Raw genomic sequence first — 57,671 nt, 5'->3', positions numbered from 1 at the left:
GGACAGCTCGTAACGGATCCGAACCAGCTCCTCCTGCACGGTATGCAGCAGCAGGGTATTCTGTCCGCCGTAGTAAACGGCACGTATCTCCGAAGAGTTGAACTGCGGGACATTGAGTGCCGAAAGCCGGCCCAGCGCCTTGTCGTAGCAGGCGATGCCCCACCCCGTGGCGGCACAGAAGATGGTGCCGTCGGCCGCGGCCGCGACCGAGAACACCTGCTCGGCCGTGGGGCCGTTGTCCTCGTAGCCGGGGTAGAAGCGTTCGATGCGGTCGTTTTCCACGTCGATGCGGTTGATCCCGTAGTCGGTGGCGACCCAGAGGATGCCCTTCGCCTCCTCGACGATGTTGCGGATGACGTTGTTCGAAATCGTATTCGCATTGTCCGGCGCGAACTTGTAAGTCCTGAAGCCGTAACCGTTGTAGGCATTCAGGCCGTCCCATGTCCCGAACCACATCATCAGAGTCGAATCCTGATAGATGCAGTTGACTGAACTGTTCGACAACCCGTCCGCGCTGGTCAGCGTATCGTACTTGAGGGAGGCCACGGCGGAAGGCATGGCAACCCAAACCGCCGCCAGCAACAGGAAAATCAACTTTTTCGACATAACGCTTCGCATGTTGTCACAAAGATATGTTTTTATACGGAACCGTAAAATCAATCGGCAGGCCGTTTCCCAAAAAAGCGGGAAGCCGGGGCGGATCATCCGCCCCGCTACCAGACGGGAAAGCCATGGCAGGGCGCGCCCTGCCATGACCCCGCGTAGGTTCCGTCCGCGCAGTTTGCCGCCCAAATGGCCGGATCCGGCCCGGAAGCGGCGACGGACGGTTCCCTAATAGCGTTTCGCGCCGTCCGTCCAGTCGTCGGTGCGGAACGGCCCGGCCGGAAGCCCGGCGCCGTTACAGAGGTTGCAGACCGGGTTGTTGGCCCAGGCATAGCGCACCCCGACGGGGAAGCGTACCCCGTCCGAAGAGACGACGACCGTACTGCCTTCGATAACGGCCCTGGCGGCATGGAACTTATGGTCGGGGCCGGCGATATAGAACCCCCTGACGGGGCCGCCGTCGGAGGTCTTGAGCCCCTTGTCCGTGTGCGAAAAGTCAATGCGGATCGTGTTGCCCTCGATACGGTAACCCTCGTATACGGGCCCCGAATAGGGAATCCGCTCGCCATAGGTCAATGCCCGCGCCACGAGCGAGAGGCGCCGGCCGACCGCCGGTTTGTTTTTCGGATGGAGGTCGTCGCCGTCACCCACGTCGATGCACACGGCCAGCCCCGTGTTCTCAAGGCGGAGCGCATGTTTCTGCGCCTCGCGCAACTCGGCCCACTCCGACTCCTCGGGGCCTTCCTGTGCCTTCATGTAGTTGGGAAGCTGCACGATGTAGAAGGGAAAGGCATATCCCCAGTGCTGCCGCCAGTCATGGATCATCAGCGGCAGCAGGTCGCGGTACTGCGCCGCGCGCGCCACGTTGGCCTCGCCCTGGTACCAGATGGCGCCGCGGATGGCATAGTCCACGAGCGGGTTGATCATCGCATTGAAGAGGAACGTCGGGTAGTTGGGTTCGGTGGCGGTGTTGACCGGCATGTCGGGGGCGTCGCCCAGCCCCATCGAGACCTTGTATTTCCATTGCCCAGCCAGCGGGAGTTTCTCCGAGTCCGATTTGGCGAGGGCGATGCTGTTCGCATCGCCGAAGATGCCGCCCTTGCCGCCCGTATCCATCACACGCACGGCAACGGTCGCCTTGCCGGCCTTGACCAGCGACGCGGGGATCTTATAGCTCCGGAAAGCCATGCAGCCCTCGGTATGCCCCACTTCGACGCCGTTGAAATAGGTGAAATCGTTGTCGTCTATGGCCGCAAGCGTGAGCGTCAGCTCCTTACCGGCCCAGCCGGCCGGGATCTCGACGTCCCTGCGCACCCACATAAAGCCGCTGAACCCGTCGAGGCCCTGATCCTGCACGAACCCCGGAACCGCGATCTCGCCCCACAACGAATCGTCGAACGAACTCTCGGCCCACACCGCTCGGCCGTCCTCGAACGCCATGTCGGCCTGCATCATCCGGAGGCGCCACTCGTCCATGTCGTCGTGGAACATCCTGTTACGCGCCTCCCGGGATTCGGGGATCTGCTTCACCTTCTCGACGCGGGGACGGAAATAGGGCATCTCGGACAGCGCTTCGGCGCTCGTCCACGACTCGGCGTACGTCCCGCCCCAGCACGACTCGATCAATCCGATGGGTATGCCCAGGTTTTTATAGAGTTCCTTGCCGAAGAAGTAACCCGTCGCCGAAAAGTCGGCGATGTGTTCGCCCGAGCACACCTGCCAGCCGCCGTGGCGAACCGAAGCCTCGCCGAGCGGCACCGGGCTGGTGGTGTTGTCGATATGCAGCAGGCGGATATTCCCGTAGGCATCGGCCTCCTTCATCTCCTGTTCGTAGTTCAGCACCCGGTCGGCAACGCGCATCTCCATGTTGGACTGCCCCGAACAGAGCCAGACCTCGCCGATCAATACGTTTTTCAGTTCGACGGGTTTGCCGTCCGAAACCGTGACCGTATAGGGGCCGCCGGCCACGGGGGTCGACACGCGCACCTCCCAGCCGCCCGATGCGGCGGCCGTCGCCGCGTAGGTCTTGCCGTCCCACGAAGTGGTGACTTTCACGGCCTTGCCGGGTTTGGCCCTGCCCCAGATTTTCACATCGCTCTGTTGCTGCAGCACCATGTTGTCGGTGAAGATCGCCGGGAGCGTGACCTTGGCGGAGAGCTGCAGGGGCAGCACGGCCGCCAGCAGGAAAAGTATTCGTTTGAGATTCATGACAGCTTCGGATTAGTAGACGAAATAGTTTTTGTCGGTACCGTTCACCTTGTTGATGGCCGACACGATGATCTTCTCCATGACCTTATAGCCCTCGCCGTTGGGATGGCATCCCTCGGGCGAATATTCCGGGAGCATGGCGTTGTCCTTGTCGGCCATCGCCGAGAAATAGTCGACATACTCCACGCCCTCGGCCGAGTCCGCATACTTCCTGAGCATCGCGTTGAGCTTAGGGATGATCTTCCCGGGCTCCACCTGCGGCCGCCAGTTGTAGCGCACGCACGGCGTGACGGAGCACAGCAGCACCTTTATCCCGTTGAAGCGTGCCAGCTCGCACATCGAAACGATGTTCTGGTAGGTATTTTCCAGGGCGATGTACCCGTTGTTCATCGCAATATCGTTCGTCCCGGCCATGATCGCCACGCACTGCGGGTGCAGTTCGATCACGTCCTGGCGGCAGCGCACCAGCATTTCCGACGAGGTCTGCCCGCCGATGCCGCGGCCCAGGAAGTTGTTTTTCTGAAAGAACTCCGGGTGCTGGTTGAACCACCCCTCGGTGATGGAGTTACCCATGAAAACCACGTCGGGGCGCACGTCGCCCAGCGTTTTGTTCACCTGGGCATAGGCCCTGAGCCCCGCCCAGTCCCGGTAGAGAAGGTCGGAATAGGCCTGGCCGAAAACAACGCCCGCCCCAAACAGGCAAAGCGCACATAACAAGATCATTTTTTTCATTTCCGCAAAATATTAGATCGGTTCCACAAAGTTAAAAATTATCCGTCCGGAACGGCACTACGGGCTGCCCGAAGGCATCCCACAGGCGGCCGACGCTGCAATTCTTGAAATTATAGCGCAGGTACACGGGGCTGCCCACGTCGTAGTTCGAGACATAGAGCACCGTGGGGTCGGGGCGCCGGCGCACGGCCTTCGCGGGGCGGAACACCCCGTCGCTGCCGGCCAGCTCGAAGCCCTCGATCTCGCCCTTGACGAGGAACCCGCAGTCGCTGCCGTCGAAATGCACCCGCACGACACCGCCTTCGAGCACCTCCATCGACCTGAACCGCGGCCCGATGGTCTTGACCGCATCGCCGTAGCCGTAGTCCCGGCTCAGCGCCCAATAGGCCAGGCGCCGCGCGATGGGCTCCTTGCGGCTGGGATGCACGTTCCACGTCTCGTAGTCGTAGACCAGGTCGTTGGTGCAAACCATGCCCACGTTGTCGGTCATGTCCATCACCCGCGCTTGCTGCTCACGCACCAGCGCCTCGTTCACGTTCTCTTCGCCGTCCTCATGGGGTGCGATCTCGACGTAGTAGAACGGCTTGCGTTCGCCGCCCCACAACGCGCGCCAGTGGTCGATCATCGCCACCATTTTCTCGGCATAGTGAGTGCTGCGCCCGACATTCGAACAACCCTGGTACCAGCAAAACCCCTTGATCGCAAAGTTATGCAACGGGTAAATCATCCCGTTGTAAAGGATTTCGACCGTATTCATGCCGCTCTTCCCCTCGCGCGTGGCGACCGACGCCGGGTCGAAATCGGCGAACCCGCGTTGCAGCGACGCCGGGAACCACGCTTCGATCCACGTGCCGCCGCAACTGCTGTTGATGATCCCCACGGGGACGTTCAGCGCCCGGCGGAGGTTGCGGCCGAACAGGTAGCCGATGGCGCTGAAGGTCTTGACGCTCCCGGGCGAGGCTTCGCACCAGGCACCCGTCACATCCTCCCGGGGACGGAGCCCGCCGTCGATTTTCACCGAGAAGAGCCGCACGTCGGGATACTGCGCACTTTCGGCGATGATCTCCTGCGCATGCTCGATCGGGCAGTCGCGGCCTCCCTGCACGGGGATCTCCATGTTGGACTGCCCCGAACAGAGCCACACCTCGCCGATGAGGATATTCTTCAGCACGACGGGTTCGCCGTCGCCGTCGCCCAGGGCGATGCTGCGCGGCTCGAACGAGGCGGCCGGGGTTGCGACCATCACGCACCAGCGTCCCTTCTTGTCGGCCTGCGTCCGTACGGCGCCGCACCACGAGGGTGCGACGCTGACTTCGGCCTCGGGCGTCGCCCAGCCCCAGAGCTTCACTTCGCAGGACTGTTGCAGCACCATGTTGTCGCCCACGATGGCGGGCAGCTTGATTTTCGCTTCGGACGGCGCCCATGCCACGCACAGCAGGAGCACCAGCGCACAAAACCTTTTCATACCCGCAATCAATCGTTATAGGGCCTTGCGACCAGTTTGTAGGTATCCTCCCCGAGCAGCGACTCGTCGATCTCGATGTCGACCTTCCGGGCCTCGCCCCGCAGCAGCGTGAAGTAGTTGTCGTCCATGATGACCGGCAATATCTGCTCCCCGGTCGAGGCATAGACCGGCATGAGGCGCACGGCGAACGCCACGCTGCGGCCCCGGTTCGTGACGGTCGCGCGGATGATGCGCTTGCCGTCCACCGTTTCGGCTTTCGTGCGTACATCCAGTTTCGCGGGTTCGAGGTCGTTCAGCGCACGGTAGTCGCCCAGGCGGTTCGAACGCCAGTAGAAATTCTCCGAGAGCAGGTTCCCGGCATCGTCGGTCAGCCGCAGGCGGATGAAATGCACGGGCGAAAGTTCTTCGGCCGGAGTTTCCGGGCCGTAAAGCTCCATTTCGAAGAGCACCAGCTGCCAGTCGTCGTGGGGCGCCGTGCCCTGCAACTTGACATAGCGCGCCGTCACGGGGTCGATCCGGATCTGGTCGATGGGCGTGCTGGGCTTGCCGCTGGTGTAGACCGTCCGCCACTCTTCGGCGTCGTCCGACGCGAGTATCTCGTATGCTTTGGCCGCTTCGCTCTCCCACGTCAGGACGATGTCCGAAAACTCGGTGGGCGCGCCCAGGTCTACCATGACCCACTGCTCGCCCGGGCCGCCCGAGCGCCACGAGGAGCCCGTATTGCCGTCGGTGACGGACTTGGGGGCATGCGAAACGTCATTCTCCGACGACGAGGCGACGGTTTTCTTACCCCGTGCGAGATTATGGTCTTCCGGGAACGGGAGCCTCATCACCCGGATCGCCGTGTTGGGCAGCGACGACAGGGCGGCCCGCTGCGCGTAGTGCTTCACCTCGCTGCCGTCCATATTGTAGACCGCCGCCGTGGCACGCAGGCCGTTGTAGGCCTCGCCGCTGGCGTTGACCACCTTGACCGTGTTGTCGGCGTAACTCCACTGGATATGCAGCGGTTCGCAGGCCTTGCGCACGCCCCAGTAGGCACCGTTCAGGTCGTAATAGTAATCGTAGGTCTGCCATACGAACGACGGGTAGGCCGACTGGCTCATCCAGGTCAGGATGCCCGAAGCGTCGTTCCACAGGTGGTGCTGCCACCCCTCGTACATCGCCTTGTTGACCTCGATGTTGAGCAGCTGCGCCTTGCGGCAGAAATCCTCCGCGCCCGCGGCCTTGCCGTAATTGTACTCCACGGCCGCGAAATAACGGGTCGGGCGCGCATTGCCCGCCGAGTTGCCGAAGAAATGCTTGTCCAGCATCCCGGGCGAAGCCGGCCACCGCTCGGGCTCGGGCATGAACTTCTTATAGCTCTCGTAGTTGGTGAAGACGGCCGAGCCGATCTCCGTGCGGAAGCCCCAGCCGTCGAGCTTGTGGTCTCCGTAGCCCAGCGGGTGGGCCGTGAAGTACCAGATCGGATGGGCGTTCACCCAGGGGCCGCTGCCCGAGAATCCGTACTCGCGCGAAATGGGCTGGTACCAGCGGTCGCCGCCGTCGAAGGCCTTGACATCCTCGCGCAGCCACTCGTTGAGCGGCGCCAGGGGCACGCCCTCGTTGTCGCCGCACCAGACGGCGATCGAAGGATGGTTGCGCAGCCGCTTGATTTTCTCCACGGCGTTGCGGTTGAAGGCGAACACGTCGTCCGGCAGGTTGGGATGCGAATTGAGCCAGAAATCATCGAAGACCATGATGCCGTAGCGGTCGCACGCCTCGTAGAACTCGTCGTCGGTCGTCGAACCGATCCAGTTGCGGATCATGTTGTAGTTCATCTCGCGGTGCAGGCGGATTTTGAGGTCGTACTCGGCGCCCCGGCAGCGGAGCATATACTCGCTCATGCCCCAGTTACCGCCCTTGCAGTAGATGCGCTCGCCGTTGACCGAGAGCTGGAACACACCCTTCACGAAGTCGTAGGAGTACTCCCGGATGCCGAACGTCACCGTCCGGCAGTCGGAAACCTCGCCGTCGACCTCGCACGTCAGCTCGCACGTATAGAGGTTTTGGTCGCCGTACCCGTTGGGCCACCACAGGGCCGGGTCGTCGACGGTCAGCTGCGGGAACTCGCGGGGGTCGACGCCCACGGTGCGCTGCTGGCCCGCCCCTATTTTAAATCGCTTCTCGAAGGTGATGTCGCCCGGGCGGATGACGCCCCTCACGACCCCGGTTTTCTCCTGCTGCGAGTGGTTCTTCAGTTCGGTGGTCAGCGAGACGACGCCCTGCTCGCGCGAAGGCACCCTGGTACGCACCCACGGGTCGACGAGCGACACGTCGCCCGACGTGGTGAAATACACGTCGTCGGTGATGCCGCCCAACAGCCCGGGGACGTAGGGCATCCAGTCCCAGCCCGCACTGGAAATATAGGTCGGGCTGGCATGATTGGCGATCGGGTTCGTCGGCACGCGCACCAGCACGGCCAGCACGTTGGGCGCGGCATCCTGCCGCAGCAGGTGCGTGACCTCGAACATGCCGCGATCCATAAACCCGTCGAGCGACCCCAGCCGCGCGCCGTTGAAATAGACCTCGGCCCCGCGGTTCACGCCCTCGAAGCAGATCCAGCGGCGCGCACCGGCGGGCAGGTCTTTGGTCGCGAACTCGGCCCTGTACCAGAAATTGCGGTCGTACTTGCACCTGTCCACCTTGTAGGCATTGTCGCCGAAGTTGGGGTCGGATTCGATCCCCGCCTCGACGAACGACGTGAAGGCCGCCCCCGGGACGACCGCGGCGACCCAACCCGAGGCATCGTAGCCCGCCCCGAGCATGGCTTTCACGTCGGTCACCTCGTCCTGCGCCCGGAGCTGCCATGCGGCAACCCGGCCGTCGCTGTTGAGCGACACTTTCTGCACAGCGGCTGCCAGGGGAAGGCACAGCAACAGCGACGCTGCGATCAACAGATATTTTTTCATTCCTTCGTTTTTTACAGATTATTCGCTCCCGCACGGCTTCAACGCCGCCGGTCATCCGGCACCGCACGGCCGCACGCACGCGAAGGGCGGCAACCCGCCGATGCAGGCCGATCCGGACGGCCCGGCCGGAAAAAATCCCGGCGACGGCGAAGTGAAACAAAAACGATCCACCGCCGTCGCCGGATTATCATACCGCCCCGGGTAACCGGCCGGTACGGCCTTCACAACCGGTTTTTACCAACCGGTATTCTGGACGAGGTTCGGGTTCTGCGTCGTTTCGGCATAGGGGAACGGCCACAGGTAGAAGCGGTCGCTCCAGCTGCCGCGCGTCGACAGCGGGTCGTAGCGCACTTCGTAGTTGCTCCAATCGGTAGGATCGGTCGTACGCACGGTCGCGTCCTTGAGTCCGACGAGCCATGCGCATTCGTTACCCCAATGCTCGCTCACACCGTCGATCGAAGTGTCGGTGATGAATTTCTTGTAATCGCCCCAGCGGATCAGGTCGACATAGCGGCTGCAATCCTCCAGCCACAGCTCGAAGCGGCGCTCGGCCTTGATACCGTACTCGGCGTTATCCATATCCAGTGCGGGGGCGTCCGTAAGGCCCGCACGGCGGCGCACCTTGTTCAGCGCCTCCAGCCCCGTGATGTTGGCCGTACCCTCGCCCGACATGCAGACAGCCTCGGCATAGAGCAGCAGCACGTCGGCATAGCGCATCAGCGGGAAGTTCGTCCGGTTGCCGTTGGTCTGGCCGCTTGCGAAACGCTCGGGAACCACGTCGTCCACAAAGTCGTAGTATTTCATGCGGAAATAGCCCTCGTTCTCGAACAACATGCTCGACATGACACCGCGTACGTCCTTGTTCAGGTAGGGGAAGTCGTGGTACACCTCGCTGTAAGTAGCGATGGCCGCACGGCGGCGCACGCTGTTGCCATCGTGCTTGGCAAACGCATAACCGAACGTGCGGGTCGGGTTGACAAAGCCCCAGCCGTCGGAGGCGGTCGTCGTGTTGCCCGGCAGGTTGACCTCGTCCTTACGCCAGTTCATGTAGGCGCGGAACCAGTAAGGCTCGGTGCTGGTGATGGTCGTGGCATCGCCGTCGATGTCCAGTTCGAGCAGGAACTCGTCGCAGAAATCGGCCTCGGCACGGTAGAGCGTCAGGTATTCGTACTCCTCGTTGCCGTCGCTCCAGTTTTCGTTCTGGCTCTTGGCCAGCTGCATGTTCGTCCCGTAGCTCGACGGGCCCATGGTCGCGGTCTTCTCCCAAAGTTCGTATTTACCCGAGTTGATCACCTTGGCCAGTTCGACCTTGGCGTTGGCATAATCGTTCTGCCACATGTACCCCTGGCCCTTGTAAGCGTAGCAGGCTTCGGCCGTCCAGCGGCCGCCGATGGCTTTCTGGCCGCCCAGTCCGCTCTTCGAGGGAAGCACGGCAGCAGCCTCGTCGAACTGCGTCATGATCCATTTCCAGTTGTCCTCGGGGTTCGAGTTGCCGGGATAGAACGAATAGTTGATACCGTCCAGCACGTGATCCACGAGCGGGGCCGAGCCCCACAGCTGCGTCAGGCGCATCATCGCCCAGGCACGCCAGGCCTTGGCCTCGGCGATCACGCGCTTGCGCTCATCGGAACCGTCGTTGAGTTTATCGACGATCATGTTGCATTTGTACATGATCTTGTAGAAACGGGTATACATCTCCTTGTAGGCGTTGTTCTCCGAATCGTCGATCATGGCCGACATGCGGTGGTAGTCGGTACCGTCGTTCGGGCCCGAGCCGCCCGGCCAGCACTCGGCCGTCTTGGCCGAGGTGGTTGCAATGTAGTGTACGCCCCAGTCGCCCATCATCAGGTACTTGGCCGTGACGTATACGTTCGCGATCAGCTGCTGGGCCGTCATATCGTCCGCCTCCGCATAGGTCTTGTCCACTTCGGTGACTCCGAGGTGCTCCACTTCGTCGAGACGCGCCTGGGAGCACGAGGTCACCATCATCGCTCCGGCAAGCAGTCCGGCTAATGCCAAAATATGCTTTTTCATAGTAGTCGTAATGTTTTTAGGTTAGAACGAAAGGTTTGCACCGAATGTCAGGGTCTTCGGGGTCGGGTAGTCGCCATAGTCCATGCCGATGCCCGACGTACCGCTGACAGCTTCCGGATCCATACCCCAGTAGGGCGTGATGCAGAAGAAGTTGTCGAGCGAGACATAGACGCGCAGGCGCGAAATGGCGATCTTTGTCGTAAAGGACGAAGGCAGCGTGTAACCCAGCTGGATCTGCTTGATCTTGAAATAGGAACCGCTCTTGAGCCACATGCTCGAGTTTCTGGAAGCGGTATCGCCGATCGGATCGGGATGCGGGTATTTGGCCCCGGCGCCCTTCACGTCCCACGAATCCGTCCACAGTTCGGAGGGTTTGTTGGCCGAAGGCGTCAGGCGGGCGCCGTAGAGGCTCAGCAGGCCGCCGTGGCTGCCGCTGCCGAATACCGTCAGGTCGAAGCCCTTGTAAGCGGCATTGAGAGTGATACCGTAGGTAAAGTCGGGGATGGCCGAACCCAGGTACACCTTGTCCTTGTCGTCGATCGTACCGCTCTTGTCCTTGTCGTAATACATGGCGCTGCCGTCCTCGGGGTTTACACCGAGGTATTTGTAGCCGTAGTAGCTCCACATGGGCTGTCCCTTGTCGAAATAGACGAAATCGGACAGGTCGTTCACGATACGCGTACCTTCCATCTCCTTGACCTCGCTGCTGATGGTGGCAAGATTGGCATTGACACCGTAGGTGAACTCACCGGCCTGATCCTGCCAGCCGAGTTCGAACTCGAAACCGTGGTTGTTGACCTTGCCTATGTTCTTGGCCATGCTCGTGGTACCCGTCGCAAGGGGAGGCGTCAATGTAAGGATCTGGTCGACGGTATTCTTATTGTAGAAGTCCATCCCGAAAGTCAGCCGGTTGTTCAGGAAACGCGCGTCGATACCGGCATCGAACTGCCGTGCCGTCTCCCATTTCAGATCCGGGTTGGCCAGCACATCCGAAGGATAGACGGTGGAAACCAGCGAGCCGTTCATGGGGTAATAATCGCCCACGCTCATCGACGAGCTGTACATGAAAGCGCCCAGCGCGCTGATATTACCGTTGACACCGTACGAAGCGCGGAGCTTCAGGAACGAAATGATCTTGGGGTCGATATCGCGCATGAACCGCTCGTTGGAGATCGTCCACCCGGCCGACACCGAGGGGAAATAGCCCCAGCGGGCTTCCTTCGACAATTTGGAGCGGTCGAAAGCGTCGGCGCGGAAATTGACCATGATGTTGTAACGGTTGTCGAACGTATAGCCGACACGGCCGAAGTAACTGATACTGGAAATTTCGCCTACTCTGCCGCCCACGCCTTTGGTCGCGTCGGTCGAAGCGAAGTCCAAGTGGTGGAAATTGCTGCTGCTGTCGGTCAGGCCGTTGGTCGAACCCGAAGTGAAGTTGCTCCACTCGTACTGGTAGGACATACCGACCATCGCGTTGATCGTGTGCTTGCCGAACGTGTTGTTGTAGTTGGCGAAGTTCTCCCACATGTAGAAGCGGTTCATCGTGGTCTTTCCGTCCAATTGCATCTTCGTACGCGACGACACGGCGAAGTAGGTCGGCACGCCGTAGAAACTGTAATTGGTCGATTCGAGCCGGTAACCGACACGCGACGTGACGGTAAGGCCCTCGACGGGGGCGAAAACCAGCGACGACGCACCGCGCAGGGCGAAGTTCTTATGCTCGCCCGTGTTGCTGTAATAGTGGGTAAGCGGGTTGACCGCGTCCTTGGCGGCGAACGGGATGCCCACGTAATCGCCCTTCTCGTTCTTCATGAACATGTCGTCGCCCTGCTGTGCGATCAGCTCGGTCATGTATGCCGGCAGGTTGTCCTTGTCCCAGAAAGCGGGCAGCAGCGGATCCATGCCGTAGGGGTTGATGAACTGGTTGCTGTTGCCCAGATTGCTCACGCCGTCGCCGCTGTTCTGCGAACGCGAACTTTCGACCGTATTGTTGGTCGTGAAGGTGAGCCATTTCTTGACCTTGTAGTCGCCGTTGAGCTGGAAGGTGACACGCTTCAGCCAGTCCTTGTTGCCGTAGTACATACCGTCGTTGTCCATATACGACAGCGAAGCGTAAACCGAACCATAGTCGTTGGCCATTTCGACGCCGGCCGTATGGCGCTGGAACGAACCGTTGTCGCCGTAAAGCACGTCGAACCAGTCGGTATCGGTTTTACCGTCCCACGCGGACAGCGACTGGCTGTTGCCGGCGGCCGTCTGGTAGGCCACGTACTGCTCGGCATTCATCAGGTCGGCCTTGCGGGCCAGCGAGGTGATGCCGTAGGTGAAATCGTAGAAGATGCGGCCGTCGCCCTTCTTACCCTTTTTGGTGGTGATAAGTACGACGCCGTTACCGGCCTCGACACCGTAGATGGCCGCCGAGGCACCGTCCTTGAGGATCTCCATCGACTCGATCGACGAGGGGTCGAGGTAGGAAATGTCCGACACCTTCAGGCCGTCCACCACATAGAGGGGCTCCGATGCGCCCGAATTGTTCGAGCTGAATCCGCGGATACGGATCGAGGGACTCGAACCCGGAGCGGCCGAAGAGGAGAGCACCTGCACGCCCGGGGCCTTTCCCTGCAGGGCCTGCTGCGCGTTCTCGACCGAACGCGATTCGAACACGTCGCTCTTCACCGAGGTGATCGACCCCGTCACGTCCCTCTTCTTCTGGACGCCGTAACCGATGACGACCACTTCGTCGAGCGTCTGGTTGTCCTCCTTGAGCACGACCTTCATATTCGTCTGCGAGCCGATGGCAACCGTCTGGGGTTCATAACCGATGAATGTCACCAGAAGGCTCTGGTTCGCCATAACGCCGTTCAGTGCGAAAGAACCGTCGGAACCCGTCGAGGTACCCTTCGTCGTTCCGTCGATCACCACGGCGGCACCCGCAACCGGATTACCCTGTGCGTCGACGACGGTTCCGGTCAGATTGTGCGTCTGTGCAACAGCCCGACTGCCTGCGAACGGAGCGACAAGCATCAACATCACTGCTGCGAAAGCTAATTTCAGTAAGCTTTGTTTCATAATTTTAATCAATCGTTAATGTAGTTCGTTGGTTGTCATTTCTTTGCTTTCCGCGGGAACGCCCGGCTCCCGGCGGATCGGTAGGTTTTACATCTTTTCAGTTTGTGGCCAATTAGGTGTCAAGTTAATAAGTGGTTTATAATTAGGTTTTTACGAATATCCCAACGCTTTTTGCAGGGTGCAGTCGGAAACACCCGCCGCAATAGTCAGGGACGTCAGCGTACAGGGTGTGCCCGTCGGGGCACACCGATGCACGCGGCATTCCGCACGATTATTCTACGGGGAGACCTTTATAGGCGCGGTACGTCGCGGCCAGGTCGGCAGTCCTCAGGAACACGTATTTCCGGCCGTCGTTGCGGGCTTCGATCTGCTTTTTGAGCTCGGACGCATAGGTGGTCACATCCTCGCTCGCCGTGCCGATCATGACCGACAGGAACAGCGGTTCGTCTACCGGGGCGCTGTCCAGCACCTTGTTCAGGTATTCGGGACGCGAATTGGTCGTACCGATATGGAAACAGTTGTTGTCCATGTGGTATTCGTCGGAACCGATACCGCGCCAGTCGGTGCCCGCATAACCGCCTTCGAGGCAGTAGGGCTGTACGTTCCAGGCCACGGCTTCGCCGTCGACCATCTGCTTGAGGGTGTGCATGCCGGCCTGCCTGAGGTAATGCCGCGTCAGCGCGCAATAGAACGAGAAGCCGCTGTAACGGTCGGTCGTCGGGGAGCCGTCGCCCATCATGGCGCCCATCTCCTGGCCGCCTTCGTTCATCACCTGCTCGTACCAGGTGAAAACACGCGGCGCGAGGTCTACGATGGCGGGGTTGATGATCCACGTCACGGGGACATCGCCGTAGGCGGCCGACTCCTCGATCGTGTAGGGCATGTAGATCATCGTATGCAGCAGGTTGTCGCCGTCGGAGACGAGCATCGCGATATAAACGGTATTGGGTTCGGCCTCGAGCGCCTTGGGTTCGATGGGGGTACCCTGCACCGAGGGGAACGAAGACATGACGGTCATGTTCTCGACCGAAATGAACGGCACCATGAAATACCCGTATTCGGCGAAGAGTTTGTCGGCCTTCAGTTCGTCGGTCCAGCCCATGATCTGGGTGCCGGCGGGATATTTCTTGACGATGTTCTCGTAATATGCGCACTGGTCATGATCCTGGATGTCGAGGAAATAGGTGAACAGGCGGTTGGCAACCACGTAGTCCTTGTTGGCTGCGCCCCAGCTCTCCTGGAAATCGGTAGTCATGTGCGACCAGGTGAAAGCCACGTCGCGGTTGGCCGTCCCGAAATAGTTTTCCACGAGCCAGTCGACACACTCGATGTTGGTCTTGAACATCCCGCGCAAATCCCGGATCACCGGGAAACCATATCCCTTCACCTCCTCGTAAAGGCGGGGTGAAACGATCAGGGCGTCGGTCTGTGCCGCGATCGTGGTCGCCGCCTCGATCGTGGCCTCGACCAGTTCGGGGTCATAGATAACTACACCCTTGATATGTTTCTTATACTGCTCGACAAGCGCCGAGAACCCGGGGTTGGACTTGGTCGCATCGAGCGTGAGGGTCTCCTGCGGAATGTCCTTCAGCACACGGTCGAGCCAGAACTGCCCCATCTGGGCCATGTCGTGCGGGCCGGTTTTCCAGCCGCCGTGGTTGTCCTTGCAACGGCTGTTCATCACATAGATCTTCTGTTCGCTGTCGCGGTTGACGATACCCTGCAGGCCGATGGCAGCGACCTGCCCCTCGATATCGTCGTTTTGCAGGTCTACGATGACGAGCGATTTGGTCGGGGTTTTGACTTTCGGATAGAGCCTGCCCGTCAGGTCGACGTCCGTAGCGGCGCGGCCGCAGCACGAACCGCCGTTCTGGCACGAAGCGAGCGTCATCAGACAAAGCAGGGAACCGAAACAATAGGTCAAAGTTTTCTTCATGAGTTTTAAGTAGGTTTTATTGGGATTTCTATTATAAGTCTTTGCGCAGGTTTTCCAGGATTTCGCCTACGGAGAGGTCGGCCCGGCAGATCACCTTGTCCGAAGCCCCGTAGTACAGGGCGATGCGGTCGCCATCGACCAGGTGGCCGTTGGTGAAGATGACATTCCCGAAGAAGCCTTCCAGTTCGTAGGGTTCCTCAGGCTCCATGACGGGCGTGCGGCTGCGCGCCAGCACCTTCGACGGGTCGGCGGCATCGAGCAGCATCGCACCCAGGCAATAGCGGTTCGAAGCGTCCGCGCCGTGGTAGATCGTCAGCCACCCTTCGCCCGTACGGATCGGGGCACACCCGGCACCTATGCGGGCGCTGTCCCACATCCCCTTGCGGGTACGGGCCACACACCTGTGGTTTCCCCAGTGGCGGAGGTCGGGGCTCTGAGCGATCCAGATATAATTCCCGCCGATCTCGGGGCTGCTCGGGCGGTGCAGCATATAATATAGGTCACCTACCTTCTCGTCGAAGAGCGTGCAGTCCTTATTGTGCGGGGGCAGCACCAGCCCGTAATCGGTGAAACGGCGCCAGTCCGACGTGCTGCGCATCCGCACCGCCACGCCATTGGCCGAGACGGCCGTATAAGTCAGGTAATACTGCGTCCCGATCTGCGTGACGCGGCAGTCTTCGATCCCGTACGCTTCGTAACGGTCGCTGCCCGTCAGCGGCGGATATCCCGCCTCCTCGCGGAAACGGATGCCGTCGGTACTGCTCACAAGCCGCAGGTGGGACATCGTCGTGAGGAAATCCTCGCCCTTGTAATTGATGACCCTCGGATCCGATAGGTCGAGTTCGGGGGAGGCGGCCGGGACACGCATCACCGTCACGCGGTTCTGCGCGTCGAGCAACGGGAAACTGACTTCCCCTTCGGCCTGTGCAGGGCGTTCGGCGACCCTGACCAGCATCCAGACCTTCCCGTCGTAACGGAATACGCCGGGATTCAGCAGGCATTCGATCTGCATCGAGGGTTGGCTCGGACACAAATCTTCGGGGCTCAGGATCGGGTTATGTGCGTAGCGCATGGTCAGTGTTTTTTTGTAATTCAAAAGTAGATTATATTACTCGCCGAATTGTATACAATACTACCAAAATGGTATAATCACAGGATACCCGCAAGAACCCGGGAATGTTCCATACGGACACATTAAATACTAATAATCAGCAACAAACAGTATGATTAAGGCATACCTCCCGCCCGAAAAATCCGTATACTCCCTTCCCCGGGCCGCTCCCGGCAGCCCCAAACCATCCCGCCCGCACATCCCCGTCCGACGGCCGGCCGCCATGCCCGTACCCGCCCCCGAAACCACCCCCTAAGCCGGGGGATTTCACGCGTTTCAAGACCTCCCGCCCCGGGCAGGGGACACTCCCGGGCACGAATATCGACCGGGAGTGATAAAATAATGCCCGACAATGCTAAATTTTCTCATAATTATTCTTAATTTTACCACATATTTTTAGAATGATGACTATTAAACCAAAACTTATTTAATCTAAGGAACACCTATGAACAAACTCTTTGCAAGTGTGCTGCTATGCGCCGCGTTATTGGGTTCCGGGATTCTCCGGGCTGATAACATCGTTATTTCCAACAGGAAAAGCTCTATCCTGATCACGGCCCCAAAGGGTGAATCGCCCCGGATACAGTACTTCGGCCCCCGGCTGGCGAATCCCGGCGACGTATTCGACAGCGGGAGCGCCTTCAACGACCCGGTATACCCCCAGTTCGGCGTCCAGTGCTCGCGTGAAACAGCCATTCAGGCAACCCACAACGACGGCAATATGTCGCTCGAACTGGTCGTGGAGTCGGTCACCAGGGAGAACCGCGACGGCGGCCAGGTCACGGCGATCGCGACCCGAGACAAATTCTACCCGTTCTATGTCACCATCTACTACAAGACCTATCCCGACTGCGAGGTGATCGAGACCTGGACGGAGATCCGCCACCTGGAAAAGAAACCCGTCACGCTCTACCGTTTCGCGTCGGCCTTCCTGCCCGTGCGCCGCGGCGACAACTGGCTCTCGCACTTCCACGGCCCCTGGGGCGCCGAGGCATACCTCTACGAGGAAGCGCTGACCGACGGCATGAGGGTCATCAAGGACAAGGACGGCGTACGCAATACGCAGAACAGCTGCCCGTCGTTCATGCTCACGCTCGACGGGCGCCCCGACGAACAGCACGGCATGGTCATCGGCGGCACGCTGGCATGGAGCGGCAACTACCGTATCGCCATCGACAACGACAATGCCCACACCACACGCATCTTCGCCGGCATCAACGAAGACCAGTCGCAATACATCCTCGAACCGAAAGAGGTCTTTACGACCCCCGTATTCGCCTTCACCTTCAGCGACGAGGGCAAGGGCGGCGTCAGCCGCAACTTCCACCGCTGGGCGCGGCTGCACCGGCTCAACCACGGCGGCGAGCAGCGCAGCATCCTGCTCAACAGCTGGGAAGGCGTCTCGATGAACGTCAACCAGGAGGTGATGGATCAGATGATGGCCGACTTCGCCGCCATGGGCGGGGAGATGTTCGTGATGGACGACGGCTGGTTCGGCGACAAATACCCGCGCAACAACGGCACGTCGAGCCTCGGCGACTGGGTGGTCTGCAAGGAGAAACTCCCCGAGGGCATCAAGGGGCTGACGGCCTCGGCCAGGGAGAAAGGGCTCAAGTTCGGCATCTGGATCGAACCCGAGATGACCAACTCGAAGAGCGAGCTTTTCGAGAAGCACCCCGAATGGGTGATCCAGCAGCCCCACCGCGAGATGCACAAGGGTCGCGGAGGCACCCAGCTCGTGCTCGACCTGTCGAACCCCGAAGTACAGGAATTCGTGTTCGGCGTCGTGGACAAGCTGATGACGGCGCACCCCGAAATCGCCTACATCAAGTGGGACGCCAACATGACGCTGTTCAACTACGGGTCGACCTACCTGCCCCGCGACAAACAGTCGCATCTCTACATCGCCTACCACCGCGGCCTGGAAAACATCCTCAAGCGCATCCACGCCAAATATCCCGGCCTGGTGATGCAGGCCTGCGCCAGCGGCGGCGGCCGTATCAACTACGGGCTGCTGCCTTACTACGACGAATTCTGGACGAGCGACAACACCGACGCCCTGCAACGCATCTTCATCCAGTGGGGCGTTTCGAACTTCTTCCCCGCCGTGGCGATGGCCTCGCACGTGAGCGTGGACACCAACTACCAGACCGGCCGCAAGACGCCCCTCAAACTGCGTTTCGACGTGGCGATGAGCGGACGCATGGGCATGGAGCTCCAGCCCGCACACATGACCGACGAGGACAAGGCCTTCGCCCGACGCGCCATCGCCGACTACAAGCTGATCCGCCCCGTCGTGCAGCAGGGCGACCTCTACCGCCTGATCTCGCCCTTCGACAAGACCGGGTACGCATCGCTGATGTACGTCTCGCCCGAAAAAGACCACGCGGCCTATTTCGTCTACAAGCTGGAACAGTACCACAACATGCCCCGGCCGGCGTTCCGGATGGCCGGGCTCGACCCGAAGAAGAGGTACCTCGTCAGGGAGCTCAGCCTCGACGGCAAGCCCATTCCCCAGGACGGCAAGACCTTCACCGGGGCGTTCCTGATGGAGACCGGCCTCGACTTCGAGGTGGGCGGCGAACATGCCAGCCACGTACTTGAACTCAAGGCGGCGGAGTAATCCCGCCAGCCCCGGCCGGGCCGGCATCGGCCCGGCCGGACAAAACACCCATGCTATGAAAAAACTATTCCCCCTGATCGCCGTACTGGCCACGCTGTGCGCAACCGCGGCGCAGCGCCCCCTGCAACTCATCCCGCAGCCCGTCCGGGCCGAACTCCGCGAAGGGCACTTCGCCGCACCGGGCTGTAAAGTCACCGCCGAAGGCTTCGCCTCCCGGCCCGAAGGGCTGATCCGGGTGGCCTCGGCACTGGCCGCCCCGCACGGAAAGCAGCCGGCCCGGAAAACGCGGAACACGCTCCTCCTGCAACTGGACTCCCGCGCGGGCATCCCCGCCGAAGGATACCGGCTCCGCGTCGCCGAACACGAGGCGGAACTCACGGCGGGCGACGAAAGCGGCATCTTCTACGGGCTCCAGACGCTCCTGCAAATGGCCGACGCCGACGGTAACATCCCCTGCGCCGAGATCGAGGACTACCCCCGCTACGGCTACCGAGGGCTTCACCTGGACGTCTGCCGCCACTTTTTCCCCGTGGAGTTCGTGAAGGGCTACCTCGACCGCATGGCCGCCGCGAAGCTCAACCGCTTCCACTGGCACCTGACCGACGACCAGGGCTGGCGCATCGAGATCAAACGCTACCCGCGCCTGACCCAGGTCGGGGCGTGGCGTTCGAAATCCCAGATCGGCAGCTACGAAGAGAAGCCCGCCACCTTCGAATTCGGAAGATACGGCGGCTTTTACACGCAGGACGAGATCCGCGAGGTCGTCGCCTATGCCGCCGAGCGGTACATCACGGTCATCCCCGAAATCGAAATGCCCGGGCACTCGCTCGCGGCCCTCACGGCCTATCCCTGGCTGGGATGCACGAACGGAGACGAATCCTACGAAATAGCGGGTTGGATCTGCGGCCCCGGCAACGTCCTCTGCCCGGGCAAGGAGAGCACCTTCGAATTCCTCGAAAACATGCTCGACGAGGTCGTCGCGCTCTTTCCCTCGAAGCTGATCCACATCGGCGGCGACGAGTGCCAGCACACCCGCTGGGAAGCCTGCCCCGACTGCCAGGCCCGGATCGCGGCCGAGGGGTTGCGCGACGAGACGCAGCTGCAATCCTACCTCACCCACCGCATCGACAGCTACCTCACGTCGAAAGGCCGGCAGCTGATCGGCTGGGACGAGATCATGGAGGGCGGGCTGTCGCCCGGGGCGGTCGTCATGAGCTGGCGGGGCACGCAGGGCGGCATCGCGGCGGCCAGAGAGCACCACCATGTGGTGATGACCCCCGGCCAGTACCTCTATTTCGACAAACGGGGGACGGATTCGCCCGACGAGCCCGTAAGCCTGAACCTCTCCCTGCCGCTGGAGAAGATATACGGCTACGACCCGGCCGAGGGGCTCTCCGAAGAGGAACAGCAATACCTGCTGGGCATACAGGCCAACCTGTGGACGGAATTCGTGGCGACCGGGAAGCGGGTCGAGTACCAGTTGCTGCCGCGCATCTACGCCCTCTCCGAGATCGCATGGTCGCCCGTGGCGCGCAAGTCGTGGGAGGAGTTCTCCCGGCAGCGCCTTCCGGCATACCTTGCGCGGCTCGACGCCGAAGGGGCAGCCTATCAGGTTCCGCAACCCCACGGCATCCGCGAAGAGACGCTCGAAGGGGGATGTTTCCGCTTCACGATCCGCCCGCCTTTCCCGGGCTGCCGGGTCTATTACACGCTCAACGGCGCCACGCCCTACGACTTCGACCGCGAAGTGCCGGACTATCTGGAGGTGGTCGTTCCCCCAGGGGAACAACGGGTGCTCAAATGCGTCGCCGTCACCCCCGCCGGACGCCGGAGCATGGTCGTCACCACCCGCCTGGGCAACCCCGGGGAGTAACCCGGCGAACCGCAGGTCACGGATACTGCCAAAAAAGTACATAATCCTGCCACGCGCCCTGTTTTCCGATGCAAAATTTCGGGCATTGCTGCGAAATTTCTACCTTAGCAATGCAAACCGATACCCATGAAGCACTTGATTCTTATGTTGTCGGCCCTCGTGGCCGTATCCGCAGGCCACGCACAGGTGGCCGTACACGAAAAAAGCCCGGAAACCAAATACGCCTTCACCCTCGCCTCGCCCCGCCAGACGGCCGCGATCCTCTACGATGCATCCGACGCCGCGGTGGTGAAACGCGCGGCGGAGCTCTTCGCCGCCGACGTGGAGACCGTAACGGGCCGACGCCCGCAGGTGACCTCCGCGACCGGAGAAACAGGCCCGGCGGTAATCGTCGGGACGGTCGGAGGCAGCGCCCTCATCCGCAGGCTCTCCGAAGCGGGGAAGATCGACACCGCCCCGCTCGAAGGCGCCTGGGAGCGTTACCTGATCCAGACCGTCGCCAATCCCCTGCCGGGCATCCGCAAAGCCCTCGTCATCGCGGGCAGCGACCGCCGCGGCGCGGCCTACGGGCTCTTCACGCTCTCGGAGCTGATCGGCGTATCCCCCTGGTACTGGTGGGCCGACGTTCCGGTGAAAAAACATGCGGCGCTCCATGTCGACGCCCCGCCGACCTACTCCCAGACGCCGTCGGTGCGCTACCGCGGCATCTTCCTCAACGACGAGGACTGGGGTCTGACGCCCTGGGCCTCGCAGACCTTCGAGCCCGAGCGCGGCAACATCGGCCCCAGAACCTACGCCAAGGTCTGCGAACTGCTGCTGCGCCTCAAGGCCAACTACCTCGCCCCGGCCATGCACCCCGTTTCCACCTCGTTCAACCAAATCCCCGAAAACAAGCTCGTGGCCGACACGTTCGCCATCGTGATGGGATCGACCCACTGCGAACCGCTGCTGCTGAACACCGCCAGCGAATGGGATACCCAGACGATGGGGCCCTGGAACTACGACAAGAACAAGGAGGGTATCAACCGCGTGCTCACGCAGCGCGTGCGCGAGAACAGCCCCTACGAGAACGTCTATACGCTGGCGCTGCGCGGCCTGCACGACGGCGCCATGTCGACCACGCTGCCCATGCACGAAAAGGTGCGGATGCTCCAGCAGGCGCTGCTCGACCAGCGGCGAATCCTCGCCGAGAACATCGACCGACCGGTCGAGACCGTCCCGCAGGCGTTCACACCCTACAAGGAGGTGCTGGAGATCTATTCCAACGGGCTGGAACTGCCCGACGACATCACGATCGTCTGGCCGGACGACAACTACGGCTACATGAAACGTCTGAGCGGCGTGCGCGAGCAGCGGCGCACGGGGCGCTCCGGGGTCTACTACCATGTCTCCTACCTGGGCGTACCGCACAGCTACCTCTGGTTCAGCACGACGCCCCCGTCGCTGATGTACGAAGAGCTGCGCAAGGCCTATGACACCACGGCCGACCGGCTGTGGCTCTTGAACTGCGGCGACCTGAAAGGCTCGGAGATGCAGGTTTCGCTCTTCCTCGACATGGCCTGGGACATCGGCCGCTTCACGGCCGACAACGTCGTGACCTACCCGGCACGCTGGCTGGCCGGCATCTTCGGCGAAGCGTACTACGACCGCCTCGAAGCGATGACCCGCGAACACCTGCGGCTGGCCTTCCCCCGCAAGCCCGAATACATGGGCTGGGGCTACCACTGGAACCGCTTCGACCACAACTGCGAGCAGCTTACCGACACCGATTTCTCGTTCACCAACTACGACGAGGCACAGCGGCGGCTGGAGGCCTACCGGCAGCTCGGCGCCCGGGCCGAAGCCCTGTTGCACGAGATCGGCGACGAAGCCCGCCCGGCTTTCTACCAGCTGGTCTACTACCCCCTGCGCGGCGCCGAACTGATGAACCGCATGACGCTCGGCGGCCAGCGCAACCGCTGGTACGCACGCCAGGGCCGCGCGGCGACCAATGCCGTGCGCGACGAGGTGCAGCGCTGCTACGACAGCCTGCAGGTCATCACCCGGGGCTACAACTCGCTGCTCGGCGGCAAATGGAACCACATGATGTCCATGCGCCAGAACTACGACGGCGTGAGCTCCTATTTCAACCTGCCGCACCTGGCAACGCACGATGCCGCAGGCGCTCCCCGGCTGGCATTGCAGGTCGCAGGCGAGGACGTCACGGGCGCCCGGGCCTTCCACGCCCTGCCTGCGTTCGACAACTACCTGCGCCGCACCTACCCCGTCGAGATATACAACCGGGGCGGCGGCACGCTCGCCTGGACGGCGCATGCCTCCGAACCCTGGGTCGTCCTGAGCAAATCCGCCGGAAAAACTGCCGACGAAGAGCGCATCACGGTGGGCATCGACTGGGAGAAAGCCCCCTCGGGGAACGCGGTGCCGGCCCAGATCGTCTTCCGCGCGGGTGAACAGTCCGAGAAGGTGCTCGTATCGCTCTTCAACCCCACCGCCCCGTCGCGGGCCGAGCTCCGCGGCATCTACGTCGAGAACAACGGCTGCGTCTCGATCCCCGCCGCAGGCTGCCACCGCGTCCGTGAAAACGACCGAATCAAAATAACGGTCGTCGAAGACCTCGGCATCGAAGGCCCCGCGCTGCAGCTGGGCGACCCGACCGCCCCGCTCCAGATCTTCCGCAGCCGCGACGTCCCGTGCGCCGAATACGACTTCTACGCCTTCGATGCCGGTTCGGTCGATGTCTACATCTACGTGCTGCCGACCTTCCCGCTCCACGCCGACCGCGATTTCCGCATCGGCGAGAACACGAACACCGACACCAAGTACAGCGTCCAGATCGACGACGGGGCGTTGGCCACCCCCTCCTCGTCGCACGTCGAATACGCGCAGGTGTGGTTCGAAAGCGTGCTGCGCAACTGCGCCGTCAACAAATCGACGCTCCACATCGACAAGCCGGGACGCCACACGCTGCGCATCCGCGTCGGCGACCCGGGCATCGTCCTGCAAAAGATCGTCCTCGACTTCGGGGGCATGAAACGCTCTTACCTCGGCCCGCAATCGACCCTAATCGAATAACTTATGAAATACGTAACTCTCCTTTTCGCATGCCTTGCGGCATACTGCGCCGCGGCGCAAAATACGGCCTCGGCAGCCGGCAGGAGCGGCAACCCCGTCTTTCCGGGCTGGTACGCCGACCCCGAAGGGGTGGTCTTCGGCGACACCTACTGGATCTACCCGACCTACTCGGCCGACTACGACGAGCAGACCTTCATGGACGCCTTCTCGTCGAAAGACCTCGTACACTGGCAGAAGCACCCCCGGATCGTCTCCAACGACGAAGTGAAGTGGGTGAAACGCGCCATGTGGGCGCCCGCGGCCGTCCATGCCAACGGCAAATACTACCTTTTCTTCGCCGGTAACGACATCCACGAGGGTGAAACCGGCGGCATCGGCGTAGCCGTGGCCGACTCCCCGGCCGGGCCGTTCCGCGATGCGCTGGGCAAGCCGCTCATCGACAGCATCGTCAACGGGGCCCAGCCCATCGACCAGTTCGTCTTCCGCGACGACGACGGCAGCTACTACATGTACTACGGCGGCTGGGGGCACTGCAACATGGTACGCCTGTCGCCGGATCTGCTGCGTATCGTGCCCTTCGACGACGGCACCCTCTACAAGGAGGTCACCCCCGCGAATTACACCGAGGGGCCGTTCATGCTCAGGCACCGCGGAAAATATTACTTCATGTGGTCGGAAGGGGGCTGGACGGGCCCCGATTACTGCGTCGCCTACGCCATCGCCGACTCGCCCTTCGGGCCGTTCGAACGCATCGGCAAGATCCTCGAACAAGACCCGGCGATCGCCCGCGGCGCCGGGCACCACTCCGTCATACAGGTTCCGGGGCGGGACGAATGGTACATCGTCTACCACCGCCGCCCGCTGGACGAAACGGCAGCCAGCAGCCGTGAAACCTGCATCGACCGCATGTATTTCGATGCCGAGGGGCACATCGTTCCGGTCAGGATGACCCGCGAGGGCGTCGAAGCCCGCCCGATTCCCGCTGCCGGCAAGGCGCGGTAAACCTGTCCCGCAACCGGGAACCGTCCACGACCAAAATCCCCATTCGGCAGCATTGCCGAACGGGGATTTTGGTGCCTGCCGGCACTTATGGCGAACGGATGCGGCGTCATTCGCCCAGCCGCTCGGAGAGCCAGCGCACGAGCGAGTTCCGGAACTCGTCCTTGTATTTAAAGGTCTCGTTCCAGCCCCAGCCGTGCCCGCCCGTCGGATAAATATGGATCTCGCCCGGCACCGAGGCGGCTTTGAGCGCATTGTAGAACAACGTGCCGTTGACCGGGGGCACCCCGTCGTCATCGTCGCTGAAGGCGATGAACGTCGGCGGTGTCCCGCTGGTCACGCGCAGTTCGTTGCTGAACGCCGCAACCAGCCCTTCGGCCGGCGCTTCGCCCAGCAGGTTCCTCCGTGACCCGGCATGCGTAAAACGTTCGTCCATCGTAATGACCGGGTAGACCAGGATGGCGAAATCGGGACGGTTCGCATCGCAGGTGAAGTGCGTCGCAGCCGTCGAGGCCAGGTGTCCCCCGGCCGAAAAGCCGATGACGCCGACCCGCGCAGGGTCTACGCCCCACCCGGCCGCATTCGCACGCACCAGCTCGATCGCCTGCTGCACGTCCCGGCGGGGCAGGTCGTAGTTGCCGTGGGGCATGGTGTATTTCAGCACGACGGCGGCAAACCCGCGCGCCGCGAACCACTCCGCCACCTGATAGCCCTCATGGCCGATAGCCAGGCCGCCGTAGGCACCGCCCGGGCAGACCACCACGGCCGGCGCCGGCTTCTTCCCTTCAGGGCGGTACAACGTGACATAGGGGGCGTTGTCGCGGTCGAATCCGGCACCGAGCCGCTCCGGGGCATACTTCCCGGCCTCGGGCCATAACCTGAACTCCTCCTTCTGCTGTGCAGGGACAGCTGCGGCGAACAGCAGCGCCCACGCCGCCAAAATCAGTTTCCTTGTCATATCCATCGGTTGTTAACAGTAATACGATTTTTTCCGGGGTCAGCGCACGACCCGCACCCCATCGGGTGCCGACACGCTCGTCGAGACCTTCCCGTCGGCACCGCGCTCGTGGCGCACCCGGATAACGCCCCACGGGGTCGGGAACGTCCCCTCGGCCCACTTCAGGTGTCCCAGGTGGGGGCGCACCGCCACGGACTTGCAGCCCGGTTCGAGCGGCACGATGCCCAGCACGTGCCGCGAAAGCCAGGGAGTGGGGCCCGATGCCCAGCCGTGGCAAAGGCTGTGGCGCAACCCCTTGTAGCAATAGGCGCCCGACTCGGCATGGATGTCGAATTTCCCGGCCGGAACCGGCTCGTCGATACGCGCCGCACCGGCCGCATGCGCGTAATTGAGGTCTTCCCAGAAAGTCGTGGCCCCCAGGTCGAGCATCGCACCCCAATAATCGGAGATGATCTGCAAAGCCTCGTCGTAAAGGCCGCCTTCGGCCAGCGCCTCGAGCATGTAATATCCGTAGAAGGTCGAGAAACCTTCCGCCCCGCCCCGGGCGATCACCGTCCGGCACACCTTGCCGGGGCCGGCCAGCCCGGCCAGCACGAGCATCGCCGCCGCCTGCTTGTTCCGCAGGTGGTCGGGCACGTGCCGCCGCAACCGCCGCAGCGCCCCATGGCACTCCGACTGCATCTGCCTGTCGCCGAGCCAGCCACCGATTTCGGCGCCGGCCTCCATGGCCATCACCATCAGGGCCTGATACCCGGCATGGATCACGTCGGGCATCTGGGACGTGGGCCAGTCCAGCAGGCGCTGGCCGCCCTGCAGGTTCTCGCGGTCGCCGTCCATCTGCGACGCCAGCACCTGCAGCAGGGCGCGCATATATTCCTGCTGTTCACGGAGATAGTTCAAATCGCCCTCGTACATATACAGGTCGCGGTGGATGATGACCCACCACATCGAGTAGGCCGCGATCCAGTTCATCCACCCGGGCAGCGGCGTATTGTCGCGCACGTGGTCGAGGCTCCGGCGCACGACCTCATTGCCGCCGAACACGCTCTGGACGGTCATCACCTCGGGGTGCATGTCCCCGAGCCATACCAGACGGTCGCGTTTCACCCCGTCCCAGAGGTACTCCTGCATATTGAGATGGACGGTATAGGCCCCCGTCTCCCAGATGCGGTTCAGCCGTTCATCATCGCAGCGGAACGACCCCAGATAAGGGACGTCGCGGTAACGGAGGATCGCCCGCACGGCTTTCAGATTGAGCTCCGCATCGGGCTCCACCAGGTCGATCCGCACGAAGCGGAACCCCGAGTTCCCGGCCTCGACATTGCCCAGCCACGGCACGCCGAGCGTAAAATCGCGCAGCGAATGCTCGTTCGTGGCGCTGGCCATCGGGGCGTCGCCGCCGACGTCGCTCATCGCCTCGCTCACCGATTCGCCCAGGCGGATCCGCACCTTCAGCGCCCGCTGGTCGGCGCGTATCGCCGCCGAGAGCGCGATCCCGCCGCACAACTCCTTGCCGAAATCGAGCAGCACGGAAGCCGAGCGCCCGTCGCGGGTCGAGAGGCGGCAGACATCGGGTGTCCCGGTCGTCAGCTGCCCGTCGAAATTCCGGAGCAGCGCTTCGGGGTTTTCCACCCCCGCCGTCAGCTCGCCGGGCAGTGCGACCAGCCGCAGCGGGGTCACGTACCTGCGTGAAATCACATCCGCGGCGCTCCGGCCTTCCAGCCCCTTCTCCAGTATGTTCTCCTGCCCGTACACGGCCGCCGCAAAGGCCAGCAGCAGGGCAAGCAATGCTATCTGTCTCATCGTGCAATCACCCGTTCGATTACCACCGGGTTGAACAGCCCCGAAGGCTGTAACTGCGAATCGGGACGCCACGGATTGTTCAGCGTCCATGTCCCGCGCTGATCCTCGGGGAGCCTGCTGTCGCCGACCAGGCGGTTCACCCACGTATTGACCACGTCGATGACGAGGGTATTCTTCCCTTTGCGCACGAAGTCCGTGACGTCGACCCTGTACGGCGCCGTCCACACGCCCCCGGCGTACTTGCCGTTGACATAGACCTTGGCCATCACGCCGACCTGGCCCGTGTTCACGTACAGCCGGCCGGATTTCTCCTTCCCCCTGAGGTCGAACGTCGTCTCATAGCGGACACTGCCCGAGAAATAGCGCACCGACTCGTCGTCGGAGAGCCGCAGGTCTTTCAGTTCGTCCGCCACGACAGGCTCCGCCGGGCCCCGGCGCCCCTCCTGGAAGGTCAGTGTCCACGGCCCGTCCAGCGTCTTGACCCGCACCGGGGTCGGGAAATTCGCCGTCCCGTCCCTGTGCGCAGCGCCCGCCCCATCCGCGCGCAGTACGACGAACAGGCTTTGGTTGGGCTCCAACACCATCGGCAGCGTCGTCCTGCGACCGTCATCCTCGAACTCCGGCAGCGGACGGATCGCCCCCGTCACGGCATCCCATGCCTCGGGCACAGAGCCGGTCACACGCAGCGTGCAGGGGAAAGCGATGCGCGCGTCCGACTGGTTGGTCAGGAAATAAATCTGCTCGTCGCCCGCATCGCGGTGCCCGAAGAGCACGGGGACATCGGCCCCGACCTCGCAGTCGGGCAGGCACTGCACATAGGCCAGCGCCTCCTCCATGGTCATGCCGTCCAGCACGGCGCCCTTGCCGTAGCGGGCGGCCTTCACGGCCTTGCCGTCGACCCCGCCCCAGAGCTCCGCAGCCATGCGGCGCACCCGGACGTCGGCATCGGGATAGCCTTCGAGGCTCGGCGAACGCTGCGGCGCAGGCCCCAGCAGCACGCCGCCCTCACGGACGAGCACCTGCAGCTTCGCAAGCAGTTCGGGGCGCATCGTCTTGAGCTTCGGCAACACCAGTATCCGGTATTGCGTCCCGTGCGGAAGCGTCCACAGGCCGTCCTTCACGGTGGCGCGTTCCAGCAGCACCTCGCCGTTGATATAATCGTACTGGTATCCCCGGGGCAGCGCCGGGTCGGTGACGCCCGTCATTTTCGGGGCGTCCTCGCCGATGAAATAGGCCACGTCGGCGACGTTGAGCCCCTGCTGCAACATGTAATTGACACGCTTGAGGTAATCCGTGAAGAGGTCGATATGCGAGAACCACGTGTTGTTGCGGTTGAATTCCGTTCCGAACCAGGCATTCATGCCGGGCAGTTCGTCGCCCGGCTGCGAAATGTAGACATGCAGCAGCGTGTTGTTGATCCCCTCGGAGAAGAACCTGTCGCCGCGCGGCTTCACCATCGCCGGATAACGCCCGAAATCGTTCCCGGCCGAGGTGTACGACTCGGCCGACACCTTCCGCTTGCCGTAGATGTGGGCGCACGACGAGGCGGCACGGTTCTCGATGTCGCCCAGCGACCCTTCGCCCCAGAATTCGCCCCCGACCTCGTCCGACTGGCCGCCGTACTGCAGGAACTCGCCGGGATAACCCCAGTGGCCGTAGTTCTCCAGCCACAACGTCAGCCCGTATTTGTGCGCGATTTCGCGCAGCCCCCCGATATGCGCATAGGCCAGCTTGTCGGCCGCCAGGCGCCGCATGTCCCACAGGAACCGGTCGGAGATATCCTGGCTGCCGACCACCACGCCGTCGTAAACGGGCAGGAACGGCAGGGCGTCGTAGCCGTAACGCTCCCTGAAGTCGGTCAGGAAGGTATCCGTAAAGTTCTGCCCGCCCTTCTCGTAGCTGTCGGCCACCACCACGCGGAACGTTCTGCGGTCTTCGGCCGGGATGCGGCGGAGTATCTCACCGATAAAGGCGTCGAAATGGTGCTGCAGGTAGGCCGGGGTCATCTTGTCCACTTCGAGCCCGGTGCCTTCGGGCGCCGCGGGCGAATTCTGGATGCCGGTCGGACGCATCCCGGTACGCATGACGACCCACTCCCCGGCAGGGGCTTCCCACACCAGGCGGTCACCGTCGAGACATTCCGTTATGTCGACCACCTCCGCGGGGTCGACCGCCAGCGACTCCGCGTCCAGCACGGGCTGGTCGCGCCACTGGTACTCCTCCCAGTAGGGCAGCGGCGACTGGAACATCTTGGCAAAGGTCTTCTCCGCATAACGCTCCACACGGGGCAGCGACGAGAGAAGCACCTCCCCCAAACCCGTATCCTTCCCCGCGCCGCGGACTATGAGCCGGAACTCGCGCCCCGTGGTCTTCGCCACGCTGACCGAAACCGGGGCGTAAGGGTCGAAACCGACCTCGATATTGGGATTCGAGCGGTCGATCCCGAACGATGCGACCGTCCGGTAGCCGTCCGCCCCCTTCACCTGCAATTCGGCCTCAGCACGTATCGGACGGCGGGCGGGCCACACCGTGATGTTGCGCAGATCCAGGTCGGCGTCCGTCACCAAGTCGATGACGGCTTCGGGGCTGCCGTCGAAGAGGAGCTCCGTCGCCGGATCGCCGTCTATGAGGCATTGCGCCCCGGCAGCCGTGCCGGCCACCGTCACACGCGTATCAGCCGCCGTCAGCGCCGCACGCCCCACGGCGGGAGCGGGATAGGCGACCACCCGCACGTCCTGGAAATCGGCCGACGGGCGCGGCAGCTCCACCTCGACCTTTCCGCCGCCCCGGACATGCGCCTTGACCGAAGCCAGGTAACGCATGGCCTGCCCGGGTTCGATCCACGGCCCTCCGGCCTGGCTCCAGCCGGGGCTGTTGAACATGCCGATCTCGATGCCCAGCTCCGAGGCGCGTTTGAGCGCCGCATGGGTCACTTCCCACCATTCGTCCGTAAAAAGTTTCACGGGGGCATAGGGCGTCGCCAGCTCCCCGAGGCCGATATTGCCGATGAAGGCACGGTTGATCCCCGCCCGTTTCATCGCTTCGAGGTCTTTCACCACGCCCTCCTTCGAGACATTGCCCGAAAGCCAGTACCAGTAAACCGAGGTCTGGACAGAGTCGGGCGGCGCCACGAACCCCGCGGCCAGGGCGGCATGGGAGCCGCCCTTCGGGGCGGCCTGCCCCGCCAGCGGAGCGAGGGCCAGCGGCAGCATCAGAATCAGTTTCGATAGTTTGTTCATCGCAGGAATATTTCAGGTTATGGGTAAAAATCGTCCTGTGCAGGCAGCCGTCCCGCACGGGAATGCGGCCCGCGGCAGCAGCCGTCCGCCCCGAGGCGGAAGGGTCATTTGGCCACCCTGAGCGTCAGCGTATGGCTTCCGGCACCCAGCTGATGCACCTTTCCGCCGTCCACGTTGGCCGGCAGATAGAGCGTGGCGGTACTGTTGGCCGGGATTCGGACGCGGTAGGTCACCGTATTGCCCCGGCGCGTCCATGCCGACACGATCCGCCCGCAGGGGGCGTCGTGCGAAGCCTCGAATGCATCGACCCCGACGAAATTCGGGCGCAGCAAGATGTGTTTGAAGCCCGGCGCTTCGGGGTCGGGTTTGATGCCGCCCAGCCCCTTGAAGAACCACCCGCCGATCTCGCCGAACATCATGTGGTTGTCCGAGATGTCGCGCGTGGCTTCGAGGTTCCAGTTTTCGAGCAGCGTGGTGGCGCCGTTCACGATCCACCATCCCCACGAAGGATAGGTGTCCTGCACCGCGACCTTGTAGGCCGTTTCGGCATGGCCGTTCTCGCTCAGCGCATTGAGGATGGCCTTGGCGCCCAGCACCCCGACGTCGAGGTGGAACCCGGCTTCGGCGACCTTGCGGGCGAGGTTGCCGGCGACCTTGGCGACCATCTCCTCGGGCACGACGCCCCACATCAGCGGAACGCTCAGCTCGGTCTGCGTGCCGCTGGCATAGATGCCCGCCGCACGGTCGAGGTATTTGTCGTTGATGGCCCCGCGGATTTCGCCGGCCAGAGCCTCGTAGTGCTTCCGGTCGGCCTCCCGGCCGAACAGGGCGGCGGCACGGGCGAGGATCGTGGCATCGACGTAGAAATAGACCGACGAGGTCAGCTCCAGCGACGACTGCGAGCGGACGGGCACCCAGTCGCCGCGTCCCCACGAGGAGAGGTGCCCCGGGCTGCGGCGGTCGACGTAATCGACATAGCGTTTGATATTCTCGTAGCAATCCTCCAGCGGCTTCGTGTCCCCGTAGAAGAGGTAGAGGTTCCACGGGATGATGGCGATGGTGCTCGTCCAGTCCAACCCGTTGGCCGTGCCGTAGCCCCAGCCGCCGGTGGGGATGATGTCGGGCAGCACGCCGTTGGGCTGCTGTTCGTCGCGGTGGTCGGCGAGCCACTTCTCGTAGACCGTAATGCCGTCGTAGTTGTACAGCGCCGTTTCGATGGCCAGGTGGCCGTCGCCCGTCCAGCCGTTCTTCTCGCGCTGGGGGCAGTCGGTCGGGTAACCCATCAGGTTCGAGAGGTAGGCCTTGTTGGTGGCGTCCCAAAGTTTGTCCACCAGGTCGTTCGACGTCTCGATATGCCCCACGGGGGTCACGTCGCTGTGCATGGCATAGGCCGTCAGGTTCTCCGCAGACAGCTCCACCGGCCGGTCGGCAACCACCTCGACATAGCGGAAGCCCTTGTAGTTGAACCGGGGCATGAACTCGTCGTCGCGGCCGCTCAGGGTCACCACGTCGGTCTGGAACAGGTCGTCCTTGTCCGTCGGGCGGAAATAGACGTCGATGTTCGACAGGTCGGCATGGCCGTCTTCGCGCAGGCGTTCGGCATGGATGAGCCGCAGCTGCGTCCCGGCTTCGCCCCTCAGGCGAAGCTTCGTCACACCGGCCATGTTCTGGCCGAAATCATAGAGGTAGCTCCGTTCGTCGAGCTTGCGCACGCTGCGCGGCCTGTATTGGGTGACGTTGCGGATCGGCACCGTCTGCTGTGCCGTAACCCTCTGCGACGGCGCGCCGCGGTACATCACCCCGTCCCAGGCCGAGTCGTCGAACCCGGGGGCGCTCCAGCCCGGCTGCTCGAGCCGCGCATCGTAATGCTCCGAAGTATAGATGCTGTTGAACACCAGCGGCCCGCCCGAGGTGCGCCAGTCGAGGTCGGACTTCACGACCTCGTGCGTCCCGTCCGCATACTCGATACGCAGGTCGAAGCAGAACGCCGGGCGGTTGCGCCACGGCGCCCGCTCGAAGTTCCACACGGCGCCCGACTGGTGGTTGTACCAGCCGTTGCCCAACAGGATGCCCACGGCATTGGCCCCGTCCTGCAACTGCCGCGTCACGTCGTAGGTGACGTAGAGGTTCCGGCGGTCGAAGCGCGTATACATCGGGTCGAGGCGGTGGTCACCGACCTTCTGCCCGTTGATATGGAGTTCGTACAACCCGGCCGCCGCGACATAGGCGCGGGCCGATTTCACGCGTTTGCCCACGGAGAACTCCTTGCGGAAATAGGGCGCTGGCTTATGGTTTATGTCGTGGTGGTCGCTGATCCAGCATCCCTGCCAGTTCCCGGCCCCCATCATGCCGGTCTCGAACGCCGCGACCCCGGACGAGGAGCGTGCGTAGTCCTTGTCCCACACCGTCACGGCCCAGTAATACCGGGTGAACGGGTCGAGTTTCGGCCCGGCGTAACGGACGAGCATCCCGTCCGAATCCGTGCGCCCCGAATCCCACACGTCGCCGCATCCGGCGGCCACGGCGGCGGAATCCCGCCCCACGACGACCCTGTAAGCCCGCTGGAGCGCCCCGGAACGGCTGTCGTCCAGACGCCAGCCCAGTCGCGGCGCCGGGGCGTCGATGCCCAGCGGCGTCTCCAGATGTTCGCACCGCAGCCCCACGGGCGTACACGGTGCCGCGGCCTGCGCACCGATCGCGGCAGCCGCAAAACAAAGCGTTAAGAGTATCTTTTTCATAAAACGGTAAAATTATCGTTTCCGTCCTCCGGCGGCAACGGCACCCGCCGCGTTCCGGGGTACAAGTACGGACAGCTCCGGCGCCCGAGGCCGCAGGGATACCCCGTCCGCAGGCTTTCGGCATACGGGGATGCCCGTCTGCCGCTCCCGACGGGGATTGCCGTCCCCGCCCGCCGGCATCTTTGGGTCAGAGGTTAAAGGCCCGTTTCAATTCGTCCATCTGCTCCTGCGTCGTCCCAGCGGGCTCGAAGCCCATCGAACGGGCCGTGAGGTAGATCTGCGCCGATTTCGAGAGCACGTCGACCTGGTCGAACGCCTCGAAGATGTCGGGCCCTACGGCACATACGCCGTGTTTCTCCCACATCACCACGTCGTACTCGCGCAGCTGCGCGATGGTGGCCTCGGCCAGTTCGACCGACGAGGGCATCTTATAGGGAACGATCCCCAGCCCCTTGGGGCAGAAGGCCCGCGTCTCGGGGATCATGCTCCACAGAAGGTTCGTCAACACGTCCTTTTCGAGGAACGGCGCGTGGTGCGTCATGGCGATCAGGTCGATGGGATGGGTATGCAGCGCCGCCTTGTAGCCGTTGCCCGAGGCGATCATCTGGTTGTGCATCGCCAGATGCGAAGCCAGCTCCGAGGTGGGTTTCACCGCCTTGTCGGCGATGATCTCGTACGACGCACAGTCGTCGAGAATGCGGATTACCGAGCCGTTCTCCATCGGGCGGCGCGCCAGGTCGCGCATACGTTTGTTGGTACCCTTGCAGAAGAAATAGCACCCCTTGAGGCGGGGCAGCGTGGTGCCGATTTCAAAGCGGCCGCTAATCGGAGCCATCGCGCGGATCACGTCGTCGACGTGCTCCGTGATGTTTACCGTGATGTTGCCGCCATTGCGCTCGGCCCACCCCTTCTGCCAGACGTAACCGGCCACTTCGGCCACTTTGTCCACCTCGGCGGCCAGCGCCGGGCGGTTTTCGAGTATGGATTTCATCGTCAGAACAAATTAGGAAATACGAGTGAGAAAATCAGGATCGCCAGGCCGCAGACCAATACGCCCACGGTCTTTCGCGACGCCCCGCGCCACTCCCGGAGGATAATGCCCCACACGTTCGAGAAGGTGACGTTGAGCGCCATGAGGATGCACCAGGCGAATGCCGCCACGACCGACCCGGGCTCGAAGAAGGTCTGCCCGATGCCGAAGCCGAAGAACTGCGAGTACCACAGCGCCCCGGCCAACGCGCAGAACAACAGGTTGTTGACATAGAGCGTCCCCTTGCCGTAGTCGCCGAACGTGCGGTTGCGCGCATTCTGCCACAGGCAGTAGGCGGCATTGGTCACGAAGCCCCCGAGCGTCACCATCAGCGTGGCGGGCAGCGTGCGGAACAGGGCGCTGCCGCCCTCGACCTGCAACGGCCTCCCGGCCTCCAGCCCGAGGTTGAAGCAGGCGCTCATCACGCCCGCCAGCAACGCCACGGCCAGCCCCTTCGTAAGGGCGAAGTCCTTGACGGCGGCGCGTTTCTCCTCGTCGGTCATGTTCTGTGAGCGCAGCGACCCGGCGTAGCCGATCACGGCGATGCCCGCCAGCGTAATCGAGACGCCCAACAGCAGTACGAGCCCTTTGCCCGCAAAGAGGTTTTCACCCGCGAAGATGGCGGGGAAGAGGGTGCCGAACCCGGCGCAGGTGCCCAGGGCGATCGACTGCCCGAGCGCCACTCCGAGGTAGCGCATCGACAGCCCGAACGTCAGGCCGCCCACACCCCACAGCACGCCGTAGCCGGCGGCCTTGAAGGCGGCGGAGGGGTCGGTCGAGAGGATTTCCCCGAGCGAGCTGCCCGCGGGAACCGCCAGCAGTGCCCCCAGCAGCGGGAACACCAGCCAGGCGAAGATGCCCTGTACCAGCCAGAAGCTCTCCCACGACCACTCCTTCACCTTTTTGATGGGTACATAGGAGCTCGACTGGCAGAAGCTGCCGATGGCGATGATCAGAAGTCCGAGAAGCGTATTCATGGCCTTTGTTTTAGAATGCGGTACGGTATAGTTTTTCGATATCCCCGACCGAGGTCGGACGTGGGTTGCCGCCCGTGCAGACGTCGTTGAACGCCGCCACGGCCAGCGCGGGGATGTCCTCCTCCCTCACGCCGATCTCGTGCAGGTGCTGCGGGATACCGATGCTGAGCGACAGGTCGCGCACGGCCCTGACAGCCGCGGCGACGCCCTCGTCGACGCTCATGCCCGCGGTATCGACGCCCATCGCCCGCGCGATGTCGAGGTATTTGGCGCGCGAGGGCGACTCGGCGTTGTATTCCATCACATAGGGCAGCAGCAGTGCGTTCGCCACGCCGTGCGGCGTGTCGTAGAACGCCCCCAGGGGGTGCGCCATCGAGTGCACGATGCCCAGCCCGACGTTCGAGAAACCCATGCCCGCGATGTACTGCGCCTCGGCCATGCCGTTGCGGGCGACGGGGTCGCTGCCGTCCTCGACGACATTCCGCAAGTGCGCGGCGACCAGCTCGATGGCCTTCAGCTCGAACATGTCGCTCATCGTCCACGCCCCGGGCGTGATATACCCTTCGATGGCGTGCGTCAGGGCGTCCATGCCCGTGGCGGCCGTCAGCCCCCGGGGCATCGACATCATCAGCTCGCAGTCGATCACCGCGCACATCGGGATGTCGTTGGGATCGACGCAGACCATCTTCTTGCGGTTCTCCTCGTCGGTGATGACATAGTTGATCGTCACCTCGGCCGCCGTTCCCGCGGTCGTCGGCACGGCGAAGGTCGGCACGGCGCGGTGCTTGGTGTCGGCCACGCCCTCCAACGAGCGCACGTCGGCGAACCCGGGGTTGTTGACGATGATGCCCACGGCCTTGGCCGTGTCGATCGACGAGCCGCCGCCCAGCGCCACCATGCAGTCGGCGCCCGAAGCCTTGAACGCCTCGACGCCCTGCTGCACGTTGCGGATCGTGGGGTTAGCCTTGATCTGGCTGTAAATCTCATAGGGAATGTCCGCCCCGCGGAGCACCTCCTCGATCTTCGCGGCCACGCCGAACCGGATGAGGTCTTTGTCCGTTACGAGCAGCACCTTTTTAAAGCCCCGCTTGCGGATCTCGTCGGCGATCACCGAGCGGCACCCTGCGCCGTAGTACGACGTCTCGTTCAGTACGATGCGGTACATGGCCTTAGCGTTTGGAGGTTACTTCCCTTTCGTACTGCTGGATCCCGGCGATGAACTCCTCGCCCACGGGCACGTCGTTGCGCAGGCAGAACATGTCCCATACGGCGTTCCAGGGCAGCGACTTCGACTCTTCGAGCAGCGCCAGGCGCTCGAAGCCCTGTCCGGCAGCCTCGTACCGGCGAAGCTGCGCAAGCGGTTCGAGCAACGCCTGCATCAGGCACTTCTGCGTGGCGCGCGAACCGATGACATAGGCGCCGATGCGGTTGATCGAGGCATCGAAATAATCCAGCCCGATATGTACGCGGTCGAGCGCATCGCAGCGTACGATCTCCTTGCACAGCTCCAGCGTATCGTCGTTCATGATCGTCACGTGGTCGGAATCCCAGCGCACCGGGCGCGACACGTGCAGCATCACCTCGGGGATGAACAGCAGCAGCGACGAAATCTTGTCGGCCACGATCTCCGTGGGGTGGAAATGCCCCGTATCGAGGGTCACGATCTTGCCGCGGCTGGCTCCGTAGCCGATGTAGAAGTCGTTGCTCCCGACGGTATAGCTCTCCAGCCCGATGCCGAACACCTTCGACTCGATGCAGTCCTTCATGTGGTCGTATTCGGTCTCGAAGATGCGGTCGAGCGAGTCGCGCAGCAGCTCGCGGTAGAGCATGCGGTTCACCGTAAGGTCTTTCGAGCCGTCGTGCACCCAGAGGTTCATGATCGAGGGGTCGCCCTGCGCCTTGCCCATCTCTTCGGCAATGGCGCGGCAGCGCTTGGTGTGTTCCACCCAGAAGTCCCGGATTCCGGGGTCGGGGTTGGCCAGCGAGAGATCGCCGCTCTTGGGGTGCGAGAACGACGTCGAGTTGAAGTCGAGCTTCATGCCGTGCTCTTTCGCCCACTCGATCCAGCCCTGGAAATGCCGGGGCTCCACCTGGTCGCGGTCGACCGTCTCGCCGCCGAACTCGCCGTAGATCTCGTGCAGGTTCAGGCGGTGCGTACCGGGGATGAACGACTTGGCCTTAAGGATGTCGGCACGCAGCTCCCCGATGTTGCGGGCTTTGCCCGGGTAGTTGCCCGTGGCCTGGATGCCGCCCGTAAGGTCGCCGCCCCGGTTTTCGAAGCCCGTCACGTCGTCCGCCTGCCAGCAGTGGAGCGAGAGCGAGATGTTCTGAAGCGCCGCGAGCGCCTGTTCGGTGTCTACGCCGATCCCCGCATAGCGTTCCCGCGCGATGGCGTATGCCTTTTCGATAAGTTCCGTTTTCATAAGAATGACAGTTTTATTTTTTCGGTTGATATGTTTTCGTTTCGATCGAGCGGCCGATGTAGCGCCGCATTTCGGCGAGCGAAGAGACCACGCCCGCGGCACGCGCCTGCACCATGATGTTGCCCAGCGCCGTGGCTTCGGCAGGGCCCGCCACGACGGGGATGCCGACAGCGTCGGCCGTCATCCGGTTCAGCAGGTCGTTCTGTGCGCCGCCGCCGATGACGTGCAGGCATTCGATTTCGAACGGCGCCAGCCGCCGCAGTTTCCCGAGCACCTCGGCGTATTTCGCCGCCAGCGAGTCGAATATCAGCCGCATCAGCGCCGCATCGTCCGCCGGCGAGGGGACGCCGTGCGCCGCGCACCACGCGCGGATCGCCTGCGGCATGTCGGTCGGCGCGGCGAACTCCGCGGCATCGGGGTCGATGACCCCCGGCGACGGGGCGGCGCCCTCGGTCATGCGCACGATCTCTTCATAGCTATACTCCCTGCCCTGGCGGCTCCACACCGCGCGGCACTGTTCGAGCAGCCACATGCCGGTGATGTTCTTCAGAAAACGCACCGTGCCGTCCACGCCGCCCTCGTTGGTGAAGTTCATCGCATAGGACTCCTCCGTAATGATCGGCTCCGGCACCTCGATGCCCATCAGCGACCACGTCCCCGACGAGAGGTAGGCGAAGCGGCTGTTCCGGGCAGGCACGGCCGCCACGGCCGAAGCCGTATCGTGCCCCGCGACGGCCACCACGGGCACCGCCCCCAGCCCGGTCTGCCGGGCTACGGCGTCGCAAAGCACCCCGATCCTCCGGCCGGGCATCACCACCCGCGGGAAAAGCGCGGGATCGACGCCCGCCTCGCGCAGCAGTGCGCCGTCGATCTCCCGCGTGCGGGGCTCCATGAACTGCGACGTCGAGAGGATCGTATACTCGCATACCTTCTCGCCGGTGAGCAGGTACGACAGCGCGTCAGGCATGAAAAGCACCGACGCGGCATTTTCCAGCGCCGACATCCCCTCCCCGCGTGCGGCACGGAGCTGGAAGAGCGAATTGAAATTCATGATCTGGATACCCGTGCGGCGGTACACTTCTTGCCGGGGTATTTTCCGAAAGAACTCCTCGGGAACCCCGTTGGTATAGGGATCGCGGTAAGCCCTCGGAAGCCCGGCCAGCGTACCGTCGGCCGCCACGCAGGCCATGTCGACGCCCCACGTGTCGATACCGATCGAATCGACCCGAAGCCTTCGCTGCCCGGCCAGCGTCAGGCCGTGCAGGATTTCCTCATAGAGGGAGTAGATGTTCCAATAATATTTGCCGCCGATCGAAAGCAGGCGGTTCGGGAAGCGGTGCAGAACTTCGAGGGCGATGCCGTCGCCGCAGAGCGTGGCGAGAATGACACGGCCGCTCGTGGCACCGAGATCGACACCGACGAAATAACGGTTCATCACGGAAAGTTTTAGGTTACTGATGCAAAACTATACAATCTTTTCCCTACCTTTGTTGATGGTTTTGACAAACTATATATAGATTTGACACTATGGACGACCGGCCGCTGAGCATCCTTCACTACCTGCCAGTCTCCCCGCGCGACGAGCAGTGGGGCATCGTCTGCACCACGGCCGGGCACCAGCACGTCCCGCCCGGGACGCCCTACCCCGTCTCGGAACATCCCGAGCACTACCTGTTTTACAAAGGCAGCGGCCGCACGCTCGACGAATACCAGCTGGTCTACATCACCGCCGGGCGGGGGCGCTTCGAATCGGCATCCTGCCCCTCGCAGACGGTCGAGGCGGGCACCATGCTCCTGCTCTTCCCCAACGAATGGCACTCCTACTCGCCCGACCCCGGCACCGGATGGACGGAGTGGTGGGTCGGCTTCCGCGGCGCCAATATCGACCGCCTGGAACAGCAGGGGTTCCTCTGCCGCCGGCGCCCCCTGCTGCGGATCGGGTGCAGCGGCGGCATCGAGCGGTGCTACCGCGAGATCATCGGCACGGTCGAGGAGGAGCGCGTGGGATTCCAGCCGCTTATTTCGAGCATCGTGCTCCACATCCTGGGGTCGGTGCTCTTCAAGCACAGCAACCTGCTCTACTCCGACAACCCCGTCGTCGAGAAGATCAACCGCGCGAAAGCCATCATGCGCACAGACTTCGGCCGCAACCGCTCGCCCGAACAGATCGCCCGCGAAGTGGGCATGGGCTACACGTGGTTCCGCCGCGTCTTCCGCGAATACGTGGGGATGGCGCCGGCGCAATACCAGCACACGATGCGGCTCAACAAGGCCCGGGAACTGCTCGCGACGACAGCCCACAGCATCTCGGAAATAGCCTATGCGCTCGGCTTCGAAAGCGTGAGCGCCTTCTCGCTCTTTTTCCGCCTCCGCGAACGGCTCAGCCCCAGTCAGTACCGCGCCCGCTTCCGGGGCGGGAAGGGGCAGTGACCCGCCGGAACAGACCACGGCCGTGACGCACCGCGGGTTGCCCACGGCAGCGATGCACGGGGGCTACAACCCGCCGCCGACCAAAGCATTGACCCGCGGGCGCAAATAGGGGTTGATGTTATGTATTAAAATGAAATCACGGCATATCACTTACAATCTGCAAGCATAACACACCAAAAAACTGCGCATCCTTTACTTTACTTCCCGTTTCAGCCTAATCGCCCCCGATAAAATCCCCTTTGAGAACTCTTTACGGGGTTTCGCGTATTTCCTCCGTACACCACCGATTGCCGGAAAATTGTTATCTCCTCAGGTTTTCGGGGAAGTTCGTCCCCTCCGGCGAAAAATATTTTTATATTTTTTATATTTTTTCAAAAAACCACCCCGCAGGTTGGTATATATTAAATAATATTAAAAAATAAGGTATCCAGAAGCACCTACGTCCGGAAACTCACCGCATATCAAACCGTACCGGAGGGTATTTTTTCGCCCGAAACCCCAAAATATTCAAAACATATTGAATTTTATTTTCGTTTTTATAAAAATATTTTAACCCGTGTTCAACAATGGTTCTTCGGGTTAAAACAAAATGTTAAGTTATTTATATTTAGTCTTATAGCACCTGTTTTCGCCCTGAAAAGAGGGCCGGAAAGACCCTTTCCGAACACTCCTGCTTACATTTCATCTATTTTGAACATTTGGCAAATTCGTTTTAATTATTTTTCTTTGTCGCGTAAGAAAGTATCATTTACTTATGCAAAAAACGAAACTTCTACTCAACATTCTTGCATTTTTCCTATGTGCCTTGCCGGCGATGTCCGTAGCTCAGGGGGGGGGAAATGTGACCGTCAGAGGCATCGTCACCTCGGCGGATGACAAGCAACCCCTCATCGGGGTCAACGTGATTTCCGGGGCCACCAGCGGGGTGAGCACCCTTGCGGACGGAAGCTACTCGATCAGCGTCGCCGCAGGGACGACGCTCACCTTCCAGTACATCGGCTACAAGCCCGCCACCTTTACGGTTCCGGGCGGCAGCGCCTCGCTGACCTACAACGTCTCCCTCGAGAGCGAGGCACAGGCGCTCGACGACGTGGTGGTCATCGCTTACGGTGTCCGCAAGAAGGGCACCATCGCCGGATCGGTATCGACCGTCAAGGCCGAAAAGGTCGAGAACACCCCTACGGCGGCGTTCGATCAGGCCATCCAGGGACAGGTTCCCGGACTGACGGTACTTTCCAATTCGGGTGAGCCGAGCACGTCGGCAACGATGATGATCCGGGGCATGAACTCGATCAACTCGGGTACCTCGCCGCTCTACATCCTCGACGGGGTCGCCATCGCCAGTTCCGACTTCAACGCCATCAACCCGGCCGACATCGAGAGCATCTCGGTGCTCAAGGACGCCTCCTCCACCTCTATATATGGTGCGCGCGCGGCCAACGGCGTGATCGTCATCACGACCAAGCGCGGGCGCATGGCCGAGCGGGCGAAGATCAACTACCGCATGCAGCTCGGTTTCTCGCAGATCGCCTACGGCAACTGGGATCTGATGGACACCGACGAACGCATCCGGTACGAGAAGGAGATCGGGTTCACCGACGGCAAGAACTACAACGTCCTGGGCAAGACCAACGTCAACTGGCTCGACGAGGTGTTCAACGATGCCGCCCTGCTCCAGAACTACGAGCTCTCGGTTTCGGGGGCCACCGACAAGACCAATTACTACGTCTCGGGCGGCTACTACAACCAGGAGGGCATTGCCGCAGGTTCGGCCTTCGAGCGCTTCTCGCTCCGCGCCAACGTCGAACAACAGGCAGCCAAGTGGCTCAAGCTCGGCACCAACACGATGATGAACTACCAGACCATCGAACGCGCCGAGTCGGGCGAATATACGCTCGTGACCCCCATCTCGGCCGCACGTTTCATGATGCCCTACTGGAACCCCCACCGCCCCGACGGCTCGCTCGCCTCGATCAAGGACGGCACCTGGAAGGGCGAAGGCCAAAACCCGCTTGAATGGCTGGCCAACAACAAGATCTCCTATAAAAAATACAAGGTGATCTCGACGCTCTTCGCCGAGGCCACCCCCATCGAGGGGCTCACCATCCGCTCGCAGTTCGGCGTGGACTATTCGCACACGACGGGCTTCGGCGCCTCCTACCCCAACTACCCGCCCAACCTGGGCTCGGGCACGGCGCAGCGTTACTCGACCGACGGCATGAGCCTTTCCATCACCAATACGATCAACTACCGCTTCTCGCTCGACGGCGGACACTCGTTCAACTTCCTGTTGGGCCAGGAGGGCGTCGATTACAGCTACGAGGAGTTCACGCTGGCCACCCGCGGCCAGAACAACGACAAGCTGGTCAACATCTCTTCGGGAACGCGCGCCACGTCGTGGAGCGACGTCACCGACGACAACTACGCCTTCCTGTCGTTCTTCGCGCGCGGCGAATACAACTACGCCGACCGTTACTACGTCGACTTCTCCGTCCGTACCGACGGTTCCTCGCGCTTCGGCACCTCGGGACGCTGGGCTGCGTTCGGCTCGGTGGGCATGATGTGGAACCTGCGCAACGAGAAATTCATGGAGAACTCGCGCCGCTGGCTCACCAACGCGCAGGTCGCCTTCAGCACAGGTACCTCGGGTAACTCGTCGATCCCCAACTACGAACACATGGCGCTCGTGAGCGGCGGCCTGAACTACTACGGCGACGCCGGCATAGCCCCCTCACAGCCGGGCAACGAAGACCTGCAGTGGGAGAAGCTGTGGATCACCAACCTGGCCGTGCACCTGGGCTTCTGGAACCGCCTGAACGTGGACGTCGAACTCTACCACAAGAAGAACAGCGCCATGCTCATGGAGGTTCCCGTTTCCTACACCACCTCCAACGGCTTCGGCTACCGCTGGGACAACGTGGGCGACATGACCAACCGCGGCGTCGAGCTGAGCCTGGCCGCCGACGTCATCCAGCACAAGGATTTCGTGTGGAGCGTGAACGCCAATGTCTCCTACAACAGGAACAAGATGACCAAGCTTTATAGCGGGGTCAGCGAATACGAGCTTTCGAGCACCAACACCAAACTGGTCGTGGGGCACTCCTTCGGCGAGTTCTACCTCAACCGGTTCGCGGGCGTTAACCCCGCCAACGGCGACGCGCTGTGGTACACCAAGGAGGGCGAGCTGACCACCGAGCTGCGCGACGAGGACAAGGTCATGGTCGGCAAGAGCTACGTGGCGCCCTGGCAGGGCGGCTTCGGCACGACGCTGGCCTGGAAGGGGCTTTCGCTGTCGGCGCAGTTCAGCTGGGTCGCCGACCGCTGGATGATCAACAACGACCGTTACTTCGACGAGTCGAACGGCCGTTTCGCCTCCTACAACCAGTCCAAGCGCCTGCTCAACCGCTGGAAGAAACCCGGTGACATCACCGACATCCCGCGCCACGGCGTCTACACCGAATTCGACGACCGCCTGCTGGAGGACGCTTCGTTCCTGCGCCTGAAGAACCTCATGCTGAGTTATTCCTTCCCGCAGGAGTGGCTGCGCAAGACACGCTTCATCAGCGGCGTGAAGATCTACGCCCAGGCCCAGAACCTCTTCACCTTTACCAAATTCACGGGCCTCGATCCCGAAGGGTCGAGCAATATGTACCAGGCACAGTATCCGATGGCTCGCCAATTCACCTTCGGACTCGACTTAACATTCTAATCAGGGACTATGAACATGTTACGCAATATAAAATTCTATCTTTCGGCCCTCGCGATACTTGTCGGCACCACCTCGTGCCTGGACAAGTACCCCGGCTCGTCCATTCCGGAGAAGGAGGCCATGCGCACCTTCGCCGACGCCGAGCAGACGCTCACCGGCATCTACGCCTCGCTCAAGAGCAGCGCGCTTTACAGCGGCTACCTCACCCTGCTGCCCGACATCCAGGCCGACCTGGTCTATGCCGTCGAAGGCAATACCAATACCTACGGCTCGTTCTGGCGCTGGGACATACGCCCGACCGACCTGCAGCTCGAAGCGGTTTACGCCGCCCTCTACAAGGTGATCGGCAACTGCAATTTCTACCTCGACCGCATCGACGAGGTGATGGCCAACGAAATCAGCGACACCAACATCGAGAAGCTCGAGCAGTACACGGGCGAGGTCTACGCCGTGCGTGCGCTCTGCTATACCGAGCTGCTCAAGACCTTCTGCAAGGCCTATGAGCCGGACACGGCCCAATCGGAACTGGGCGTCGTGCTGCGCACGAAATACTTTACGCCCGAGGCGGCCCGCCGCGCGTCGCTCTACGACTCGTACCAGTTCGTGCTCGACGACCTGGCCGAGGCCGAGAAACGCCTCGACAAGGAGAACGACGCCTACGGCAACGTCTACATGACTTCGGCCTCGGCCGAGGCGCTGCACGCCCGCGTGGCGCTCTACATGCAGGACTGGGACACGGCGATCGAATATTCGAGCACCCTGATCGACGAAAAAAAGGCCACCTTCCAGCTCTCCGATGCCAAGACCAACTACACCTCCGACTACACCTATTTCGACTACATGTGGGCGTACGACCTGGGATACGAGATCATCTGGCGCATCGGCTTCACCGACACCTCCTACGGCGGGGCGCTCGGCACGGTGTTCCTCAACTTCAACAAGGACTACACCTATTTCTATCCCGACTACGTCCCCGGCCAGGCCGCCCTGGATCTCTACGACGATGCCGACCTGCGCTATTCGGGCTACTTCTACCAGACCGAGACCGGTTATGCCCACGGGCTGAGCTGGCCGCTGCTGGTCAAATACTACGGCAACCGCAACCTGATCGCCAACCAGATCTACCATGTCTCGATGCCCAAGCCGTTCCGCCTGGCGGAGCAGTACCTGATCCGCGCCGAGGCCTACTGCCAAAAGAACGATTTTTCGAAGGCCGGCAACGACCTCTCGACGCTGCGCAAGATGCGCTACAAATCGGGCGGCACGATCAACGTCACGAAGGACAACTGGTTGCAGACCATCTCCGACGAGCGTCTGCGCGAACTCTACATGGAGGGTTTCCGCCTGCACGACCTCAAACGCTGGCACAAGGGCTTCGAGCGTAAGCCGCAGGCCAATTCGCAGGCCGAGGGAAGCTCGCTCAAGATCGAAGCCGACAACCCGCTTTTCGTATGGCCGATCCCGCAGCACGAGCTGGAAGCCCCCGGCTCGGAGATACTCCCGAACGAAAGCAACAGATAGCAACAACGAATAGAAGAGAGACAATGAAACGAATTATCACGGTTTTGTTTGCAACGGGACTCCTGGCCGCCCTCGCAACGGGTTGCAAGGAGGAATATAAGACCTACTCCGACGCGGAGTACGTGCTGTTCGCCGATACCCTGGCCACCTACGCCGTACTCCAAGACCAAGACTATTTCTCGGTACCGGTCTCCTCGACCGTCGCGTGCGATTACGACCGCACATTCGGCGTGGAGATCATCGATCAGGGCAGCAATGCCGTCGAGGGGAAGCACTACCGCCTCCTGTCGAACACCATCACCATAAAGGCCGGTTCGCGCAAGGCCGACGTACAGGTACGCGGGTTGTACGACAACATCGAAGATACCGACTCGCTGGGCTTCATCCTCAAACTGGTCATGCCCGAGCAGCTGAAATGGGATCTCTACCACGACCGGACGAAGGTCGTCATGCAGAAAAGCTGCCCCTACGACATCAACGAATTCACGGGCTGGTGCGTGGTGACCTCGATGTTCCTCAACAGCTACCCCGGCGTGGAAAACAAGAGCATCCAGCGCCTCATCCGCACCGAGAAGCACCCCACCGAAGAGAACATGATTATCCTGCACGACTGGCTCTTCTCGGGCTACGACGTCACGATCCGCCTCGACCCGCGCGATCCGATCGAACCGCTGGTAACCATGGACAAGAACCAGGTACTGGCCGACGAGGCTTCGGTCTTCGGACAGATCGTCGGGGACAACAAGATACTGGTCACTAACAGCCCGCTCTACGACTCCTATTTTAACAGCTGCCAGCACTACGTGGCGCTGTGGATCAAGGTGCATGTCGAGGACATGGGCGTGAATATGGGCCTGGTAGGCCATTTCTACAACATCATCGAATGGGTCAGCGACGAGGAGGCCGAACGGCTCCAGCGGGAAGAAGGCATGCTCCCGGGAGGCGTCACGGCGTCCGGATCGCTCTAAATCATAACGTAAATAAAGAAACGAAATATGAAAAGACATTATTTACACTTGGTGATGTCGCTGCTCGCCGGAGCATGTCTGGCGGCCGCTTCGTGTTCCGATTCGGATGAGGATACGAAGCTCCCCAGCCCCAACTTCCCCGAGGCGGTTTCGGCGACCATCGAAGCCGGCGGCACCTACACGCTCGAGATAGAGCCCAACCAGAACTGGGAGGTGAGTGTCCCGACGGCTACCGCCGCATGGTTCTGGATACAGGACGAAACACAGAAAGTCTGGACGCTGCGCGGCGGTGCGGGTGCATCGCGGATCGTAATCGGCGTGGCCGAACTCGATGAGTTCGACGACACGCGTGTCTGCGAGGTAACCCTCAAGATGGGCGGCCAGAGCAAGGTCATCGCCACGATCACACGCGGTACGCTCGAACGCGGCTTCAGCCTCCGCACATGCAAGCTCGACCAGTACGGCGACTTCGAATACGGCGGCAGCGAAACCGGCCTCACCTACTCCTATAACGAAGGGGAGGCCGAAAGCATCGACCTGACCTGGCCCGAGGGACGCACCGATTTCTCGATGCCGATCCTGGTCGAGGCCAACTACGACTGGGCGATCAACCAGTTGCCGGAGTGGGTATCCACCCCGTCGGTGACGGTCGGGAAACCCGGCACGAAAGTCGAGATCCGCATCCAGGGCAACCCGTCGGCCTACCCGCTCGACGGGGCGCAGGACAAGCTGGTGTTCATCGACAAGAACAACCTCGACGCGAAGGTCGAGATTCCGGTCACGATCCCCTCCTGCCGCGACATTTTCGATGTCACGCTCGACAAGGAACTCAAATTCAACGCCGCAGCCGAAATCTACAACAGCATGAACGGCGACTGGTCGCCCGGCGCCGCACGCGGTTCGGTCAAGGGCATCAGGGGTGCGAGGATCTACGTCATCGCCGAAGTCACGGATCGTTGGGGCAATACCAGCCTGAGCGGCGACGAAGCCGACACCAAATGGGTCACGGTCACGGAGAATGCCTGGGACGACGACCTGGTGATCATGGACAGGGGCTTCACCGTCGGCACGGAGGTCAACCAGGGCGATGCCCGCACGGCCAGGATCATCGTGCTCCCGGCTTCGATGGCGGTCTCCGACCCCAACGAACTCTTCGACTACGACATCAAGGAAGAGTACCAGCCCTATGTCTTCGCCACGCTGACACAGCAGGCCAGCCCCGGCCCGATCCAGGCTGCCAACCCCGAGGGCATGGCGGAGATCGGCACCTTGTTCGAGAAACTCCCCTCGACCCACTGGTCGCTCCGCGAGCTCGAAGTCGACGACGCTTACAAACTGACCTACACCAAAGCCTGGTCGAACGACCCCGAAGCCACGCTGACATTCGAACGCGACTTCACCGGCTATAAATGCTACGACGCCGACTGCCAGCCGTTGCCGGACGAGCAGAACTGGCTCTCGGTACGCCGCGTCGAAGGCGGGGCCATCATCGATATGGATCGCGAGGACGAAGGCTACATCGTCTTCTACGACGCCGAGGGCAACATCGCGGCCGTCAACTGCCTCTACGATCCCAATGCGGACATCGGCGGCACGGACATCGGGTTCGCATATCCCGAATACGTCACCGGCGCGACCCTCGAAGAGATCACCTCGGGCGAATACTACGAACAGTATGCGGAGTACGGCGCCCCGATCTACCACCTGACCTACGAGGGAGAAACCACGAACGCCGTGATGAACGTCCCGACCTACTCGAGTTTCATGGCCCAGGGCGATGCGGAAAGCTGGCTTACGGCCGAATCCTACGGCCCGACCCAGATCTACGTCAACATGGACTCTCAGACCGCCACCGAGGGCGTCATGTTCCTCTACGGTGCCAACTGGAACGTGGTGATGGTGATCATCTGCACGCTCAACATCTGACCCCAATGATTCAGGGCCCCTCTCCCAAGGGGCAGGGGCCCTGTTCGATACGACTACAATTTATGGAGAACATACAGACCAGGTTTTTAGATATGAAACTTTTAAAATTTTCCGTAACGGCACTCCTCGCACTGGGCATGGCCTTCCTCGGCGGATGTTCCGACGACGACGGCATCGACAACCGCGACCAAGATTACGGATACGTTCAGTTCAAGCTACACAAGGAGGCGTCCTACGACGCCCTGAGCCGGGCCCAGAAACCCCAGCTCGACTACCTTTCCGAAGCCAGCAAGGTGCAGGTCTCGCTCTATTACGACGGCACGACCATCACCCAGTCGCTGACGCTCTCGGCCCCCGACAAGCAGAGCGGCGAATTCGGGCTTCGCAGCGAGAAGCTCCGGCTGCTGACGGGACAATACCAGATCATCACCTTCTCGTTATTCAATGCCGACGACGAGCTGATCTACAACGGCATGCCGGGCGAAGAGAGGCTCGACATCGTGGCCGGCGGCCTCGTTTCGCACGACCTGACGGTCGACGTGGAGCCGCGCGGCACGGTGCGTTTCTCGATCTCCAAGGACTTGTCGGACTTCACCGAGACACCCGTGGTGACGCGTGCCGCCGAACGGCAGTACACCTTCGACGAGATCGCGTTCCTCGACCTGACCGTAAGGCACAAGACGACCAACGAGCTCACCACGTTCGAAAAACTCCCCGCGAAGTTCTCGATCCACTTCAAGGACGACCGCGAGGACGGGGCCCCCGAGGACATCGAGGACGGCTACCAGACCTCCTCGCTCGAATGCGACACGCTGCTCTCGCTCAAGGCGGGCGATTACAGCCTGGAGAGATACCAGGCCTACGACAAGAACAAAGTCCTGCTGGAGATCAACAAGCGCCCCAAGAACCTGGATTTCACCATCGAGGACAACAAGACCACCGAGGCCAAAGTCGGCGTCACGCTCTACGAGGCCGACGAGTATATCCGCGACTACTACGCGCTTTACGAAATCTGGAAGGCGCTCGACGGGGAGCACTGGTCTTACAGGGGTGAAAACTATCCCACCGGCGTCAACTGGGATTTCAACAAGGATCCCGACCTGTGGGGCGTCCAGCCGGGCGTGGAGGTGCACTCCAACGGCCGCGTGGCGAAGATCTCGATCGGCGAGTTCGGCTTCCGCGGGCACGTGCCGGCAGCCATCGGCCAGCTCTCGGAGCTCGTCGAGTTGTATCTGGGCACGCACAACGACGGCAACCTGCTCGAATACGACCCCTCGCTGGCACACGACAAGAGCCTCTCCGAGCGCACCCGCACCCGCATGGAGCGCCACAAGGAGTTCCTCTCGCTGATCCATATCCCGACCCAGACGTCCGAGCCGATCGCCCGGGCCCTGGCCGAGCACGGCATCTCGATCCCGGCCACGTCGCTCTACAAGAATTTCACCGAGGATCAGATCATCGACCGCAAAACCGGCCTCCAGAACAATATCCGTCCCTACGACGTCGTACACGGCAAGCTCACCAACGGGCTCAAGTCGATCGACCCGGCCATCGGCAAACTCGAAAAGCTCGAGTACCTCAACATCGCCAACGGCGAGCTGGAGGAGATTCCCGCCGAAGTGGCCAACCTCAAGTCGCTGACCGACCTGGAGGTCTACAACTGCCCGAAAATGACCCGCTTCCCGGTGGAGATCGCGCAGATGCCCGAGCTCGTTTCGGTCAACATCTCCAACAACGCCCAATGGTCGGCCGAAGAGCTGTACAAGGGGCTCGACGCCATCGCCAACGGCTCGTCGAAGGAGAAGCTCCAGATCCTCTATGCGACCAACAACAAACTCAGGGAGATCCCCGAGTCGTTCTGCAACCTGAAGAAGATCGGCCTGCTCGACCTGTCCAGAAACCAGATCGAAACGCTCCATCCGCTGGGCAAGGAGGTCGCACCCGTACAGCTCTACCTCGACCACAACAACATCACTTCGCTCCCGGTCAACAGCGACGGCATCTTCTGCGGCACGGACGACACGGAGACCTTCTCGGTGACCTACAACAAGCTCAAGAAGGTTCCCAACATCTTCTCGGCCAAGTCCAAATACGCCATGAAATCGGTGGATTTCTCCTACAACGAGATCGACGGCTTCGAAGGCGAAGAGGAGGGCAAATACAAGGGCCTGCGGGTGGAGACCTTCTCGCTGGCGGCCAACCCCGGGCTGACGAAGTTCCCCAAATGCCTCGGCACGACCAATTCGCTGGTTTCCTACATCATCCTGCGCGGTTGCAGCATCGACGAAATCCCCGAGGGCAGCTTTGGCGGCAAGAACTCGACGTCACTCGTATCGCTCGACCTGACCTACAACAAACTGAAGGCCCTGTCCAAGGATTTCACGGCCGAGCAGCTGCCCTACCTCTACGGGCTGGATATTTCGTACAACTCGTTCGACAAGTTCCCGTTCGGGCCGCTCAACTGCGCCGGGCTGACCGTATACGCCATCCGCGGCCAGCGCGATGCCGAGGGTAAGCGCTGCCTGCGCGAGTGGCCCACGGGGCTCTACCAGCACACGGGCCTGCGCGGGTTCTACATCGGTTCGAACGACCTGCGCAAGATCGAGGACACGATCTCCTACCTGATCTACCACCTCGACATCAGCGACAACCCCAACATCACGTTCGATGCCTCGGCCATCTGCTACTACTGGCAGCAGGGGGTCTACAACCTGATCTACGACAAGACCCAGAACATCCTGAACTGCGACAAAATGCTCGAATAACACCTAAGGAGAAACGACAATGAAAATAAAGAATTACATACCGGTCATCCTCTGCTCGATCGCATTATGCAGTTGCTCCGACGCCGACAAGAACATCGCGTTCGGGCTCGACAGCGACGCCATCAAAGCCGAAGCCGCAGGGGGAAGCCACAAGATCAAAGTATCGGCATCGGGGGACTGGGTCGCCACCACCGACGAGCCGTGGATTTCCATTTCGCCGGCCAACGGCCGCGGCACCACCGAGTGCAGGATCCTCATCGACTCGGCGCTGACCGACTCGCCCCGCCGCGGCGTGGTACGCATCCAGGAGCAGAACACCTGGGACAAGAAGGAGATCACCATCGACCAGCAGGGTTTCGACTACGCCATCACGCTCGGGGAGAAAGAGGTTTCCGTGGCCAACTTCTCGGCCTTCGGCACCCGTTATTTCGACGTGAAGGTCAAGACCAACGTCGACTTCGCCGTCGAAGTCCCCACCTCGGCCGAAAGCTGGCTCAAATTCGACAGCTATAAGGTCGAACTCGACCGCGGCATCCGCCCGCGCGAGGTGACCGTACGCTTCAACTGGAGCATCAACTCCCAGCCCAACGAGCGTATCGCCGACGTGGTGTTCAAGCCCAAACGCGAGGTGGAACTCGCCCGCCAGGACAACCTGCTCGTCACGCAGGGCGCCGCCGAACCCATCGAGGAGAACACCCGCAGCGGCGACTCGATCGCCCTGCTGGCCATCGCACGCACGCTCGGAACCAACAGTTCGTGGGAGAACGGCGAACGCATGGACAACTGGGACGACGTCACCCTTTGGGAGGAGGGCATGGCGGGTTACACGCCCGAGAAGAACGGCCGCGTGAAATACGCCCGGTTCTTCATGTTCGACACCAAGGAAGAGCTGCCTTTCGAAGTGCAGTACCTGACGGCCGCCGACGAGCTGAACTTCTACAGCAACGTCAACGCCTTCCTGAAAGACCTCACCACCGGCGAGTACATCACCAAACTCACGCAGCTCAAACGCCTCACCATCGCCGCCTACGGGCTGGTTTCGCTGGACAAGAACTTCACGGCGCTCAAGAACCTCGAGTTCCTCGACCTGAGCAGCAACAACTTCCAGAAGATTCCCGACGAGATCAACCCGACCAACTTCCCGAAACTGCGGACGCTGCTCATGGGCGCCAACACGCGCAGGAACATCTACGACCTGAGCAACACCGTCGAAACCAACTACGGCGGCCTCGTCGATGAAGAAGGATTCCCGCGCCGCATGATCGAATGGGATCTCGACACGCTGCAGCTCTCGGTCAACTACCTGCAGGGGCCGCTGCCCAAGATGGACGACTGGGAGAAATACACCGAGCAGGACATCATCGACGCCGACACGCTGCCCCGCGCGCTGATCGGCACCCCGAAGGTGATGCCGCACACCAAGCGCTTCGCCATCAACCTCAACCGCCTGACCGGCGAACTGCCCGACTGGCTGCTTTACCACCCCGCCCTCGACTGGTGGTCACCCTTCCAGCTCGTGTTCACGCAGGAAGGCAAGGATGCGACGGGCGCATCGGCCGGATTCGGCAACGAACCCGCCAACCTGAACTATTACTACGAATTCTACGAGGGGTACAAGAAAGACCCCGGCGCAGAAGAGGAAGACGAGGATACGACCAAATAATCAAGACGATGAAAAACTATTTATACGGCATTTTTGCCATTGCATTCCTGGCATTTACCGCCTGCACCAACGAGGAGCTCCCGACGCCCGGCACCGGACAGGACACCCCTGTCGAGCACAAGTCGGGGGAGATACTCGTCAAATTTTCGCCTTACGTGAGCGAGATACTCGACAAGGCGGCCACAGCGACCCGCAGCGGCGGCCCCGCCACCCGCTCGGGCATCCTTTCGGTCGACGAGGTTCTCGACATCGTGGGCGGCTACCAGATCGAACGCGTCTTCCCTGTAGACGGCCGCAACGAAGAGCGCACCCGCGAATCGGAGCTGCACCTGTGGTACGTCGTACGCTTCGGCGACGACTACTCCGCCGAGGAGGTCGCCGAAAAACTCTCGGCCCTGGGCGAAGTCCAGCACGTGAATCTCAACCGCACGATCCGCCGTGCCTACAACGCCGGCAAGAAGGCAATGCCCCTCACCCGCGAAGCCCTCGCCGCCATGCAGCGTGCGACCCGCGCCGCCGGGGATACGGGTTATCCCTTCAACGACGAACTGCTGCCGATGCAGTGGCACCTGATCAACCGCGGCAACCTGTTCGGCGAGAAGTCGATCGTCGATGCCGACGTGCAGTGTGAAGAGGCGTGGAAATCCTCGACGGGCGACCAGTCGATCATCGTCGCCGTGCTCGACGAAGGCGTCATGGTCGAACACCCCGACCTGAAGAACAACATGTGGGTCAACGAAGGCGAGGTTTACCGCTCGAAGCAGGACAACGACGGCAACGGCTACAAAGGCGACGTCTACGGCTACAACTTCGTCTTCGACACGGGCGTTATCTCGTGGGACGACGTCAGCGATACGGGTCACGGCACGCACGTGGCGGGCGTGATCGCCGCACAGAATAACAACGGCATCGGCATCAGCTCGATCGCCGGCGGGAACGCCGACATCCCGGGCGTGAAGATCATGAGCTGCCAGATATTCTCGGGCAACGCGGTCAGCAACTCGCTGGCGACCGTCCGGGCCATCAAGTACGCGGCCGACAACGGCGCCGTCATCCTGCAGTGCAGCTGGGGCTATATCTCGGGCAGCGCCAACAGCTACGAGTGGGGGGCGCCGGGCTTCAAGGACGAAGAGGAGTGGGCGACGAACGCCCCGCTGGAGAAGGACGCCCTCGACTACTTCCTGCATAACGCCGGATCGCCCAACGGCCCGATCGAAGGCGGCCTGGCCATCTTCGCAGGCGGCAACGAGAGCGCCCCGCAGGCCGGGTTCCCGGGCGCTGCCGAGGAGTGCATCTCGGTATCGGCCACGGCTGCCGACTATACGCCCGCCGTCTACACCAACTACGGCCCCGGCACGGCGATCGCAGCCCCGGGCGGCGACCAGGACTACTATTACGAGTACTTCGACGACAACCACAAACGCGGCGAGATCGGCTGCATCCTTTCGACGCTGCCCTATGCCATCAGCGAAACGGGCTACGGTTACATGGAAGGCACCTCGATGGCCTGCCCCCATGTTTCGGGCGTCGCCGCGCTCGGGCTCTCATATGCCGCACAGCTCCGCCGCCACTTCACGGCCGACGAGTTCAAGGCACTGCTCTGCGAAACCACCACGCCGATCGACTCCTACATGACCGGCCTGAAAAACTACTACCGCTACGTCGCCGAAGTCGGCCTGAACCAGCCCATGCAACTGACGCTGGCCAACTACCGCAACCAGATGGGCGTGGGACAGGTCAATGCGGCCAGGCTGCTCAACGCGGTCTCCGGCAACGGCAAGCAGGTTTCGTTCCCGAACCTCTACATCTCGCTGGGCAAAGAGGTGAAGGCCATCCCGGCCAACTACTTCCTCGGCGGCGAAACGCTGACCTACACGGTCAGCATCGCCGACACGGCGGTCGCCACGGCGTCGTTGGAGGGTGCGAAGCTGACGGTCAGGGGGCTGAAGGCCGGCACGACCAAGGCAAGCATCACTTCGAGCAAGGGCGAGACGCACAATTTCAACATCACGGTGCGTAAAACGGCAAACGGCAACGGCTGGCTCTAACGGACAATGCGCTGCGGAACGACGATAGCACGTATGCTCTTCTGCTGCGGGGCGTTGTGGGCGGTAACCGCCGCCACACCGCTCTGCTCGCAGATCCGCATCGTCCCCCGTGCCAAACTCGACAGCCTGGCGCACCCCGCCACGGCCGACGGTGCCGAAGCGATGCGCTTCGAACGCACGCAGATCGACGCAGGGCATATCGGCGAGGACGACACGCCGCCGGGCTACACGTTCAAATGGCATAACGCAGGGACGGCACCGCTCGTCATCACCCGCGTGCAGACCACCTGCGGCTGCGCCGCGGCCACCTACGGCCGGCAGCCCGTCCGCGCGGGCGGCGAAGGCACGGTGACGGTCACCTACCACCCGAAGGGACACCCGGGGAGCTTCGACAGGCGGATCTTCGTCTATACGCAGCTCTCGGACAAGATGCCGACGGCCATCCTGCACCTCACGGGCACGGTCATAGCCTCGGAACGCACGGACGGCGACTACCCCTATGCAATGGGTGCGCTGCGGCTCAAACAGCAGTCCGTGCGCCTCGCCCCGGAAAGGTTGCAGAACGAGCGCATCGAATGCCTGAACACGGGCGGCAAAGCCATGCGGCCACGCTGCGACGAGCACCTGCTCCCCCCGGGGATCACCTTCCGGTGCGAGCCCGCAACCCTCGCCCCGGGCGCCAAAGGCGACCTGGTCATCGGGTTCGACCCCGCGCAGGCAACGCGCAGGCCGCCTGTGCAGCTGCCCCTGATCCTCGAAGGGCCCGATGTTTCGCCGAGTGGGCGCACGCTGCAGATCCGGTTCGAAGAAACAGAGAAAGAAACAGACAAAAACGAGTCATATGAAAACAATTTTTAGATTTACGCTCCTTGCACTTATCGCGACGGCCTTCTGCGCCTGCGATGACGACAAGTCGTATGTAGCCCCCCTGGATGTCACGCCCAACAACCTCGCCGGCACGTGGCAGCTCGCCCAATGGAACGGCGCGCCCCTCGCCGAGGGCAGTTACGTATACATCGAGTTCATCCGCAAAGACCAGAAGTACGTCATGTACCAGAACCTCGACAGCTTTGGCGCCCGCAAGCTCACGGGACGTTTCGCCATCGAAACCGACGAGGAACTGGGCGCCATCATCTACGGAAACTACGATTACAGCGTAGGCGACTGGCAACACCGCTACATCGTGACCGACTTTTCAAAGACACAAATGATATGGACAGCCAAGGACGACCGTTCGGACATTTCGGTCTACGAACGCTGCGACGGCATCCCCGAGGAAATCACCGGAGGGAAAACGGAGTAATAAAAAGTTCACGCCGCAAGGCAGTAAAAGGGACACCCGCTCCGGGGTGTCCCTTTTACCATTATGTCGCGGAGCGCCCTTCCCGGCACAACCGGATTGGTAATGCGCGGAATTTGTAGTAATTTTGCGCAAAACAATACGGACGATGACACGACCACTGCAATTCATACCTTTCAAGTCCCGCTCGGACAAAGGCTGGGCCGAGGCCTGGGAGCTTTACGAAAAGTCGTTCCCCTACAACGAACGCTGGAACGCCGAAGGCTACGACCGGGCATTCGGCGACCCGAATTTCGAAGCCGACGGCATCTGGCGCGGCGACGAGTTCATCGGCATCCTCTTCCACTGGGGTGCCGACGGGTACCGTTATGTCGAGCACCTGGCCGTCTCACCCGCCCTGCGGGGACAAAACATGGGCTCCGCAGCACTCTCGGCCTTCTGCCGGAAGGTCGGGCGCGTCATCCTCGAGATCGACCCGCCCGTAGACGACATTTCGATCCGCCGCCTGCACTTCTACGAACGGCTGGGGTTCGTCGCCAACCCCTACCGGTACATCCACCCGTCGTTCCGCAAGCCTTTCACGCCCCACCGGCTGGTGCTGATGAGCTATCCCGGCGCCATCACCTACGAAGAAGCCCGCAGTTTCGCGGACTTCGTACGGGAGGCAGTCCTCCGCTATTCGGAGCACGAAGCCCCCACTCTGCCGAATTTAGCGTAAAAAGCGGATCGCTTCCAGCAAGACAACGGTTCCGACCGGCATAGGCCGTTCAGCGGCGGGATTTCTTTCCCGGCATCCCCGGCAATGCAGACGATGCAGGCGGATAGGCGCCATATCGGCATAAAATGGAGCCGGGCGCAAAAAACGGAATCCCTCCGGAAGCCGCCCGGCCGAAAACCCCGTTACAGGATCCCGACCAGGTATTTGGTGACGAAATAACCGCCCACGACCAGCCAGACATACAGCAGTCCCGCCAGCACGAAGGGCTTCGCCCCGGCATGTTTGAACTTGTCGATGCTCGTTTCCGTACCCAGCGCCGTCATGGCCATCGTCAGCATGAACGTATCGACATATTCGATGGCGCCGTTCAACGGAATGTCGCGGACACTCTCCGCCCCGGTCAGGTATTGCAGCAGCGAATTGAGGCAGATGACCCCGATAAACCCGAATGCGAACCACGGAATGGTGATTTTGTTCTTCTCCTTGCGCCCCCCGGCGGTTTTCCGGCGGCGCGCCAGCACGAACCCCAGGATAACCAGCACGGGCGCGAGCATCATCACACGGATCATCTTGGTGATGGTGGCCGTCCCAGCGATTCCCAGCGTATCGGTCGGATCCATTGCGTTGCCCGCCCCCGCCACATGGGCCACCTCGTGCAGCGTGCTGCCCGTATAAACGGCCACGCCCGTGTCCGTGAGCCCGTCGAGCATCCCCGTACGGTACATCAGGGGGTAGAGGAACATCGAGAGGGTGCCGAAAATCACGACCGTGGAGACGGCAAT

At 62.0% G+C, this 57,671-nt stretch carries 34 protein-coding genes (2 of these 34 only partly in view); 15 read left to right on the top strand and 19 right to left on the bottom strand.

The features are described from left to right. The 9 genes from B3C38_RS09270 to B3C38_RS09230 all read right to left on the bottom strand — a co-directional run. On the bottom strand, positions 1-606 hold the beginning of the coding sequence (locus B3C38_RS09270) for a two-component regulator propeller domain-containing protein (RefSeq protein ID WP_286726816.1). 3,414 nt of this gene lie to the left of the window's left edge; 606 of the gene's 4,020 nt are visible here — the first part of the coding sequence; the start codon lies at positions 604-606; the stop codon falls past the left edge of the window. A gap of 225 nt (positions 607-831) precedes the next feature. Further along, positions 832-2,811: a sialate O-acetylesterase gene (locus B3C38_RS09265; protein ID WP_276637099.1), complete on the bottom strand. Its 1,980-nt coding sequence runs from the start codon at positions 2,809-2,811 to the stop codon at positions 832-834. A gap of 12 nt (positions 2,812-2,823) precedes the next feature. Beyond that, positions 2,824-3,543: a GDSL-type esterase/lipase family protein gene (locus B3C38_RS09260; RefSeq protein WP_286726815.1), complete on the bottom strand. Its 720-nt coding sequence runs from the start codon at positions 3,541-3,543 to the stop codon at positions 2,824-2,826. A gap of 31 nt (positions 3,544-3,574) precedes the next feature. After that, positions 3,575-5,008, bottom strand: a complete 1,434-nt coding sequence (locus tag B3C38_RS09255; protein WP_286726814.1) for a sialate O-acetylesterase — start codon at positions 5,006-5,008, stop codon at positions 3,575-3,577. Positions 5,009-5,016: 8 nt separating this feature from the next. Next, on the bottom strand, positions 5,017-7,956 hold the full coding sequence (locus B3C38_RS09250; RefSeq protein WP_286726813.1) for a discoidin domain-containing protein: 2,940 nt from the start codon (positions 7,954-7,956) through the stop codon (positions 5,017-5,019). A 234-nt stretch (positions 7,957-8,190) separates the two neighbouring features. Then, positions 8,191-9,990, bottom strand: a complete 1,800-nt coding sequence (locus B3C38_RS09245) for a RagB/SusD family nutrient uptake outer membrane protein (protein WP_276656622.1) — start codon at positions 9,988-9,990, stop codon at positions 8,191-8,193. A gap of 21 nt (positions 9,991-10,011) precedes the next feature. Then, the gene (locus tag B3C38_RS09240) at positions 10,012-13,059 is read right to left on the bottom strand and encodes a SusC/RagA family TonB-linked outer membrane protein (RefSeq protein ID WP_286726812.1); all 3,048 of its coding nucleotides are present in this window, start codon (positions 13,057-13,059) and stop codon (positions 10,012-10,014) included. 271 nt (positions 13,060-13,330) lie between these two features. Then, positions 13,331-14,995 (bottom strand): GxGYxYP domain-containing protein, encoded by a 1,665-nt coding sequence (locus tag B3C38_RS09235; RefSeq protein ID WP_286726810.1) that lies wholly within the window; start codon positions 14,993-14,995, stop codon positions 13,331-13,333. A 31-nt stretch (positions 14,996-15,026) separates the two neighbouring features. Then, complete coding sequence (locus B3C38_RS09230) at positions 15,027-16,067, bottom strand: glycoside hydrolase family 130 protein (RefSeq protein ID WP_117507547.1); 1,041 nt, start codon at positions 16,065-16,067, stop codon at positions 15,027-15,029. Positions 16,068-16,551: 484 nt separating this feature from the next. Here B3C38_RS09230 and B3C38_RS09225 point away from each other — a divergent pair, with 484 nt between their 5' ends. From B3C38_RS09225 to B3C38_RS09210, 4 genes are all read left to right on the top strand, one after another. Next, a complete protein-coding gene (locus B3C38_RS09225) occupies positions 16,552-18,729 on the top strand; it encodes an alpha-galactosidase (protein WP_286726809.1) in 2,178 nt (725 codons plus the stop codon). A gap of 55 nt (positions 18,730-18,784) precedes the next feature. After that, positions 18,785-20,602, top strand: coding sequence for a beta-N-acetylhexosaminidase (locus tag B3C38_RS09220; protein ID WP_286726807.1), 1,818 nt, complete (start codon positions 18,785-18,787; stop codon positions 20,600-20,602). 126 nt (positions 20,603-20,728) lie between these two features. Continuing rightward, positions 20,729-23,674 (top strand): glycosyl hydrolase 115 family protein, encoded by a 2,946-nt coding sequence (locus B3C38_RS09215; RefSeq protein WP_286726805.1) that lies wholly within the window; start codon positions 20,729-20,731, stop codon positions 23,672-23,674. Between the two features lie 3 nt (positions 23,675-23,677). Further along, positions 23,678-24,676 (top strand): glycoside hydrolase family 43 protein, encoded by a 999-nt coding sequence (locus B3C38_RS09210; protein ID WP_237957159.1) that lies wholly within the window; start codon positions 23,678-23,680, stop codon positions 24,674-24,676. 106 nt (positions 24,677-24,782) lie between these two features. Here the strand turns inward: B3C38_RS09210 and B3C38_RS09205 are convergent, their stop codons facing one another. From B3C38_RS09205 to B3C38_RS09165, 9 genes are all read right to left on the bottom strand, one after another. Further along, a complete protein-coding gene (locus tag B3C38_RS09205; RefSeq protein ID WP_276637085.1) occupies positions 24,783-25,631 on the bottom strand; it encodes an alpha/beta hydrolase in 849 nt (282 codons plus the stop codon). A 39-nt stretch (positions 25,632-25,670) separates the two neighbouring features. After that, positions 25,671-27,434 (bottom strand): alpha-L-rhamnosidase C-terminal domain-containing protein, encoded by a 1,764-nt coding sequence (locus B3C38_RS09200; RefSeq protein WP_286726803.1) that lies wholly within the window; start codon positions 27,432-27,434, stop codon positions 25,671-25,673. Then, complete coding sequence (locus B3C38_RS09195) at positions 27,431-30,673, bottom strand: glycosyl hydrolase (RefSeq protein WP_286726801.1); 3,243 nt, start codon at positions 30,671-30,673, stop codon at positions 27,431-27,433. The genes B3C38_RS09200 and B3C38_RS09195 overlap by 4 nt, the downstream gene beginning before the upstream one ends. Before the next feature lie 104 nt (positions 30,674-30,777). Then, positions 30,778-33,411 (bottom strand): glycoside hydrolase family 78 protein, encoded by a 2,634-nt coding sequence (locus B3C38_RS09190; RefSeq protein WP_286726800.1) that lies wholly within the window; start codon positions 33,409-33,411, stop codon positions 30,778-30,780. A 187-nt stretch (positions 33,412-33,598) separates the two neighbouring features. Next, positions 33,599-34,402: a rhamnulose-1-phosphate aldolase gene (gene rhaD, locus B3C38_RS09185; protein ID WP_286726798.1), complete on the bottom strand. Its 804-nt coding sequence runs from the start codon at positions 34,400-34,402 to the stop codon at positions 33,599-33,601. A gap of 2 nt (positions 34,403-34,404) precedes the next feature. Continuing rightward, positions 34,405-35,418, bottom strand: coding sequence for an L-rhamnose/proton symporter RhaT (rhaT, locus tag B3C38_RS09180; protein WP_286726797.1), 1,014 nt, complete (start codon positions 35,416-35,418; stop codon positions 34,405-34,407). Positions 35,419-35,428: 10 nt separating this feature from the next. Then, positions 35,429-36,583 carry a lactaldehyde reductase gene (gene fucO, locus B3C38_RS09175; protein ID WP_286726795.1) on the bottom strand — a complete coding sequence of 385 codons (1,155 nt, stop codon included), beginning with the start codon at positions 36,581-36,583 and terminating at the stop codon, positions 35,429-35,431. A 4-nt stretch (positions 36,584-36,587) separates the two neighbouring features. Beyond that, positions 36,588-37,841 carry an L-rhamnose isomerase gene (locus B3C38_RS09170; protein ID WP_022332056.1) on the bottom strand — a complete coding sequence of 418 codons (1,254 nt, stop codon included), beginning with the start codon at positions 37,839-37,841 and terminating at the stop codon, positions 36,588-36,590. A gap of 13 nt (positions 37,842-37,854) precedes the next feature. After that, a complete protein-coding gene (locus B3C38_RS09165) occupies positions 37,855-39,276 on the bottom strand; it encodes a rhamnulokinase (protein WP_217728794.1) in 1,422 nt (473 codons plus the stop codon). A 92-nt stretch (positions 39,277-39,368) separates the two neighbouring features. Here B3C38_RS09165 and B3C38_RS09160 point away from each other — a divergent pair, with 92 nt between their 5' ends. The 11 genes from B3C38_RS09160 (at position 39,369) to B3C38_RS09110 (ending at position 56,889) form a co-directional block, all read left to right on the top strand. Beyond that, positions 39,369-40,271, top strand: a complete 903-nt coding sequence (locus tag B3C38_RS09160; RefSeq protein WP_018695729.1) for an AraC family transcriptional regulator — start codon at positions 39,369-39,371, stop codon at positions 40,269-40,271. Between the two features lie 754 nt (positions 40,272-41,025). Beyond that, positions 41,026-43,980 carry a SusC/RagA family TonB-linked outer membrane protein gene (locus tag B3C38_RS09155; RefSeq protein ID WP_286726790.1) on the top strand — a complete coding sequence of 985 codons (2,955 nt, stop codon included), beginning with the start codon at positions 41,026-41,028 and terminating at the stop codon, positions 43,978-43,980. Positions 43,981-43,989: 9 nt separating this feature from the next. Further along, positions 43,990-45,501 (top strand): RagB/SusD family nutrient uptake outer membrane protein, encoded by a 1,512-nt coding sequence (locus B3C38_RS09150; RefSeq protein ID WP_286726788.1) that lies wholly within the window; start codon positions 43,990-43,992, stop codon positions 45,499-45,501. A gap of 23 nt (positions 45,502-45,524) precedes the next feature. Further along, positions 45,525-46,469: a DUF4984 domain-containing protein gene (locus B3C38_RS09145; protein WP_286726786.1), complete on the top strand. Its 945-nt coding sequence runs from the start codon at positions 45,525-45,527 to the stop codon at positions 46,467-46,469. 27 nt (positions 46,470-46,496) lie between these two features. Continuing rightward, positions 46,497-48,395, top strand: a complete 1,899-nt coding sequence (locus B3C38_RS09140; RefSeq protein ID WP_286726784.1) for a hypothetical protein — start codon at positions 46,497-46,499, stop codon at positions 48,393-48,395. A 92-nt stretch (positions 48,396-48,487) separates the two neighbouring features. Then, the gene (locus B3C38_RS09135; protein WP_286726782.1) at positions 48,488-51,160 is read left to right on the top strand and encodes a DUF4458 domain-containing protein; all 2,673 of its coding nucleotides are present in this window, start codon (positions 48,488-48,490) and stop codon (positions 51,158-51,160) included. Between the two features lie 19 nt (positions 51,161-51,179). After that, on the top strand, positions 51,180-52,823 hold the full coding sequence (locus B3C38_RS09130; protein WP_022332049.1) for a BACON domain-containing protein: 1,644 nt from the start codon (positions 51,180-51,182) through the stop codon (positions 52,821-52,823). 8 nt (positions 52,824-52,831) lie between these two features. Next, positions 52,832-54,871 (top strand): S8 family peptidase, encoded by a 2,040-nt coding sequence (locus B3C38_RS09125; protein ID WP_286726781.1) that lies wholly within the window; start codon positions 52,832-52,834, stop codon positions 54,869-54,871. Positions 54,872-54,877: 6 nt separating this feature from the next. Then, positions 54,878-55,729, top strand: a complete 852-nt coding sequence (locus B3C38_RS09120) for a DUF1573 domain-containing protein (protein ID WP_286726779.1) — start codon at positions 54,878-54,880, stop codon at positions 55,727-55,729. After that, positions 55,713-56,174, top strand: a complete 462-nt coding sequence (locus B3C38_RS09115) for a lipocalin family protein (protein WP_022332046.1) — start codon at positions 55,713-55,715, stop codon at positions 56,172-56,174. The genes B3C38_RS09120 and B3C38_RS09115 overlap by 17 nt, the downstream gene beginning before the upstream one ends. A gap of 145 nt (positions 56,175-56,319) precedes the next feature. After that, entirely contained in the window at positions 56,320-56,889 is a 570-nt protein-coding gene (locus B3C38_RS09110; protein ID WP_055211839.1) for a GNAT family N-acetyltransferase, read from the top strand. A 182-nt stretch (positions 56,890-57,071) separates the two neighbouring features. Here B3C38_RS09110 and B3C38_RS09105 read toward each other — a convergent pair whose 3' ends face one another. Next, positions 57,072-57,671 carry the 3' portion of a YeiH family protein gene (locus B3C38_RS09105; protein ID WP_055211841.1) on the bottom strand. It continues 471 nt past the right edge of the window, so 600 of the gene's 1,071 nt are visible here — the last part of the coding sequence; its start codon lies beyond the right edge, outside the window; its stop codon occupies positions 57,072-57,074.

The sequence above is a fragment of the Alistipes sp. UBA1686 genome, from assembly GCF_002320215.1.
GTDB classification, from domain to species: Bacteria; Bacteroidota; Bacteroidia; order Bacteroidales; family Rikenellaceae; genus Alistipes; species Alistipes onderdonkii.
The sequence above is the reverse complement of the archived record's forward strand: the minus strand, read 5'-3'. Positions and strand labels throughout refer to the sequence as shown.

What these genes read in the sequence shown, in the direction of transcription:
- B3C38_RS09265 (WP_276637099.1), bottom strand. Translation starts at nt 2,811, where the DNA reads ATGAATCTCAAACGAATACTTTTCCTGCTGGCGGCCGTGCTGCCCCTG.
- B3C38_RS09260 (WP_286726815.1), bottom strand. Translation starts at nt 3,543, where the DNA reads ATGAAAAAAATGATCTTGTTATGTGCGCTTTGCCTGTTTGGGGCGGGC.
- B3C38_RS09255 (WP_286726814.1), bottom strand. Translation starts at nt 5,008, where the DNA reads ATGAAAAGGTTTTGTGCGCTGGTGCTCCTGCTGTGCGTGGCATGGGCG.
- B3C38_RS09250 (WP_286726813.1), bottom strand. Translation starts at nt 7,956, where the DNA reads ATGAAAAAATATCTGTTGATCGCAGCGTCGCTGTTGCTGTGCCTTCCC.
- B3C38_RS09245 (WP_276656622.1), bottom strand. Translation starts at nt 9,990, where the DNA reads ATGAAAAAGCATATTTTGGCATTAGCCGGACTGCTTGCCGGAGCGATG.
- B3C38_RS09240 (WP_286726812.1), bottom strand. Translation starts at nt 13,059, where the DNA reads ATGAAACAAAGCTTACTGAAATTAGCTTTCGCAGCAGTGATGTTGATG.
- B3C38_RS09235 (WP_286726810.1), bottom strand. Translation starts at nt 14,995, where the DNA reads ATGAAGAAAACTTTGACCTATTGTTTCGGTTCCCTGCTTTGTCTGATG.
- B3C38_RS09230 (WP_117507547.1), bottom strand. Translation starts at nt 16,067, where the DNA reads ATGCGCTACGCACATAACCCGATCCTGAGCCCCGAAGATTTGTGTCCG.
- B3C38_RS09225 (WP_286726809.1), top strand. Translation starts at nt 16,552, where the DNA reads ATGAACAAACTCTTTGCAAGTGTGCTGCTATGCGCCGCGTTATTGGGT.
- B3C38_RS09220 (WP_286726807.1), top strand. Translation starts at nt 18,785, where the DNA reads ATGAAAAAACTATTCCCCCTGATCGCCGTACTGGCCACGCTGTGCGCA.
- B3C38_RS09215 (WP_286726805.1), top strand. Translation starts at nt 20,729, where the DNA reads ATGAAGCACTTGATTCTTATGTTGTCGGCCCTCGTGGCCGTATCCGCA.
- B3C38_RS09210 (WP_237957159.1), top strand. Translation starts at nt 23,678, where the DNA reads ATGAAATACGTAACTCTCCTTTTCGCATGCCTTGCGGCATACTGCGCC.
- B3C38_RS09205 (WP_276637085.1), bottom strand. Translation starts at nt 25,631, where the DNA reads ATGACAAGGAAACTGATTTTGGCGGCGTGGGCGCTGCTGTTCGCCGCA.
- B3C38_RS09200 (WP_286726803.1), bottom strand. Translation starts at nt 27,434, where the DNA reads ATGAGACAGATAGCATTGCTTGCCCTGCTGCTGGCCTTTGCGGCGGCC.
- B3C38_RS09195 (WP_286726801.1), bottom strand. Translation starts at nt 30,673, where the DNA reads ATGAACAAACTATCGAAACTGATTCTGATGCTGCCGCTGGCCCTCGCT.
- B3C38_RS09190 (WP_286726800.1), bottom strand. Translation starts at nt 33,411, where the DNA reads ATGAAAAAGATACTCTTAACGCTTTGTTTTGCGGCTGCCGCGATCGGT.
- rhaD (WP_286726798.1), bottom strand. Translation starts at nt 34,402, where the DNA reads ATGAAATCCATACTCGAAAACCGCCCGGCGCTGGCCGCCGAGGTGGAC.
- rhaT (WP_286726797.1), bottom strand. Translation starts at nt 35,418, where the DNA reads ATGAATACGCTTCTCGGACTTCTGATCATCGCCATCGGCAGCTTCTGC.
- fucO (WP_286726795.1), bottom strand. Translation starts at nt 36,583, where the DNA reads ATGTACCGCATCGTACTGAACGAGACGTCGTACTACGGCGCAGGGTGC.
- B3C38_RS09170 (WP_022332056.1), bottom strand. Translation starts at nt 37,841, where the DNA reads ATGAAAACGGAACTTATCGAAAAGGCATACGCCATCGCGCGGGAACGC.
- B3C38_RS09165 (WP_217728794.1), bottom strand. Translation starts at nt 39,276, where the DNA reads ATGAACCGTTATTTCGTCGGTGTCGATCTCGGTGCCACGAGCGGCCGT.
- B3C38_RS09160 (WP_018695729.1), top strand. Translation starts at nt 39,369, where the DNA reads ATGGACGACCGGCCGCTGAGCATCCTTCACTACCTGCCAGTCTCCCCG.
- B3C38_RS09155 (WP_286726790.1), top strand. Translation starts at nt 41,026, where the DNA reads ATGCAAAAAACGAAACTTCTACTCAACATTCTTGCATTTTTCCTATGT.
- B3C38_RS09150 (WP_286726788.1), top strand. Translation starts at nt 43,990, where the DNA reads ATGAACATGTTACGCAATATAAAATTCTATCTTTCGGCCCTCGCGATA.
- B3C38_RS09145 (WP_286726786.1), top strand. Translation starts at nt 45,525, where the DNA reads ATGAAACGAATTATCACGGTTTTGTTTGCAACGGGACTCCTGGCCGCC.
- B3C38_RS09140 (WP_286726784.1), top strand. Translation starts at nt 46,497, where the DNA reads ATGAAAAGACATTATTTACACTTGGTGATGTCGCTGCTCGCCGGAGCA.
- B3C38_RS09135 (WP_286726782.1), top strand. Translation starts at nt 48,488, where the DNA reads ATGAAACTTTTAAAATTTTCCGTAACGGCACTCCTCGCACTGGGCATG.
- B3C38_RS09130 (WP_022332049.1), top strand. Translation starts at nt 51,180, where the DNA reads ATGAAAATAAAGAATTACATACCGGTCATCCTCTGCTCGATCGCATTA.
- B3C38_RS09125 (WP_286726781.1), top strand. Translation starts at nt 52,832, where the DNA reads ATGAAAAACTATTTATACGGCATTTTTGCCATTGCATTCCTGGCATTT.
- B3C38_RS09120 (WP_286726779.1), top strand. Translation starts at nt 54,878, where the DNA reads ATGCGCTGCGGAACGACGATAGCACGTATGCTCTTCTGCTGCGGGGCG.
- B3C38_RS09115 (WP_022332046.1), top strand. Translation starts at nt 55,713, where the DNA reads ATGAAAACAATTTTTAGATTTACGCTCCTTGCACTTATCGCGACGGCC.
- B3C38_RS09110 (WP_055211839.1), top strand. Translation starts at nt 56,320, where the DNA reads ATGACACGACCACTGCAATTCATACCTTTCAAGTCCCGCTCGGACAAA.